Here is a 42,886-nt window from a genome sequence, read left to right on the forward strand (position 1 = left end):
AGGTCCGCGAGACGATCCAGCAGACCCTGCACACGCTGCTGGAGCGACGCCCCGACCCGTTCGGCCCCTGAGCGCGGCCGTCAGTCGGCGCGGCGACGGCGCTGCATCGCCAGCCCGGCCGTGACCGCGCCCGCCACCAGCCCGGCCGCCGCCGTCGACGGTACGGCGATCTTGACCGCTCGGCGGCCGGTGCGGAAGTCCCGTACCTCCCAGCCGTGCTTCCGGGCCTGCCGCAGCAGCGTGCCGTCCGGGTTCACGGCCACCGCCCGGCCCACGGCCGACAGCAGCGGCAGGTCGTTCGCCGAGTCGCTGTAGGCCGCGCAGCGGGTCAGGTCCAGCCCCTCCACGGCGGCGAGCTGGGTGACCGCCTCGGCCTTCGCCGGCCCGTGCATCAGGTCACCCACCAACCGTCCGGTGTACGCCCCGTCGACCACCTCGGCCACCGTGCCGATCGCACCGGTGAGGCCGAGCCGGGTGGCGATGACCCGGCCGATCTCCACCGGAGCCGCGCTCACCAGCCAGACCCGCTGGCCGGCGTCCAGGTGGCCCTGGGCTAGTCGCCGGGTGCCGGCCCAGATCCGGGGAGCCATCAGCTCGTCGAAGATCTCCTCCGACAGGCGTTCCACGTCGTCCACCCGCCAGCCCTGCACGAAGGCCAACGCGGCCTCCTTGGCCAGCGACATGTCGCCTGCGTGCTCCCGGGCCAGCACCCGGAACCGGAGCTGCTGCCAGGCGAACCGGGCCAGGTCGGCGGTCGTGAAGTAGTTGCGGGCGGCCAGCCCCCGGGCGAACCAGTAGATCGAGGCGCCCTGCATCATCGTGTTGTCCACGTCGAAGAAGGCCGCGGCGCTCGGGTCCGGTACGGGTGGCGTCACCGGCGCCAGGTCGGTCTCCGCCCAGCCGGCGGTGTGACCCTGGGCGTCGGTACTGACCGTCACCTTGCGGCTGCGCGCCACGCGACTCCCTTCCTCACCCGGTACGGCAGATGCCTCCAGCGAGGGTAGCCGGCCCACCTGGTTGACCGGCTGGGCACGCGACGAACTGCGGCGGAGCCGGTCTGACCTGCGGTATAGGGGTCAGCGGGTGCCGGGGCAGGCGGTGGGGGCGGGGCCGAGGGCGTCGCTGCCCGCCGGGGCCGGCAGCCCGCAGGCGATCGAGGCGCGCAGGGCGTCCGAGCGCTCCCGGATGCTGTCCAGCAGCGCCAGCGACTGGCGGGTCCGCTCCCGGTCGGCTCGGTTGGCCCCGTCGAGGAGGTTCGACACCGCCCGGCGCTGACCGGTGACGAAGGTGTTGACGGTGTCCAGGCTGCCGGACTCGGCTCGTTGCACGGCCGCCGAGGTCAGCAGACGGACACCCTGCCGGGTGTCGGCGTCCATGTCGTCGAGGACGGTGCTGTAGCCGATCCGGTCGCCGCGGAGCTTGGCGGCCTCACCGAGCCGGGTGCGGGCGAAGTCCAGGAAGAGCTGGCCGCGGCTGATGTCCGAGCTGGCCAGGGCGAGCTGGGCCCGTTCGGTCGAGCGCTTCATCCCGTACAGGGCGTCGCCGGGGACCGCGTCCTCGCTGGCGGCGGAGATGCCGGAGACGGCGATGGCCCCGGCGGCGACGCCGACCAGGATCGCGGCGCGGGCCCGGGCCCGTCGCGCGGTGGCCGCCGGGAGCAGCGGCCCACGGGCGGTGCTGGTAGGACGCGCGGTCGCTGTCTCGCCGGCCGTCGGGGCGTTGCCCAGCCCGTCCCGCTCGGCCGTGGCGAGCAGCATCGCTCGCAGGCTGGTGCGGAACTCGGGGTCCACCTCGACCGCCGGGGGGTCGACGCTGAGCCGTTGGCCCACCGCGACGAGCGGCGCGAGCTGACCGTCCACCCGGGACCGGACGTGGTGCCGCCGGGCGCCGTTGGCCTCGTCGAGAAGCTGCGCGAAGCGCTCGGCGCGCCGGCGGGAGAAGAGGGTGTTGTCCACCGCAGGCACCTCCTCTCGCTGGTCACGGCCGGTCGGCCGCCGTCGTTGCCAGCGACCGGGCGGCAATGTGACACCACGGAGGTGAGGTGCCGCCGGCGTGCCGGTCGGACCTCGGAGACCCGGGCCTGCCGGGCAACCACCGGTCGCACCCGGAGAAACGCGGCGGACCGGGCACGGGTTACGGGCCTGGCGGAGCGAAAATCACAGAAAGTGATTGTCATCACCCGGCGGGACCGACCCTCAGCTGCGCGGATGTCGATCGACATCCATCGGTCCCGCCGACGCGGACTACGGCTGGAAGCCGTCGGGGAGAAGTCGGGCGAGCGCCCGGACGGCCCGGTACTGGAGAGCCTTGATGGCGCCCTCGTTCTTGCCCATGGCACGGGCCGTCTCGGCCACCGAGAACCCCTGGAGGAACCGGAGCACGATGCACTCCTGCTGCTCCGGATTCAACTGCTTCACGGCGGTCAGCAACGCGACGTTCGTGATGTGCTCGACAACCGCCGCCTCCGGGCTGCCCTCCGGGCCCCGGTCCTCCCGGTCGGCGTCGAGAACGTCGCCTGTGGTGACCTCCAGCCGGTACCTGCCGGACTTGAAGTGGTCCGCCACCAGGTTGCGGGCGATGGTCACCAGCCAGGCGCCCAGGTCGCGGCCCTGCCAGGTGAAGCTGCCGATCCGCTTGAGCGCGCGCAGGAACGTGTCCGAGGTGAGGTCCTCGGCGAGCTGCCGGTTGCCGACCCGGAAGTAGACGAACCGGAACACGGTGTCCACGTACCTGTCGTAGATCAGACCGAATGCCTCGGACTCGCCGGCCTGGGCCCGCTCGATGAGCGTCCAGACCTCGGTGGCCGGGTCGGACGGGTCCGGCCGGCTCGGGAAGCCGGTCGGAGTGGTGGCGGTGCTGGCCGGCACCGCCGGAATCACCGCCGTCTCACCGGCCGCCGGATCGGTGGTCGCCGTCGGCGTGTCGCCCATCCGACGACCCTGCGTCGGCATGGTCGGCCGGGCGGGTACGACGACCCGCCCGCCGGCCGGCTTCGTGTTGCCGCCCGGCACCGCCGGCCGAGGCGGTGGCTCGTTGTGGTGGGGCCGGCTGCGGGTCCGTTGCGCCGCGCCGTCGCCGCGCGCGGCGTTGCCGTGCGAGTCGTCCACGGGAGCGCGGGCCGCCGGCCGCTCGTTGACCGGGGAGCGGGTCGGCTGACCGGTCACGCCGACCGGGCGTTCCGCGTAACCGAAGGTGGTCACCGTGTCGCCCCCGTCCCGGTGGTCGCCGGACGGGCCGGTCTGCGGGTCGTCGGGGTCGACCGACCGGGCTTGCGGTCGGGCAGGACGGTTCCGGGGTGTGCCGACGGGCGGCAGTACCCCTTGAGGTGCTGGTCCAATGCGCTCACAGGCACGGGGGCCTCCTCGGGCTGAGGGGTGTCGACTCACGGCAAATGGGGTGAGCCGACCCGAGTGATGATAGGGCCAACGTCACCCGCGCGTGGCAAGTCCGTTACACAGGGCGGAAGTATTTCCCGCTCCGTCGCACCGGTGCCGGACCGGTTGTCCGTCGTGTGCGATTGACTTTCCTCCGGCGCGGTGATCCAGGATGGATCCCCTGGTCGGGGGTCCATTGTCCGTTCGGTCGCCCCGCCGCGTCCGATGGCCGTCGTACGCCGGCCGAGCCGCCGTACGACGGCGTCACCCGTCCCATCGGCAGGACCCGGCCGGTCCGCCGGTGGCACAGTGGCCAGTCCCCCCGACGGGACTTGCGGGGCGTGCCGGCCCCGTCCGTCGGGCGTGGCCTGTCGCCGTCCGCTGTGCCAGACTCGACCACCGTGCAGGACGCAGCGGAGAACCTTGCGCCGAACCTCGCCGACCGGGTCCACCGGGCGGCAGTCGACCACGGTGACCGGCCCGCGCTGCACTGGCGCGAGCAGAGCATCACCTGGTCCGACCTGGACGCCGCGGTCGACGCCGCCGCGCGTGGCCTGACCGCCGTCGCGCCGCACACCGCCCCCGGCGACACGCCGCCCCGCGTCGCGATCGCGCTGCCCAACACCCCCGACTTCGTGATCGGCCTGCTCGGCGCCCTGCGCGCCGGCCTGGTCGCCGTGCCGGTCAACCCCGGCCTCACCGCCCCGGAACTGCGGCACGTGCTTGCCGACTCCGCCACGTCGGTGCTGATCGGCACCGACCGTGTACGGGCCCAGGTCGCCGAGGTGTCCGCCGAACTGCCCGCGCTCACCGCCGTGCACGGCGCACCGCCGCGACCGGCCGCCGACGGGCCCGCTCCGCACCCGCGCCGGGGCGGCGACGACCTGGCCGTCCTTCTCTACACCTCGGGCACCGAGGGGCACCCCAAGGGAGCGATGCTCCCGCACCGGGCGCTACTGGCCAACCACGAGCAGGTCGACCGGATCGACCCGCCGGTCGTCGGTCCGACGGACACCGTTCTGCTGGCGCTGCCGCTGTTCCACGCGTACGGACTCAACTCGGGGCTCGGCGCGGTCGTCCACCATGGCGCGACAGGTGTGCTGCTCGACGAACCGGGGCCGACCGCCGGGCTCGACGAGATCGCCCGGCACCGGGTCAGCGTGCTGGTCGGCGTACCGTCGATGTTCCTGACCTGGGCCGACACCGCCACCGCCCGCGCGGCCACCGCCTCCGTGCGGGTCGCGGTCTGCGGCGCGGCGCCCCTGGATCCCGCCGTCGCGGCGCGCTTCACCGAGACCACCGGCCATGTCGTGCACATCGGGTACGGGCTCACCGAGACCGCGCCGGTGCTCACCTCCACCCTGGTCGGCGGGGTCGCCAAGGCCGGCTCGATCGGCCGGCCGCTGCCCGGCGTACGGCTGCGCCTCGTCGACCCGGACGGCGCCGACCTGTGGCGCGACGGCGTGGCCGTCCCCGACGACGACCCGGACGAGCTGGACATCTCCGACGTGACGCCGGGCACCGACCCGGGTCAGATCGTGGTGGCCGGCCCCAACCTGTTCACCGGCTACTGGCCGGACGGACGGGACGGCCCGGACGCCGACGGCTGGTGGGGCACCGGCGACGTCGCGTACGCCGACGAGGACGGCGACCTGTTCCTCGTCGACCGGCTCGGCGAACTGATCCTGGTCAACGGGTTCAACGTCTATCCGCACGAGGTCGAGCTGGTGCTCGCCGGGCACCCCGGGGTGGCCGAGTCGGCGGTACTGGGTGTGCCGCACCCACGGACCGGCGAGACTGTTCGGGCGTACGTGGTGCCGGCGCAGGGACGGCCGGTGACAGGCGAGGAGCTGCTCGCCCACTGCGCGCGCAACCTGGCCCGGTTCAAGTGCCCGACCGCCGTCGAGTTCGTCGACGCCCTGCCCCACTCGGCGATCGGCAAGGTACGCAAGATCCAGCTCCGGTCGGCGATGCCGGCCGGCCCGCCCGCATCCGCCGACACCCGCACGGAGGTAACCGATGGCCACTGACGCCCGGCTCGCCCTGATCACCCGGCCCGGTTGCCACCTGTGCGACGACGCCAAGGCGGCCCTCGACCGCGTGGTGGCGGTGACCGGCGACAAGTGGGTCGAGTGGGACGTGTCCGACGACGTGGAGCTGGAGCGCGAGTACGGCGACCGGCTGCCCGTGGTGATGCTCGACGGCAAGGAGCACGGCTACTGGCGGGTCGAGGAGGAACGGTTGCTGCGGGACCTGACCACGCCGCAACTCTGAGCGCTGCCTAAGGTGCTCTGATGACCCCCGCGCGCCCCCACCTGGTGTGGGACTGGAACGGCACACTGCTCAACGACCTCAGCCTGGTGGTCGCCTGCACGAACGTCGCGTTCGCCAGTGTCGGTGGCCCGGCGGTCACCCTCGACGAGCACCGGGTGCGGTTCCGTCGGCCGATCGCCGACTACTACGCCGAGGTGCTCGGCCAGGCCGTGGACGACGAGTCGTTCGCCCGGCTGGACCGGATCTTCCACGACGCGTACCGCAACGGTTTGACCACCTGCGAGCTGGCCGCCGACGCGCGGACCGCGATGGCGGCGTGGCCCGGCAGCCAGAGCCTGCTCTCCATGTGGTTCCACGAGGAGCTGGTGCCAACCGTGCACACCTTCGGGTTGACCAGCCACTTCACCCGGGTCGACGGGCTGCGGGCCGCGGTCGGCGGGGACCGCAAGGCCGAGTCGCTCCAGGCGCACCTGGCCGAGCTGGGCGTGGACGGCGGTGACGTGGTGGTGATCGGCGACTCCGTCGACGACGCCGACGCGGCGCTCGCGGTCGGCGGTCGGGCGGTGCTCTACACCGGCGGGTTCACCGATCCGGCCCGGCTGCGCGCCTCCGGCCACCCGGTGGCCGACACCCTCACCGACGCGGTGGCCCTGGCCGGGCGGGAGATCAGCTCCGCAGGTAGGTGAGGACGGCGAGCACCCGGCGGTGCTGTTCGGTGTCCGGTGGGAGCGTGAGCTTGGTGAAGATGTTGCGGACGTGCTTCTCCACCGCGCCGTCGCTGACCACCAGGGCGCGGGCGATGGCCGTGTTCGAACGCCCCTCGGCCATCAGGGCCAGCACCTCCCGCTCGCGCGGGGTCAACTCGCGCAACGGCTCGTCGCGGCGGCGTCGCGCGAAGAGCTGACCGACCACCTCCGGGTCGAGCACGGTGCCGCCCGCCGCCACCCGCCGCAGCGCGTCGAGGAACTCGTCGATCGCGGCCACCCGGTCCTTCAGCAGGTAGCCGATGCCGCCACCGGCGCCGCCGGTGGTGGCGAGCAGATCATCGGCGTACGACACCTCGACGTACTGGGAGAGCACCAGGATCGGCGTACGCGGCACCAGCCGCCGCGCCTCGACCGCGGCCCGCAGACCCTCGTCGGTGTGTGTCGGCGGCATCCGCACGTCGACTATCGACACGTCCGGCTGGTGCTCCACCACCGCCTCGACGAGGGCCTCGCCGTCCCCGACGGCGGCCACCACCTGGTGTCCACTCTCGGTCAGCAGCCGCACCAGCCCCTCCCGGAGCAGGACGGCGTCGTCGGCGATCACGATGCGCATGGCTGTGTTGTCTACCACGTCGGGTGCGGTCCTCGTCGGTTCACAGGGGCAGTTCGGTGCGGATCTCGGTCGGGCCGCCGGTGGGGCTGACCACTGCCAGTTCGCCGCCGGCCGCCCGGACCCGGTCGGCGATGCCGGCCAGCCCGTGCCCCTTGGCCAGGTGCGCGCCGCCCTGCCCGTCGTCGCCCACCCGTACCTGGAGGTGGGTGCCCTGCCGGGCCACCGCGACCAGGGCCTCGGTGGCCCTGCTGTGCTTGGCGATGTTGGTGAGCGCCTCGGCCACCACGAAGTACGCGGTGTTCTCCACAGCCGGGTCGAGCCGGCCGCCGGGCGTGCCCAGCTGCGGATCCACCTGGAGTTCGATGGGGATCAGCCCTCGGCCGGCGAGGGCGGCCAGGGCGCTGGGCAGGCCCCTGTCGACCAGGATGGGCGGGGCGATCCCCCGGGACAGGGCCCGCAGCTCGGCAAGCGTGTCCCTGGTCTGGGTGACCGCCTCGTCGATGGTCCGGCCGGCCGCCTCCGGGTCGGTGGCGAGCTGCATCCGGGCCCGGCTCAGGTCCATCGCCAGGCGGACCAGACGCTGCTGGGGGCCGTCGTGGATGTCGCGTTCCAGCCGGCGCAGCGCGGACGCCTCGGCCGAGACGGCGGCGCGCTTCTGCTCCTCCAGCACGGTGATCCGGTCCCGCATCTCGGCCACCCCGGTCAGCATGGCCTTGGCGAAGCTGGCCTGGAGCAGCGCGCAGCCCCGGATCACGATCGGCAGCGTGATCAGGAAGAACACACCGATAGCGGTGTTCAGCCCGATCCGGGCGGTGGTCGAGTCACCAAGGCCGAGCAGTTGCGCCAGATCCTGGTCGCCCTCACCGTCGGCCCGGGGCAGCGCCCAGTCGTACGCCCAGTACAACGAGCCGGTGACTGCCGCGGCCCACCAGGACAGGGTCACCACGAACGTGATCGCCGCCACGATCAGCCGCAGCACGCCGTGTGCCAGGTCGAGCCAGGACTGGGCGTCGCGCATCGGCACGAAGATCCGCCGCCAGGCGTTCGCCCCCGCCTCGGCCAGCCGGTAGTGCGGTCGGATCCGCGGCTGCCGCAGCACCGCGGGCAGCCGCAGACGCTCGATGTCGGCCAGTCCACGGGCGGCGTACAGGGTGCCGCTGAGGATCGGCAGGCCGATCACCGTGACCACCAGTCCCACGCCTATCACGAGCCCCACGACGAGGACGACGAAGCTGGTCACCGCCAGGGGCAGGCCGATCAGCACGTACCCGGAGTCGACGAAGAGCTGGCGGGGGATGCTCGGTGCCAGTGTCTGTTGGTCACTGGCGGCAACGGCGGTCATGCCCAAAGGCTAGGCATCCGGGCTGCCTGTCCCCATCCCGAAGTCCCGCCTCTCTCCCGTAGGGCTGTCCCTACCCCGTGGGCGACACTGCCGGGCGCAACGCGGGATTGGTCAGAGAAGTCGGGATTGAGCAATAATCGCCCGGGCGACGCGGGGTCGCGGAGCGCTGAATCGATCTTGTGGAATGGAGGTGCTGGTGGAGTCGCGGCGCGCAGCGGCAAGATCGCGATTTGTGCACGTCTTCACAAGCGCCTACGCTGTGATTCCGACGCGCCCTGCTAGCACAGCCGGCAATCTCGGTCGCCAGCGGGAGTCCATAGGCGGCCGACCAGCGGAGTTGGCCGAGGATCGCACCGCACGGAGTCTCATGAGTCAGCACCGTCACCCAGGCGCGCCCGGCCGTGCCGGTGCCGTACCCGCGCTCCCGGACCTTCCCGAGGCGACCGTCGCGCGGCTCCCCGAATACCTGCGTGCCCTGCACAACCTCGCCGACGGCGGGCACGAGACCGTCTCCAGCGAGGGCCTCTCCGCCGCCGCCGGAGTCAACTCCGCCAAGCTCCGCAAGGACCTCTCCCACCTCGGCTCGTACGGCACCCGGGGCGTCGGCTACGACGTCGCCCTGCTGATCGAACAGATCGAGTACGTGCTCGGGCTCACCCAGCGCAGGGCTGTCGCCCTGGTCGGTGTGGGTAACCTCGGTCACGCTCTGGCCGGCTACGACGGCTTCGCCAGCCGGGGCTTCCGGATCGCCGCACTGCTCGACGCCGACCCCTCCCGGGTCGGTGAGGAGATCAACGGCCTGGTCGTACGGCATGTCGACGAACTGCCGGAGATCGCCGTGCAGGAGTCCATCGCGATAGGCGTGATCGCCACCCCCGCCGCCGCCGCCCAGCGCGTCGCCGACCAACTGGTCGCCGTCGGCGTGACGAGCATCCTCAACTTCGCGCCGTGCGTACTCTCGGTGCCGGAGGGGGTCGACGTGCGCAAGGTCGATCTCGCCATCGAGCTGCAGATCCTGTCTTTCCACGAGCACCGCAAGGCCTCGCTCACCGCCCTTCCCGGCGGGCTCGCGGCCACCGAAACCCAGGAGGCGATCGGCACGTGAAACTGCTCGTCGTCGGCGCGTCCTACCGGACCGCCCCGGTCGCCACGCTGGAGCAGCTGGCCGTGCCCCCCGCCGACCTCACCCGCACACTCGACCGCCTGGTCGCTCAGCCGTACGTGAGCGAGGCGGTGCTCGTCTCCACCTGCAACCGGGTGGAGGTCTACGCCGCCGTGTCCGGTTTCCACGGCGGGCTCGGTGACATCTGCGCCGTCCTGGCCGAGCAGGCCGGCTGCCCGCCGGCGGCGCTCGCCAGTCACCTGTACGTGCACTACGACACCGCCGCCGTGGACCACGTCTTCCGGGTCGCCACCGGCCTGGACTCGATGGTCGTGGGCGAGGCGCAGATCCTCGGCCAGTTGCGTGACGCGTACCACTGGGCCACCGGCGCCGACTCGGCCGGCCGCCTGCTGCACGAGCTGATGCAGCAGTCGCTGCGGGTGGGCAAGCGCGCCCACGCCGAGACCGGCATCGACCGGGCCGGCCAGAGCGTCGTCACCGCCGCGCTGGAGCTGGCCGCCGGGTATCTCGACGGCGACCTCGAGGGCCGGCCGGCCCTGGTGGTGGGTGCCGGCGCGATGGGCTCGCTCGGGGTGGCCACCCTGTCCCGCCTGGGCGCGGGGCCGCTCACCGTCACCAATCGTGGCGCCGACCGGGCCCTGCGGCTCGCCGAGTCGTACGGGGCGGGCGCCGCGCCGATGACCGAGCTGGCCGACACCCTCTCCACAGTGGACATCGTAGTGGCCGCCACCGCCTCCACCGAACCGGTCCTCACCCGGGCGGTGGTCGGCGCGGCGCTCGCCGAGCGGGACCGGGCCCGGGGCCCGCTGGTCCTACTCGACCTGGCCGTCCCGCGCGACGTCGAGGAGGGCGTCGCCGACCTGCCCGGTGTCGAGGTGATCGACATCGATCGCATGGCGGCGCTGCTCGCCGACGGTCCCGCCGCCGCGGACGCCGCAGCCGTCGAGCGGATCGTCCTCGGCGAGGTGGAGAGTTTCCTCACCTGGCTGCGCGGCGCCGACGTGGCGCCCACCGTGGCCGCGCTGCGCGGCCGGGCCGACGACGTGGTCACCGCCGAGCTGCGCCGGCTCGCCCAGCGCCGCCCCGACCTCGACGACGACCTGCGCGCCGAGGTCGCCCGTACGGTGCACCGGGTCGTGCAGCGGCTCCTGCACCAGCCCACAGTGAAGGTCCGCCAGTTGGCCGCGGAGCCCGGCGGCGACCAGTACGCGGCCCTGCTGCGCGAGCTGTTCGACCTCCAGGTGCCGCAGACCTCACCCGTGGACACCGTGCCCGAGGTGCTGTCCCCCGACCTGGGCGCCGTGTTCGCCAGCACCGACCCGGTGCTCGGTACGGACTCGGCCGACCAGATCCCGCCCACCGGAGGTGCACGTTGACCGCCCCCCTGCGCCTCGGCACCCGGGGCAGCGCCCTGGCGATGGCCCAGTCCGGCCACGTCGCCGAGGCGTTGACCGCCGCCACCGGCCGACCGGTCGAGCTGGTCGAGGTGGTCACCGCCGGTGACCGCTCCAACGCGCCGGTGCACCGGCTCGGCGTCGGGGTGTTCGTCTCCGCGCTGCGTGACGCGTTGACCGCGCGGACTATCGACTTCGCGGTGCACTCCTACAAGGATCTGCCCACGGCCGGTGCCGCCGGGCTGCACATCGCGGCAGTGCCGGCCCGACAGGACCCGCGCGACGCGCTGATCGCCAAGGGCGGGCGGACGCTCGCCGAGCTGCCGCCCGGGGCCACCGTGGGCACCGGCGCGCTGCGCCGCATCGCCCAGCTGCACGCCCTCGGGCTGCAACTGGAGGTCACCCCGATCCGCGGCAACATCGACACCCGCCTGGCGCGGGTGCTCGGCCCCGAGGCCGACCTCGACGCGGTGGTGCTGGCCCGGGCCGGTCTGGCCCGGATCGGTCGGACCGACGCGATCACCGAGACGCTCGACCCGATGCTCATGCTGCCCGCGCCCGCTCAGGGCGCGCTGGCCGTGGAGTGCCGGGTCGACGATCAGGACCTGGTCGAGCTGCTCGGTGCGCTCGACCACGCACCGTCGCGCGCCGCGGTCACCGCGGAGCGCGCGTTGCTGGCAACCCTGGAGGCCGGGTGCAGCGCACCCGTCGCCGCCTATGCGGAACTCGCCGAAGGTGACGCCGGCGATGAGATCTACCTGCGCGGGGCGGTGATCAGTCCGGACGGCACTCGTGACCTTCGGCTGTCCCGCACCGGAACGCCCGCCGACGCGGCGGAGATCGGTAAGGCACTCGCCGCCGAACTCCTCGACCTCGGCGCCGACTCGATCCTCGGCCACGAAGGACACACCGGCCCGGGGACCCAGCAATTTGGGAGCACAGAATGACCCGCACCCGTAAGCCCGTCGGCCGTATCGCGTTCGTCGGGGCTGGCCCCGGCGACCCGGGCCTGCTGACCCGTCGGGCGCACGACGCCCTGGTCGACGCCGACCAAGTGATCTACGACCGGGGAGTCCCCGAGTCGCTGCTCGCCGTCGTCCGCGCCGAGGCCAGAGACGACGCCGAGTTCACCCCTGCCGAAGGCGCGCCGGGGGACGTGGCGAAGGTGCTGATCTCCGCGGCCCGCTCCGGGTTGAACGCGGTGCACCTGGTCGCCGGTGACCCGTTCGGCCACGACTCGGTGGTCAAGGAGGTGCAGGCGGTGGCCCGGACCGCCGCCCACTTCGAGGTGGTGCCGGGCGTCGGCCAGGCCGAGGGCGTGGCCACCTACGCGGGTGTTCCCCTGCCGGGTGTTCGTACCGCCGCCGACGTCGAGGACGTCAGCGCACTGGACTTCGAGGCGCTCGCCGCTGCCGTCGGCCGGGGCTCGCTCGCGCTTGCCGTGGACGCCGGTGATCTCGCCGCCGTCCGGGACGGGCTGCTGGCCGCCGGGGTCGACGGCACGACCGGGGTCGGCGTGACAGGCGACGGCACCGGTGAGACCCAGTACACGACCACGTCGACGGTGGACAGCTTCGTGGCCGCCGCGCTCGGCTTCACCGGCCGGGTGGTGCTCACCGTCGGCGCGGGCGTGGGCCAGCGCGACAAGCTGAGCTGGTGGGAGAACCGCCCGCTGTACGGCTGGAAGGTGCTCGTACCGCGTACCAAGGAGCAGGCTGGCGCGATGAGCGCCCGGCTGCGGGCGTACGGGGCGATCCCGTGCGAGGTGCCGACCATCGCGGTCGAACCGCCGCGCACCCCGGCGCAGATGGAGCGGGCGGTCAAGGGCCTGGTCGACGGCCGGTACGCCTGGGTGATCTTCACGTCGGTGAACGCGGTCCGCGCGGTCTGGGAGAAGTTCGCCGAGCACGGCCTGGACGCCCGGCACTTCGGCGGCGTCAAGATCGCCTGCATCGGTGAGGCGACGGCGGACGCGGTGCGCGCGTTCGGCATCCAGCCGGAGCTGATCCCCGCCGGGGAGCAGTCCTCCGAGGGGCTGTTGGCCGAGTTCTCGCCGCACGACGAGATCCTCGACCCGGTGGGCCGGGTGCTGCTGCCCCGCGCCGACATCGCCACCGAGACGCTGGCCGCCGGGCTGACCGAGCGCGGCTGGGAGGTCGATGACGTGACCGCGTACCGGACGGTGCGGGCCGCTCCGCCGCCCGCCGAGATCCGCGACGCGATCAAGTCGGGCGGGTTCGACGCGGTGCTCTTCACGTCCAGCTCGACGGTGCGCAATCTGGTCGGTATCGCGGGGAAGCCGCACGCCCGTACCGTTGTTGCCGTGATCGGGCCCAAGACGGCGGAGACCGCGACGGAGTTCGGCCTGCGGGTCGACGTCCAGCCGCCGCACGCCTCGGTGCCCGACCTGGTGGAGGCGCTCGCCGCCTACGCCGTCGAGCTGCGCGAGAAGCTGGCCGCAATGCCGGCGAAGCAGCGCCGCGGCTCGAAGGTGCAGGGCCCGACCGCCCTGCGCTTCCGGTAGTCGTTCGAGGAGGCTCTGGCATGTCGTTCCCCGAGATCCGGCCCCGCCGGCTGCGCCGCAACGCGGCGATCCGCCGGCTGGTGTCCGAGACCCGGGTCGACCCGGCCGAACTGGTCGTGCCGATGTTCGTCAAGGAGGGGCTGACCGAGCCCCGCGCCATCAGCTCGCTCCCGGGGGTGCTCCAGCACTCCCGGGAGTCGCTGCGCAAGGCGGCTGCCGAGGCGGTCCAGGCCGGTGTCGGCGGGATCATGCTGTTCGGCGTGCCCGAGCAGCGGGACCCGACCGGCTCCGGCGGCATCGACCCGAACGGCATCCTGAACGTCGCCATCCGCGACGTGGTGGCCGAGGTGGGCGACGCCACGGTGGTGATGAGCGACCTGTGCCTGGACGAGTTCACCTCACACGGGCACTGCGGGCTGCTCACCCCCGACGGCGAGGTGGACAACGACGCGACCCTCGCCGCGTACGCCGAGATGGCGGTGGCCCAGGCCGCCGCCGGGGCCGGCATGGTCGGGCCGTCGGGGATGATGGACGGCCAGGTCGGCGTGGTGCGCCGGGCCCTCGACGCCGCCGGGTACCAGGACGTTTCCGTGCTCGCGTACGCCGTGAAGTACGCCTCCGCCTTCTACGGCCCGTTCCGGGAGGCGGTGGAGTCGGCGCTGGAGGGCGATCGGCGCACCTACCAGCAGGACCCGGCCAACCTCCGCGAGTCGCTGCGCGAGGTGGCGCTCGACGTCGCCGAGGGCGCCGACCTGGTGATGGTGAAGCCGGCGCTGCCGTACCTCGACGTGGTGTCGGCGGTGCGGGCCGCGGTGGACGTTCCGGTCGCTGCCTACCAGGTCTCCGGCGAGTACGCGATGGTCGAGGCGGCCGCCGCTAACGGCTGGATCGACCGCGAGCGGGTGATGCTGGAGACGCTCACCTCGATCAAGCGGGCCGGTGCGCAGATCATCCTCACCTACTGGGCCGTCGAGGCCGCTGGCCTGCTGCGCCAGCGCAACTGATCGGCCCGCGAAGGACTTCTGGCCTCTGGCCTCTGGCCTCTGGCTCTCGATCGTCACCGACGCGGCTGCGCTCTCGGGCGGGTCGCTCCGACGGACCGCACTACCTCTGCCCCCCTTTGCTCTGCTTCAACCGGCGCAACATTTCCGGTCCTGACCGTTGCGTCGATTGAAGCAGAGCAAAGGGGGCGGACCAGGCTGCTGGCCTGCTGCCCCGATGACGGTTGTCCACAGGTTTATCCACAGCGGTTGAGCTTGGCCGGCGTCGCGGGGATGGTGGGCGGATGGCGTCGGCGCTCATCCCTCCACAACCTCCCGGCCCTACCGTCGGACGATTTCCCATCGCCGGTCTGGTTCGCCGGGCACGTCGCATCGTCCGACTGAGCCAGCACCAGATGGCCCGCTTCGCCAAGGTGGCGCCCCTCGACGATAGGTCGGGTCGAGGCGGGCAGCCTGACGCCGAGCCTGCCCGTGCTGGAGCGCCTACTCGGCGCGGCGGGGCTCTTCCTCGTTGTGGTGGACCAGGAGGGCCGGGTCGTGCTGCCGATGGCCGACCGGGAAGACGTTCACGACGGGGCCGGCCGCCGTTATCCCTCACACCTCGACACGATCGTCGACCCGGAGCCCGGGGAGTGGTGGGGGGACATCTACGGACTCACGTCGCCTCCGGAGACCTATCACCGCAGTTCGGCGGATCGCGAGGCGCGACGTCGGCGCAGCCAGTGGGAGGTGCGGGTGGCGCAGCATCGCGGCGTGCCACCCCCGCCACCGGTCGACGTGTACTACTGAGCTGTGGACGCCGCCGGGGTACGCGCCGGCGTGCAGGTCGTCCTCACCTGCCGGGCCGTCGAGGCCGCTGACCTGCTGCGCCAGCGCTACCGACCGGCTTCGCGGGTCCCGGGCCGGCCGTCTCGTCCCCCTCCGGCGCGGCGCCCGGAAGTCGCCGGCTGGTCAGCCAGGCGAGCGCCAGCAGCACGGCCGACACCGCGAGCGCGAGCCGGGTGGCCTGCGCCAGTTCCGGTGCGAGGCCGAGCCGGCTGGCCGGGTCGAGTCGGTTGGCCGCCGTTATACCCCCGCCGCCCAGGCTGGGGGCCAGCCGATCCGCCAGCCAGGACAGGACGGCGGCGATGAGCGCCGTGCCGGCCGCGACCGAGGTGTGCGACACAGTGGTGAGCAGCGTGGAGCCGGACGGCAGGTCGTTGGGCGGGAGCGACCGGCTGGCCGCGGTCATCGTCGGCATGAGGGTCGCGCCCATGCCGAGGCCGATCACCGCGCCCAGCGTGGCCAGCAGCGGGTACGACGTGTCCGCGTCGAGCACCAGCACCCGGGCCACAGTGCCAGCCACCGCCGTGGCGATGCCGAGCCCGACGACGCGCCGCGCCGAGACGCGATCGACGAGCCGGGTCGCGACCTGGAGCATCAGCCCGGTGGTCAGCGCCTGCGGGATGCCGATCACCCCGGCCAGGGTGGCCGAGTCGCCGCGTACCACCTGCACGTAGGCCGGGATGATCAGGAACGAGCCGAAGTATCCGGCGGCGAAGAGCGCCACAGTCGCGGCGCCTCCGACCATCCCCGGGGCGCGCAGCACGGCCACATGCAGCAGTGGCTGCCGTATCCGGCCGGCCCGCCAGACGAAGGTCGCCACCAGCATGGCACCGAGCGCGAGCGGCAGCAGCACTGATGCGGTGACGATCCCGCCCCGCTCGCCGGTGACGCTGAGTCCGTACACCGCCAGCGCCAGACCGGGGCAGAGCAGCAGCAGCCCGACGACGTCCAGCCGGACCGACGGACGTCGCGGGTCGGCGGCCGGCAGCACCGACCGGCCGAGCAACACCGCCAGCAGCCCCACCGGCAGGTTGATCCAGAAGATCCACCGCCACGACGCGTGATCGAGCAACAGCCCACCCAACACCGGCCCGATCAGTGGCCCGACCAGGACCGGCAGGCCGAGAAGGCTCATCATCCGTCCTCGCCGCCCCGCCGGCACCGCGGCGAGCGCGACGGCCATCCCAACCGGGTTGAGCAGCCCACCACCCAGCCCTTGGAGCACCCGGAACGCGATCAGCGACTCGACGTTCCAGGCAGCGCCGGCCAGCACGGACCCGGCGGTGAACAGCACCAGCGCGGACAGGTAGGTGCGGCGGGCACCGAAGTGGCCGATTGCCCAGGCGGCGGTGGGCATCACCGCGACCAGGGCGAGCGCGTAGCCGCTGGTGACCCAGCCGATCGTGGCGAGGTTGGTGTTCAGGTCGTCGACAAGCCTCGGCAGGGCCACCACGGTGACCGTGGTGTCGATCACCGCTAGCAGACCACCGAGGGTCAGGTACCAGCCGAGTCGTCGCGCGGACGCGTCCATGTCGCCGGCTCAGGACCGGACCCGGCGGGCGGTGCGCAGCGCCTCGGCCCACCAGGCCAGCTCGCTCAGCGTGGCGTCGGCGGCCCGCCGCAGCGGCTCGTCGTCGACCAGTCGACCGCTGTCGTCGAGCCGCTCCCACGGTGCCCGGAGCACCACCCCGGAGCGGGTCGTGGCGGCCTGCACCTCGGCGAAGACCAGTCGGAGTTGCTCGACCGCCCGGATGCCGCCGGAACCGGCCCCGTACGACACGAAGGCCACCGGCTTGCGGGCCCACTCCCGGTAGTGCCAGTCGATGGCGTTCTTGAGGGCGGCCGGGAAGCTGTGGTTGTACTCGGGTGTCACCACCACGAACGCGTCGGCGGCGGCCAACCGGGCGCTGATCGGGCTCGCCGAGTTGCCCCCGGGAGGGGTGTCGGCGAACGGTAGCGCCACCTCGGCGAGGTCGACGAGGTCCAGGTCGAGGTCCGCGCGGCGGCCCGCGTGGGAGACGAACCAGTCGGCGATCGAGCGGCCCACCCGAGGTTGCCGGACGCTTCCGACGAGCACGGCGACGGTCGGCGGAGCGGTGTCCTCTTGCGTTGTCATGCCTCGGACGCTAGGACTTGAAGTAATGGTGAAGTCAAGGACGACGGGGGATTGGCGATGGGCACGTTGACGGTCGGCGAGGTGGCCCGGGAGAGCGGGGTCAGTGGCTCCGCCGTGCGGTTCTACGAGCGGCAGGGCCTGATAGCGGCTGCCCGCACCAGCGGCAACCAGCGGCGCTTCGACCCCGACGCGGCCTGCCGGATCAGGGTGGCGCGGGTTGCCCAGCGCGTCGGCCTGACCGTCAACGACATCCGTGACCTGCTCGCCGCCCTGCCACCCAACCCCGGGCCGGCCGATTGGCAGGATCTGCACGATCGGCTGACCGCCGAGGCCGAGCGGCGCATCCGCGAGCTGCACGCGGCACTGGACGACATCGGCTCCGGCCGCCGCCTCTGCGAACTCTGATCACGCCCTCGGTGTACGCGCCGGACATCGGCAGCTCCCGGTGGCTGACCCATCGATGTCGTCAGCGAGATCGTGCCCCAACATGGATGTAGTGGCCTCCCGACCGGCGGAGGCCACTACATCCTGGATCGCGCGCGATCATTCGCTCACGAGCGCGGATCTCAGTCGTCGTTGGTGATGGTGCCCGCGGCCAGCGGATCGGCCAGCCGCAGGCCGGGCACGCCGGCCACCAGCAGCGTCAGCTTCTCGTTCGGCTCCCGCTTGCGGTCACCCCGCACCGTCACCGGGAAGGCGACCGACGTCTGCCCGGCGGCCAGCACCTTGCAGCCGACGTACGCGTCGAAGTCCGAACCCGCCTGCGCCGTACCACCGACGGTGGTGGCGCAGAGCAGCACCGGCTGGGACAGCGGCCGGGACACGGTCGCGGTGAAGGTGAGCTGCCGCGTGCCCTGGTCGCCCTCGACCACCGTCGCGTCGGCCACGGTCAACGACGACCGGGACCGGAACCTCGCCACCTGCGGGTCGTGGTCACTGGACCCGCGCGACCCGTCGCCGGTGAACTCCGCCGGCCAGTCCGCGTTGATGTGCGCCGCCCGCACCTGCACCAGGTCGCCGTAGAGCGCGTCATTGACGAACAGGTGGTCGAGCGTCTGCGCCTGCCCCTCGAAGCTGTACGAGTACGCGGAAGCCGGCACCTCCGCCACCAGGTTGTCCCACAGGTTGTGCAGGCCCGCCTCGTACAGCGGCGCGAGCTGGTCCGACACGGCGGGCTGGCTGCCCGTCGCGATCGGGTCGTCGGGCCGGGGGAACACGTTCAGGTCCCCGCCGTAGACCACCCGGGCGTTCCGGTCGGCCGCCTCGATCGCGGTCACGATCGCCGCCCCGTAACGGGCCTGCTCCCGACGCTGCCCGATCCGGCCGTCCGGGCCGGACGAGTAGTGGTTGCTGAGCGCGTACAGGGTGAACCGCTCGGACGAGCCCGGCGCGGCGGCCACGCTGAACCTGCCCAACTGGGGAGCCCTGGTGAACACATTCGTGCCGTCCCGGCCGGTCGACGTGTCCACGTCGGACGGGAGCACCGCGTTGAGCGCCTTGGGGTTCTGCACGTCGGCGTTCGCCGGCAGCCCCGGGGCGCGGTACTGGACGGTCGGGGCCGAACCCAGCAGCGGGTCGTCCGCCGTCGCGGCCGGCAACGACAGCCGGTCCGTGCGGTACAGGAACGCGGCGGTGATTCCGCGGGCGTCCGCGCCGGTCCGGTCATAGGTCGCGGCGTACGCCGGCCCGCCCGCCTGCGCCACCGCGAGCGCCAACTCCTGGACGCTGTCCGGAGCGCCATCGGCGTTGTCGGTGTCGCCGCAGGCCAGCGCCGCCCCGGAGACAGTGCAGATGTCCTGGTCCTCGGCCTCCTGCACCAGGATCAGATCCGGTGCGTGCAGATCGGTGACGATCTGGTCGGCGAGCGCCGTCAGGTGCTCGCGGTAGTCCGCCTCGCTGCTCGGCACGTAGTCGAACGGCGGGCTGACCCCTGTGCAGCCGGCGTTGCCGGCGAAGTCGCAGCCGTCGAACGGGTCGTCGCGGTAGTCGTACAGGTTCTCCACGTTGTACGTGGCGACCGCCACCTCCTGGGACCGGTCCGCAGCCTTCGGCGGGTTGTTCCTCGACGGGTCCGCCCCGGCGTCGAACTCCGCCCGCTCGACCTGGACGCCGTACTTCTCGAACGAGTAGTAGACGCCGCCCACCGCGTCCGCGCGCAGCGTGTCGAAGGTGTGTGCAGGCGGGAGCAGCGCCGTGCTGTCCCCGGCGGTGGCCTTCACGCCCATGCTGCCGAGCAGCACCCGCTGGCCATTGCCGTCGTCGAAGCGGCGGGTCGGGTCGTTGTCCAGCGGGTGCGAATCCCGGAAGACCCGCCGGGAGTACGGGTCGGCGCGGTCCAGCAGCGGGTCGTCCCGGTCGATCACCCACAGCTCCGCGTCCGCGGTGGAGGAGAAGACGTCCCGGCCGCTCACCGCGCCGCTGCCGGCACGTACCCGCAGACGGGCGCCCTCGTGCCGCTCCCACCAGCGCTGCGCCTCGGTCAGTTCGACAGGAGGCACCGCGTCGGTCACCGCGACAGCCGTGTCCACGTCCAGGCCGGTGGCGATCCGGCGGACCAGCGAGGCCCCGGAGAGCTGGGTGAAGTTGTAGTACTCCGACACCCGGGCCCGGAGCACCACCTCGTCACCGACGGTCGGCACGTACCCGCCGATCAGCGACGTGAACGCGCCCATGAACACGAAGACGCCGTCGGAACTGGTCGGGTCGCCGTCGGTGTCGTCGGTGCGGCTCTGCAGGAAGAACCCGTGCTGCTCCGCCCCGGCCGATGTGCGGGCAAGCGTCAACTGGGTGATCACGCCGCGTACGTCGTACATCGTGCTGCTGGTGCCGTTGCCGCTCGCCGGTGCGAGCGGCGAGCGGTCCGACGGGCCGGACTCGGCGTCCGTGGTCGGGCCCTGCACCTCCCCGACGGTCAGCTCCCGGGTCACCTGCACGGCCAGCGCGCAGCTGGCGGTGCCGCCGCCCGCGTCGGTCGCGGTCACCGTCACTGTGTACGCGCTGGCGGCCAGATCGGCGCTCGCGCCGACCGTGGCGCGGGCGGTGCCGCCGACCCCGTCGGCCGGGGTGAACGCGGTACGGGAGATCGAGCCGGCGGCCGGGGTCGGGCTGACCGACGTCACCGCCAGGTCGACGATCGTGTCGTCGGAATCGGTGGCGGTGACATCGCGGCTCGCGGCCGTGCCTGCCGCCGTGACCAGTGGCCCGCCGCAGGTCAGCGTGGCCGGTACGTCGACCGGGCCGCCGCCGTCCACGGTGTGCGCGCCGAGCCCGTCGAACGTGTCGACCGGGAGGCCGGCCCACTGGGCGGCGGGGTCGAACGCGTCCGACGGGTCGGTGTCTCCGGCTGTCACGCTCGCCAGCCGGCGCAGCGTGTTGTCCGCGGTGCTTGTCGCACCGGCACCCCACTCGGTGCCCGGGTCGACACCCACCTGGCCGATCGAGTCGAGCACCGTGGTGCCCCGGCGCAGCACTATCGCGTCGTCGCCGTTGAACAGGCTCGCCCCGGTGGTCTGGTCGGCCTGGGCGAGGACGGCGGCCGAAGCCGACGCGCTGGCGAAGACGAACGCGTCGCCGGCGGCCACGCTCCCGGTCAACGCGATGGTGGTGGCCGTGGTGGAGCCGTTGAAGTAGAGCTGCAACTGGTAGCCGCCGGCGGTCAGGTCGACAGCGGCGCCGGTGCCGTTGAACAGCTCGATCGCCTTGTTGTTCGACGATCCCTCGACGTACTCCGAGATGAACAGGTCGGTGGGCGCGGCGCTGGCCGCGGTGGGTGCGACGCCGAGCGCCGTGACTGTCACGGCGGCGGTGGCGGTCGCGAGCGCGGCTATTGAGCGGCGCGGGCGCATGGGGCCTCCACGATGGGTGGACGGGGGTCAACGCACGTTAAGGTGCCCGACTGTCCATCGTCCATCCCCCATCGGACAGTTTCGTGAATTCCTCAGCGCGGCGGGTCGAGGCGGTGCACCAGCTCAGCGACGTCGACGCTGTATTCGCACCAGTCCCGGTCGGGCCGGTAACCCAGCTCCGCGTTGACCTTGAGCATGGCCTCGTTGGCCTGCGCGTTCCAGGTCTGCACCTCGACCAGCTTCGGCTCGGCCGACCGCAGCTCCAGCAGCATCCTGGCCTTGATCGCCCGGTCGATGCCGTAACCCCTGTGGTCCTGCGCGACGATCGTGTCGTACTGGTCGGCGCGGGTCGGGTGCTGCGCCGGCACCACCACCTCGGTCAGGCCGGCCACCTCACCGCTCTGCTCGTGCCGGGCCAGCACGATGTACGGCTTCATGCCCCGCCGGTGCAGGGTGTCCAGGCTGTCCCGCAGCCGCTGCGGGTCGTACGAGCTGGGCCGCAGCTCGCCGTCGTCGACGTCGCGCACCTCGGCCTTGGCCCGCGCGTACGCCTCGATCAGATCATCCGGTGGCCCGCCGGGGAAGAACTCCAGGTGGTAACCCGCCGCGACGCCGGTGGCCATCTCGGCCAACTCGGGCCAGTCGACAGCCGACAGGTCGAGGACGCTTCGCGTCTCCACGTACTCCCGGGTGAAGCCGAGCGACTCGTAGAAGCCCACCGCCGGCGTGTCGCCGACGACCTCCACCCCGATCGACTGGAAGCCCTCCTGGTAGACCCGGCGCGCGGCGCGCAGCACCAGGTCACGGCCGAGCCCGGAGCGTCGGACCGACGGGTGCACCAGCACCTCGAGCACGCCGATGTCGCCGAGGAGCAGCACGTGCACCTGGCCGAGAATCGCGCCCGGGTCGGCGGCGTCGGTCGGGTCGGCCTGGGCGATCCAGGAGATCCGCCGTTCGCCGGGCATCACCTCGGCGAGGTATTCCCGCAGGGAGGTCTCCCGCCAGGGCGGGTCCTGCGGCAGATCGGCCGCCAGAACCGCGTTCAGCGTGTCCAGCAGCGACGCGATCTCGGCGGACGACGCGGTCCTGGGGTCCCACTCGCGCACCATCACCCGTCTAGCTTGCCGCTAACAGCAGCCCGGGGGAAGTGTCCAGTTCTCCAATGTATGTGAACGATCACTTCACGTGCGGCTGGCCCGTCCGTACCGGTTTGCGGCGTCGTAGACGTCCTGGGCGTACCGGCGCACGTCGTTGTACGACAGGATCGCGTTCCACCAGTCGCCCGGGATGCTCAGGTTGCGCCCGCCCTTGCAGAGGTAGTTCGCGGCTGCCAGGGCGGCGTCGTCGATGTCGTGCGGGTCCTTACGCCCGTCGTTGTCCGCGTCCGCGCCGATCTCCTGCCAGGTGGTCGGGATGAACTGCATAGGCCCGATCGCGTGGTCGAAGGTGGTGTCCTTGTCGAGGGCGCCGCGGTCGGTGTCGATGATCCGCATCCGGCCGCCGTTGCCGTCCAGCGGCTCACCGATGATCTCCGGCAGTGCCCTGCCGTCCTGTCCCAGCCGGGCGCCGTTGTGCGAGCCGTGCCCCGACTCGATCAGACCGATCGCGGCAAGCGTGGTCCAGCTCAACGCGCAACTGCGGTTGGTCTGGGCGAGCACCAGCTCGGCGTAGCCGTACGCCTGCATGGCGGCCGGCGGGACACCGACCTTGGCGCCGACCTGCTGGGCCCAGCCGGCGAGCGCGTCCGAGGGTCGTCCGCCGACCACCGGCGGAACGGCCGGGCCGGTCGGGAATCCGCCGGTGGGGAACCCGCCGGTCGGCCCGCCGGTGGGTACGCCGCCGCTGGGCAGGGCGGTGGGCAGCCCGCCGGAGGGCAGGCCGACCGGTGGAGCGGCGGCGGTCGGTGTCTCGGACGAGTCGGCGGCGACCGGTCGGGGGGCGCGGATGGTGGCGGGCACGAGCAGCGCGCCCGCCGCGGCGGTCGCGGCCACCAGGGCCAGCAGGAACACGCCGGGCAGGGTGAGCCGGCCACTGGGCCGGCGGGCCCAGGCCCGGGTCGCCCGGGCGGCGCTCGTCGCGGCCTGGCGTGGCGGTGGCAGCCGTACGGCGTGCGCGAACGGCACCCGGCGACGTCGCCCGGGATCGGCGACCGCCGGAACCGGAGTGGCGTCCACAGTGGTCACGGCCTGGTCTGTGAGCGGGGCACCGGCCGCACCCTCGGCCGTGCCGGTCGCGGCCTTCCCGGTGTCGGCCTTGCTGGTGTCGACCTTGTCGGTGTCGGCCTTCGCGGTCTCGGCCTTCGCGGGCTCCGCCTTCGGGGTCGTGGCCTTCGGTTCGGTCGCCGCGCTCGCGGCAGCCGGTTTGCCGGTCGGCTCGGAGGCGTCCGATCCGGTGGCCGCCTTCGCCGGGTCCGCGGTCGGCTCGGCGGCCTTCGGCTCACCGCTCGGCGTGTCGGCCGTCGGGGAGGTGGGGGACGTGGTGGTGGAACTTCCGCTCAGCCAGGGGCGGCGGGGGCGGGGCACCACCCTGGGCGCCGGATCCGGCGCGGCTCCCGAACCGTCCAACGGGCCGTCCAGCGGCGCGGACGGCCGTAGCGGTCGTACACGCGTTTCGTCCTCGCCGTCCACCACCCGTCGAGTATTACCCATGCCCCGCCGGGCGTCAGGTCCACGTACCCTGATGCCATGCCCCGGTACGAGTTCCGATGCCGCGCCTGCGGCGACACCTTCGAGGTCAACCGTCCCATGGCGGCAGCCGGCGAGCCGGCGACCTGTCCGCGGGGACACGGCGACACGGTCAAGCTTCTGTCCGCGATCGCGGTCACCGGCCGGGGCGTGGGTGGTCCGTCCGGTGGTGCCGCGGCCCCGGGTGGGGGCGGTTGCTGCGGCGGCGCCTGCGGTTGCTGAACGGGCCGGTTCGCCGCCGACTGGTGGGCTGCCCTTGCCGGGAACGGGTTCGAGTGGCACTTTGAGGCGGCACCGGGCCGGCCGTTCTCACGATGCGTGACCGCTCGGACTCAGGCAGCATGAACCCGACGTCACGGGCGGAGGTTCCACGCATGTCGCCACGGATCCAGCTCCCGAGCGGTTGGGTGACCTTCGTGTTCACCGATATCGAGGGCTCGACCCGGCTGGCCCAGCTGCTCGGCCCGGACTACCGCCCGGTGCTCGCCGAACACCGCCGGCTGCTGCGCCGGACGCTCGCCTGCACCGGCGGCTCGGAGCTGCTGACCGAGGGCGACTCGTTCTTCCTGGCCTTCGACGACGCGACGGCGGCCCTGACCGCCTGCCTGACCGCGCAGCGCGCGTTGGCGAACCACGAATGGCCCACGCCTGACGCCGCGCCCCGGGTGCGGATGGGCCTGCACACCGGCTACGCGGAGCCGCGCGACGGGGAGTACGCAAGCCCCGAGGTGCACCGGGCGGCCCGGGTGGCCGCGGCGGCGCACGGCGGGCAGGTGCTCTGCTCCGCGTCGACCGCCCGCCGGGCCGACCCGCTGCCCGCCGGTGCCACCCTGCTCGACCTGGGCCTGCACCGGCTGCGCGGGTTCGACGACCGGGAGCGGCTGTTCCAGCTCGTCGCACCGGGCCTGGAGCGGCAGTTCCCCCGTCCCCGCACCGCCGACGCGGTGGCGCACAACCTGCCCACGCAGGTGACCTCCTTCGTCGGCCGGCAGGCCGAACGCGTCGAGCTGGGCCTGCTGGTGGAACGGCACCGCCTGGTCACCGTGCTGGGTGCCGGTGGGGCGGGTAAGACCCGGCTCGCGGTCGAGCTGGCCAGCGGGATGGTCGAGGCGTACCCGGACGGGGTGTGGTTCGTCGACATCGCCTCGGTGACCGACCCGGGGTTGGTGGCGTTCGCCATCGCCGCCGTGCTCGGGCTGCGACCGGAGCCGGGCCGCCCGATGCTGGACACCCTCGTCGAGTACGCGGCCGGTCGTCGGATGCTTGTCGTGCTGGACACCTGCGACACGCAGCCGGCCGCGTGCGCGGAGGTCATCGCGCGGCTGCTCTCCGGTGGGGAAGGCGTACGGGTGCTGGCGACCAGCCGCGAGTCGTTCAGCCTGCCCGGCGAGGTGGTGTGGCGGATCCCGCCGCTCTCGGTCGATCCGCGGGCAGACGGCGCGGAGAGCGACGCGGTCGCGCTGTTGCTGGACCGTACGGCGGCGGCGCGGGGCGGCCGGCAGCCGGAACCGTCCGAGTCGGCCGACCTGCGCCGGGTGGTGCAGCGGCTCGACGGGCTGCCCCTGGCCATCGAGTTGGCGGCGGCCCGGCTGCGGGTGCTCTCCGTCGGTCAGCTCGCCGAACGGCTCGACGACGTGCTCAGCACGTTGGACGCGGGCCGGGAGGATCCGGAGCCGCCGCCTGTGGAGCGGGGCTGGTCCGGCAACCAGCAGGACACTGTGGACCTGGTGGCGGCCGCGGCCGGGGCGTCGCCGCCGACTCCGGCGAGCAGGGCGGTGCAGCGCTCGGCCACCGAACGGCACCTGACCATGCAGGCGACAGTCACCTGGTCGTACCGGACGTTGGGCCCCCGGGCCGCCCGTCTGCTGCGGTGGCTGGCGGTCTTCGCCGGCCCGGTGGACCTGGCGACTGTGGAGTGGCTGCTGGGCGACGATCCGCTGGATCCGCTGTCGGTGCTCGTGGACAAGTCGATGGTGCTGGCCGAGCCACGTGCGGCCGGCAGCACGTACCGGATGCTCGACCCGATCCGGGCGTACGCGGCGCGCAGGCTCGCCGAGGCGGGTGAGGAGCAGGCTGCCCGAGATCGGCACGTGGCCTGGTCGGCGCACGCGTTGGAGCGGGCGCATCTGGGGCCGGACGGGCGGCCGGTGACGCTGTCGCTCTACACCCTGGACCCTCTCGCAGGGGAGTTGCGGGCGGCGCTGCGGTGGTGTGCCACAGGTGGCAGCGCCCGCGCCGGCCTCGGCCTGGCCGGTGGGCTGGACCAGTGGTGGCGGGAGCGTGGCCTGGCCCGGGAGGGGCGGCTGTGGCTGTTCCGGCTGTACGGGCGGATCGCCGAGACCGGTGAGCGGATCCCGGAGGCGGAGCTGGCGGCGGCGTACCACATGCACTCCCTGCACGCCGGTGCGGACGGCGAGTTCGCCGAGGAGTTGCGCTTCTCCCAGCGGGCGGAGGCGGCGGCCCGGCAGGCCGGCGACGCCGGGTTGTTGGCGCGGGTGCTCGCCGGTCGTGCCGCGCCGCTCGTCGACATGGGGCAGTTCGCCGAGGCCGAGCGGGTGTGCCGGGAGGTCATCGACTGGGCGCACGGGCAGGACGTGGTGGGCGAGGCGTTGTTCGCGGTGTTCAGCCTGGCCGAGCTGCTGTGGCGAAGGGGCGCGCTGGAGGAGGCCGCGGACCTGCTGGGGGCGGTCCGCCCGGTGGAGGCGGCCCGGCCCGTGGAGCGGGGCCGACGGTCGGTGGACATGCTGCTCGGGATGGTCGCGCTGGCCCGGGGTGATGTGATCGCCGCGCACGAGCATCTGCTTGTGGCGTTGCGGTCGCGGATGGGTCACGGCTATCACGGCGGTGCGTGCGACACGTTGAACGCGATCGCGGTGCGCTGCGCGGCGGGCGGGAACCGGCTGACCGCGGCTCGGCTGTTCGGGGCGGCGCAGGCCACCCGGGCGAGCATGCGGGCGATGCCGGGGATCTACGGCGGCTACTGGGCCGAGCAGCAGGCGGAGCTGCGGGCCGCGTTGGGTGACGCGGCCTTCGACGACGCGTACGGCGAGGGCGCCGAGTTGGGGTTGGACGAGGCCGCCGTGCTGGCGCTCGACGTGGAACATCCGGATCTGGCGGCGGATTCGACCCGCTTCAGCACCGGGCTGTCCCAACCGACCCCCCGCAGCCCCGCCGACCCCGACCGCCACCCCGCAACCCGAACCGAACACGCCTAACCCCGCTGCCCCGCCCTGCCGGCCCCACACCCCACCCTCGCCCCTGTTGATCAAGAGATTTGCGTCAGGAGACGGGCTTCCGATGACGCAAACCTCTTGATCAACGGCGGGGAGGGGAGGGGGTGGGTGGGGTCAGGTGCGGGCGGCTGCGGCTTCGGCTTCGGCCTTCATTCGGGCGGCGCGGTCGATGTCGGCCTGCTGGACGGCGGCGACGGAGCCGAAGATGCTTACCGCCTGGTAGTAGGTCCAGGCCAGGCTGTAACAGGCCGGGCGGACGACCGAGTTGTAGGTGGTGCAGACCCGCTTCAGGTCGGCGTAGAAGGCGCTGTCGAGGCGGGACTTGTTGGCGGAGAACTGGCCGGCCGCCTTGTAGTTGCGGTAGCCGAAGTCGTGCCGGTAGCAGCCCAGGTTGAAGGTGAACCCGAGCGGGTTGTCCGGGCTGGACGAGCAGTAGTCGGTGGACCAGTCGAAGTTGTACTCGGCCCAGGGGGCCCGGTTGACCCGGGCGCTGTTCCAGGAGTTGTAGCTGGACGCGCTTGTCTGGGTCCAGCTGGACAGCACGGAGAGCTTCTCCGCGGCGGTGACGGCGGCGGCGGGGGAGGCGATGGCGAGGGTGGCGAGCAGCGCGAGCGCGCCCGAGGCGAGCAGGGTGGCGAGACGTCGGGGCACTTGTTACCTCCGCGGGGGTGAGCGGCTGGGACGGAAGTTACCGGCGGGTCACCGGGATTCGACAAGTGTCGATCAATTGATCAACCGGGTGGTATGTGCCGTGCCAACTATTGGTGACATGGGTTCAAACAGACGAAATGCCCCGGGCGCGCGGGCGCCCGGGGCATTCGAGAGAGCGGTCAGCGCCTGCTGAACGCCGGCGGGCTGGGGAGACTCTCGTTCGCCGAGCGGTCCAGCGCGGTCAGCTGGTAGGTGTAGCGACGGCCAGGCTCGGCCGTGGTGTCCACCCACGACTGCGCCGCGCCCGGCACGGCCCGGACGGTGTCGACCAGGTGCGCGGCGTCGGCCGTGGCGCACCGACCGGGCAGCGTGGTGCCGTCGAACCGGTAGATGGCGTACGAGGTGGCGGTGCCCAGCGGGCCGAGGCCGTCGGCGGGCTGACCCCAGGTGAGGCGCACCCCGTCGGCCTGCCGGGTGATCTTGGTGACCACCGGGAAGAGCAGGGGCTTGGCCGGCAGGTGCGGCATGGCCGGCACCAGCGCGGGGCGCGAGTAGTGCTCGGCGGCGTAGATGTCGGTGGCACCCAGCCGGTTGGCCCGCACCTGTACGGCGGAGAAGTGCACGTTGCCCTGCACCTCCGGGTACGACCGGTTGAGCGTCAGGTGGTCGGACAGCTCACGCGGGTTCTGCCAGAACGGCCCGTACGCCGGGTCGCCGCTCTTGTAGTCGGCCTGGCCGATGTAGAGCTGCACGCGGGTGCCGCGTACCGTCTCGGCCCACCACGGCACCAGGCGCGCGTAGTCGGCGGCCGGGTACTGGCCGATGTACCAGTAGAGCTGCGGCACCACGTAGTCGATCCACTCCTGCTTGACCCAGTTGCGGGTGTCGGCGGAGATGATGTCGTACGACTGGCTGCCCGTGGTGTCCGAGCCGAGCGGGTCGGCGGTCTTGTTGCGCCAGATGCCGAACGGGCTGACGCCGAACTTCACCCACGGCTTCGCCGCCTTGATCTTGCCGTTCATCTCCTGGATCAGCAGGTTGATGTTGTCCCGCCGCCAGTCCGCCCGGTCGGTGAAGCCCCTGTTGTACGCGGCGAAGGTGGCGTCGTCGGGCACCTGGTAGGTGCCGCTGGGGTAGGGGTAGAAGTAGTCGTCGAAGTGCACGCCGTCGATGTCGTACCGCTTGACGGCGTCCATCATCGCGGTCTGCACGAACTCGCGTACCTCGGGGATGCCTGGGTTGTAGTAGAGCCGGCTGCCGGCGACACCGGCCGGCGGGTAGGCGAAGGTCCAGTCCGGGTGCTGCCGGGCCGGGTGGTCGGGGGCGAGCAGGCTGAGGTCCGCGCCGGCGCCGCCGGGGGCCGGCATGGAGACGCGGTACGGGTTGAACCAGGCGTGGAACTCCAGGTTGCGCTTGTGCGACTCGGCGACCAGGAAGGCCAGCGGATCCCAGCCGGGGTCCTGACCCCGTACGCCGGTCAGGTATTCGGACCACGGCTCGTACGGTGACGGCCAGAGCGCGTCGGCGGTCGGCCGGACCTGGACCACCACCGCGTTGTGGTTCAGCCGCTCGGCGAGGTCGAGCAGTTCGCGGTACTCGGTCTGCTGGGCGGCGATCCGGTCCGGGCTGGTCTGGGACGCCTTGCTGGGCCAGTCGATGTTGACCACCGACGATATCCACATCGCCCGGAACTGCCGTTTCGGCGTGGCGGGGTCGGTGACGCAGGTGGTGGTGGAGGCGGAGGTGGAAGGTGCGGCGCTCGCGGGGGTGGCGGCCGCCGCGAGCGTGGCGAGCAGGGCTGTGGCCAGCCCGGCGGCCGCGAGGCGAGTTGCCTTCATGCGGTGTGTCCCTTCGTTGGGGCTCCCGTGTGATCAACGCGGCATGTCGGCAAGATTCGCCGACGGCTATCTGCCGCTGGTAGGAAATTTTCACACTCGGCCCCTAACCGCAAGGGTTCGTGGTTGACCATTCCCGCCGCTGGGTAGCAACGCCGGTCACCGGCCGCCACCGTGGTGGTCGCACGGTGGGAGGGGTGAGCGCATGTCCGTGCTGCGCACAAAACCGATCAAGGACGTGATAGCTCAGGGCGAAGCGGACGGCACCGACGGCCAGCTGGGGCTGAAGAGGCGGCTCGGTGCGATTGACCTCACCGGCTTCGGCATCGGCATCGTGATCGGCACCGGCATCTTCACTCTCACCGGGATCGAGGCCCGCGACAGCGCCGGCCCGGGTGTCGTGATCTCCTTCGCCATCGCCGGCGTCGTCGCCCTGCTCGCCGCCCTCTGCTACGCCGAGCTGGCGTCAAGCGTGCCGACCGCCGGCAGCGCCTACACCTACGCGTACGCGACGATGGGCGAGATCGTCGCCTGGATCATCGGCTGGGACCTCCTGCTGGAGTTCGCGCTCGGCGCCGCAGTGGTCGCCCGGGGCTGGTCCGGTTACCTTGCCGAACTGCTCGACCTGCCGACCCGCTGGTTCGGCGAGGAGGGCAGCACCGTCAACATCGGCGCCATCGCCATCGTGCTGATCCTCGGCATCGTCGCGATCGTCGGCATCCGCGAGTCCTCCCGGATCACCAACCTGCTGGTGCTGGTCAAGGTGGCCATCTGCGTGTTCGTGGTGGTCGCCGGGCTGTTCTTCGTCAAGGCCGCCAACCTCACCCCGTTCATCCCGCCGGCCGAGCCCGCCGGCAGCGGCGACGACGGCATCAAGCAGCCGGTCACCCAGGCGCTGTTCGGGCTGGAGCCGTCGGTCTTCGGTTTCGTCGGGGTGCTCAGCGCCGCCGCCGTGGTCTTCTTCGCGTACACCGGCTTCGAGGCAGTGGCCAACCTGGGCGAGGAGACGCGCAAGCCCAAACGGGACCTCACCCTGGGTCTGCTCGGCACGTTGCTGATCTCCACAGTGCTATACATCGGCGTCTCGCTCGTGGTCGTCGGCATGGTGCCGTACACCGAGATCGACAGGGGTGCCCCGATCGCGTCGGCCTTCGAGTCGGTGGGCGCCGGGTGGGCGGCCGTGCTGGTCTCCATCGCCGCGGTCGCCGGCCTGACCAGCGTCATCCTGGTCGACCTGGTGGCCATGGGCCGGATCGGCTTCGCCATCGCCCGGGACGGGCTGATCCCACCGTCGATCGCGAAGGTGCACCCGAGCTGGGGTACGCCGTACCGGATCTCGGCGATCATGACGGTGGCTGTCGCCCTGCTCGCCGGCTTCCTGCCGCTCTCCGCCCTGGCCGACCTGGTGAGCATCGGCGCGCTCTGCGCGTTCGTGCTGGTGTCGATCGCGGTGCCGATCCTGCGTCGCAAGCGCCCCGACCTGGAGCGGCCGTTCCGGGTGCCGTTCTCCCCGGTGCTGCCGGTCGTCTCCGCGCTTGCCTGCTTCTACCTGATGCTGAACCTGTCGGTGGAGACCTGGCTGCGGTTCCTGGCCTGGATGCTGCTCGGCGCGATCATCTACTTCGGCTACGGCTACCGCCGCAACCGGCTGGCCCGGCACGAACCGGCAGTCGCCCCGGCGCCGCGCGAACCGACCGCCTGACCGGGTGTGCGGAGGGGCCGAAACGCCCCTCCGCACGATCAGGTCAGGGGCGGGACTGCGCGGTACCGGTCGGGCCCTTGACGACCGGTTTGCCGTCGACCCAGGTCACCTCGTCCAGCCACACCTGGCGGCCCGGGTCCGTGCTGCCCTCCTGGCCGGGCGGCCAGGCGTGGTAGAGCAGCCAGGTACGGCCGTCCTTGACCACCATCGAGGCGTGCCCCGGACCCGACGCGACCTCGTTGCTCGTCAGGATCGGGTTCTCGGTGGCCTTCACGCACGGGCCGGTCGGGCTGTCGCAGACCGCGTAGCCCTCGGCGTACTCCGCCCTGTCGTAGGCGTTTGCGGCGAAGAAGAGCAACAGCCGGCCGTCCTGACGGTGGAAGAACGGCCCCTCGATCAGGGTGCCCTCCCACGGCTCGGTCTGCTTGAGCAGCTTCGTCGGCTCGCCCACAAGGGTCAGGCCGTCGTCGGCGAGACGCTGCGACCAGAGCCAGGTGTCCACCCCGATGGCGTTGCCGTCGTTCTTCCACAGCAGCCACAGACTGCCGTCGGTGTCCCGGAACGGACTGGCGTCGATCGCCCCGCCCAGCTCGGCCTGGCAGATCAGCGGGCCGTCCGCGTCGTCGGAGTACGGCCCCTGCGGCGCGCTGGCCACCGCCCGCCCGACACACTGCCGCCCGGACTCCCGGCCGGCGACCGTGTAGTAGAGGACGAACCGGTCCGGCGCCAACTCGATGACCTCGGGCGCCCACGTCTTTCCGGCGTCCGCCCACGCCGGCAGCGTCGGCAGGGCGTCCCCGGCCCCGGTCCAGTCGACCAGGTCGGTGGACGTGAGCACCGGGACGTTGCGGCCCTGCGAGTTGGTGTGGAACAGGTACCAGGTGTCGCCCACCCGGATCGCCTGCGGATCCGGGGCGTCGGTGCGGACGACCGGGTTGGTGAACATGCTGGAGTCGCTCCCGCTGCTCGTGGTGGCTGTGGGTCGGGCGTCGTCGGCGCAGCCCGATGCGAGCAGCGCGGCGGCGATGATGATCGCCGCCGCGCCGCCACGCCAGGTCCTCGTGGGGGTCACCCCTTCAGACCGCTGCGGGAGACGCCCTGGATGATGTGCCGCTGCGCCAGGACGAAGAGGATCAGCACCGGCACGCTGGCCAGCACCGCACCCGCCATGATCACCGGGTAGTCGGTCACGTACGAGCCCTGGAGCAGGCCCAGGCCCGGCGGCAGCGTCAACTTCTCCGGGCTGAACAGCACGAAGATCGGCCAGAGGAAGTCGTTCCAGTTGGTGAGGAACGACAGCACGGCCAGGGTGGCCAGCGCCGGCTTGGACAGCGGCAGCACCACCCTGTAGAAGATCTGCCACTGGTTGGCGCCGTCGAGAACTGCGGCCTCCTCCAGTTCGTTCGGCAGGGAGAGGAAGAACTGCCGCAGGAAGAACACCCCGAACGCGCTGGCCGCGCCGGGCACCACCACCACGGCGAGGGTGTCGATCCAGTTGAGCTGGTCGACGATAAGGAAGTTCGGGATGATCAGTGAGGTCGGCGGGATGAACAGCGTCCCGACGATCAACGCGAAGCTCACCCCGCGCCCGCGGAACCGCAGCCGGGCCAACGCGTACGCGGCCATCGAGGCGGTCACCAGCACCAGCAGCGAGTGCAGCGTGGCGGCCAGCATGCTGTTGAGGAACCAGCGCAGCACCGGGTTGGCCGAGTTGTTCAGGATCTGCTCGTAGCCGTACCCGGCGATCGGGTTCGGCAGCCAGCTCGGCGGGATCTCCTGGGCGGCCGTGTAGGTCTTCAGCGAGGTGATGACCATCCACACAAGCGGGGTCAGGAAGACCAGGGTCAGCGCGACCAGGATGGCGTAGAACACGACCCGGCGCGGCCCCGATGCGGAGCCGTTCGTGGTCGGCGTGGGCGTCGTCATGGCGGTCCCCTCAGTCTTCCCTGTAGCGGAAGAGGCGGAAGTTGGCGACGCTCACGACGGCCAGCATCAGGGCGAACATGATGCTCATCGCGGCGGCCTTACCGGCGTTGTTGTTCCGCAGTCCCGTCTCGACGATGAACCACACCACCGTGCGGGTCTCCGTGCCGGGCGCACCCTGGGTGATCAGGAACGACTGGCCGAACATGTTCGCCGAGGCGAGCACTGTCGTGGTGATCACGAAGAGCAGCACCGGACGCAGACCTGGCAGTGTGACGTTGCGGAACCGCTGCCACGCGTTGGCGCCGTCCATCCGGGCCGCCTCGTACAGCTCCGGCGAGATGTCCTGGAGACCGGCCAGGTAGATCACCGCGTTGAACCCGGAGGTCCACCAGACGGTCACCCCGACCAGGGAGATCCACGCCCACGGCATGTTCGTCACCCACGGGGTGTCCGCCGGCAGCCCGACCACCCCGAGGAGCCTGTTGACCAGACCCAGGTTGGCGTCGAGCAGGAACCGCCAGAGCAGGCCGATAACCGCCACACCCAGCACGTACGGCGCGAAGTAGATCGCCCGGAAGAACGTCCGGCCCGGGAACGAGCGGTTCAGCAGCAGCGCCAGCCCGAGCGGTACGACCACAAGCAGCGGCACCGACAGCACCGTGAAGATCGCGGTGGCCCGTACGCTCTGCCACCAGTCGCCGAAGATGGCGGAGTCGCTGGAGAACAGCTCCTTGTAGTTGTCCAACCCGACGAACGGCCGGTTGGGTAGCTGGAAGTCCCACTGGTGCACGCTCAGCCAGAGGCCGAGGACGATCGGCAGCAGGCCGAAGACCCCGAACAGGACCAGGTACGGGGCGAGGAACAGGTATGGCGTCGCCCGTCCGGTCCGGCCCGCCGAGGCCCGGCGGGCTGCGTTGGCCGCCGGGGGCGGCGCGTCACCGCGCGCCGCCCCGACCTCGATCACGTCCGCCACGGGTTATCAGCTCCCGTACTTCTTGCGGTTGTCCTCGAGCTGCTTGTTGGCCTTGGCCACGCCCTCGTCCAGCGCCTGCTTCGGCGACTTCTTGCCCAGCGCCGCCACGTTGAACGTGTCGTAGAACGTCGTCATGACCTCGCCGAGGCCCGGGGTCGCCGGCGGGAAGGCCGCGTACTCCAGTTCGGGGGCGAGCGCCGAGATCTCCGGCAGCGCCTTGAACTCGGCGCTCTCACGGACGTCCTTACGGGCCGGGATCTGGCCGCCCTTGGCCCAGTCCAGCGAGTGCTGGCTCAGCCAGTTGATGAAGACCTTCGCGCCGGAGATCTTGTTGGCGTTGTTGGCCCGCTGCTTCACGATCGTGAAGTTGTGCGAGTTGGCCCAGGCCGCCGGCTTGCTGCCGATCTGGGGGAGCGGCGCGACGCCCCACTGCACCTCGGGGCTCTTCTTCAGGTCGTTGATCTGCCAGATGCCGTTGAAGGTGAAGGCGTTCTTGCCGCTCTTGAACGCCAGGTACTCGGCGTCCTGGCCGACGTTGGCCGGCGAATGGCCCTGCTTGATCATGTCGACCAGCCAGGTGCACGCCTCGACCGCCGGGTCCGAGTTGAACGTCGCCTTGGTCACCTCGGCGTCGAACAGGGTGCCGCCCCACTGGTTGAGCAGGGAGTAGAAGGTCATGCCGCCGGTGAACTGGAACGGGCTGATCCAGAAGCCCTGCACACCGGCCTTCTTGAACTCGCCCAGGGCCGCCGTGAAGTCGTCCCTGGTGGTCGGCGGCTTGTTCGGGTCGAGGCCGGCCTTCTGCATGACGGCCTTGTTGTAGTAGAAGCCCAGCGGGTGCATGTCCAGCGGAATGCCGTACCGCTTGTTGTTGTAGAGCCCGCCCTTCCACACCGTGGGGGCGAAGTCCGCCTCGGACAGCTCCAGGTTCTTGGCCACGTCGTCCAGCTCGGTGATCACGCCACGCGCGGCGAAGGTGGCGAGCTGGTCCATGTGCATGACCGCGATGTCCGGGCCGTTGCCGCTGGAGGCCGCGCCGGGGAGCTTGTTGTAGTAGTCCTCCCACTGGTACGTGGCCACCGACACGGCGATGTTCTGGTGTTCGGTGTTGAACTGGTTCACCAGCGCCTTGAAGATGTCGCCGTCGCCGCCGGTGAAGCCGTTCCACAGCTTCAGGTCGACCTTGGGACCGGTGTACTCCTTGCCGCCGTTGCCGGCGGCCGGCCCGGAGGCGTTGTCGTCGCCTCCGCCGCAGCCGGCGAGGGTCAGGGTGGCCGCGGCACCGAGTCCGAGACCGAGGCCGAGCAGGCGCCGCCGGCTCATGTCGTTCTGGATCATGCTGGTATCTCTCCTTGCAGGGGGACGGGATGAATTGTGCCTGCTCAAGCCCGGTACGACCTCAGGCGCTGGTCGGGCCGAACCGCAGCACGCTCCAGGACACGGCGGGCAGGCGCACGGTGCACCTGCCGCCGTCGGGGGTGGGGGTGGGCAGGTCCCGGGGCGTCACCCGGTCGGGCTCGGCCTCGGTGTTTGTCGCCGACGGGTCGGACCCGGCGGCGATGCTCTGGAAGGACAGGCCAGCCATGCCCGGCAGCCCGCGCAGGTCGATCTCCAGCGGAAGGTCCGTCTGGTCCCGGTTGACCGCGAAGACGGTCAGCTCGCCGGTCTCCTCGTCGTGCACGGCGACGGTGTCGAGCACCGGCACGTCCCCGTACTTCTTCGTCTCGTAGCGCGGCGACACCGGCTCGGTACGCAGCACGGTGCCCCGGGCGTACCGGGCGGTCAGCGCGAACGGGTGGAAGATGCTCTGCCGCCAGGCCGGGCCGCCGTTGCGGGTGCGGATGGGCGCGATCACGTTGGCCAGCTGGGCCTGGGCGGCTACCCCGACCCGGTCGGCGTGCCGGAGCAGGGTGATCAGCAGGTCACCGACCACCACGGCGTCGACAGCTGTGAAGTCGTCCTCGATGAGGGCCGGCGCCTCGACCCAGCCGCGCCGGTCCAGGTCGGCCTGGAGGCGGGACTCGTACCAGACGTTCCACTCGTCGAAGGAGATCTTCAGCTTGCGCCTGTGCCGCTGCCGGGCGGCCACGTGGTCGGCTGTGGCGACGACCTCGTTGATGAAGTTGTCCATGTCGACGGCCGAGGCCAGGATGCTCGCCTGGTCACCGTCGGACGGGTCGTAGTAGGTGTGTGCCGAGATGTAGTCGACGTGCTCGTAGGTGTGCTCCAGCACGGTCGCCTCCCACGCGGCGAACGTGGGCATCCGCCGGTTGGAGCTGCCGCAGGCGACCAGGCTGATCGACGGGTCGATCATCTTCATCGCTCGGGCGGTCTCGGCGGCGAGCCTGCCGTACTCGTCGGCGGTCTTGTGGCCGACCTGCCACGGGCCGTCCATCTCGTTGCCCAGGCACCAGAGCCGCACCCCGTAGGGCTCTTCCGCGCCGTGCTTGCGCCGCCTGTCGGACAGCTCGGTGCCACCGGGGTGGTTGGCGTACTCCAGCAGGTCCAGGGCCTCCTGCACGCCGCGGGTGCCGAGGTTGACAGCCATCATCGGCTCGACGCCGGCCTCGGCCGCCCAGGTCATGAACTCGTCCAGCCCGAACGCGTTGGTCTCGATCGTCTTCCAGGCCAGGTCGAGCCGGCGCGGCCGGTCGCCGGCCGGACCCACCCCGTCCTCCCAGCGGTAGCCGGAGACGAAGTTGCCGCCCGGGTAGCGGACCACTGAGACGCCCAGCTCGCGGGTCAGCTCCAGCACGTCGCGACGCAGGCCGCGGGAGTCGGCGTCAGGGTGGCCGGGCTCGTAGATGCCGCCGTAGACGCACCGACCCATGTGCTCGACGAAGGAGCCGAAGAGACGTCGGTCGGCCGGCCCGATCGAGAAGGCCGGGTCGATCGTCAGTTGCGCGGTCCGCAAGGGATGCCACCTTTCGTCAGTGCCGGTGCCGGGTGACCGCAGTCACCGCTCACCCGGTGTCCACCGTTTGTACAACGTTGTAGGCAACGTTGTAAAGGGCTGCTGAAGAGGTATGGTGCGCTGGGTTACATCGGGGAGGGTGCGAAGTGCGGCACAGGCTCAAGGACGTGGCCGAGCGGGCCGGCGTGTCGGTGAAGACCGTGTCGAACGTGGTGAACGGCTATGTCCACGTCCGGCCGGACACCCGCGCCCGGGTCGAGGAGGCCATCGCCGAACTCAACTACCGGCCCAACCTCTCCGCCCGGCACCTGCGCAAGGGCCGCACCGGCGTGATCGCCCTCGCCGTACCGGAACTGGACATCCCGTACTTCGCCGAGCTGGCCCGTCACGTCGTCACCGCCGCCGCCGACTTCGGCTGGACCGTGCTGATCGACCAGACCGGCGGCGGGCGGGAGCAGGAACGGGTGGTCGCGTCCGGCATCACCGACCACCTGATCGACGGTCTGATCTTCAGCCCGCTGGCCCTCACCGCGGAGGACCTGGCCAGCCTCGACGGCACGCCCATGGTGCTGCTCGGCGAGCGGATCGACCACGGCCCGGCCGACCGTGTCGTGATCGACAACGTGGGCGCGGCCCGGGAGATCACCAGCCATCTCATCGGCCTCGGCCGGCGCCGGATCGCGGCAGTCGGCTCGCAGCGCACCGACGAGGGCGCCAGCGCCCGACTGCGGCTGGCCGGCTACGCCGACGCGCTGCGCGCCGCCGGACTTGACTACGACGAAACCCTCGTGGCGCCAGCGCCGGCCTGGCACCGCGCCGACGGCGCGGCCGCGATGCGCGGCCTGCTCACCTCCGGCGTACGCCCCGACGCGGTCTTCTGCTTCAACGACACGCTCGCACTCGGTGCCCTGCGCGCGCTGCACGAGGCAGGTCTGCGGGTGCCCGAGGACGTGGCGGTGGTCGGCTTCGACGACATCGAGGACGGCCGCTTCTCGATCCCCACCCTGAGCACCGTCGCGCCGGACAAGGCGCAGATCGCCCGGCTGGCCGTCGAGTTGCTTGCCGACCGCCTGGACGGCGACCGCGCCGCCCCGGCGAGAGAGCTCTCCGCCAGCTACCGCCTGGAGTTCCGCGAATCCACCCAGACCCCCTAGTCGAAGAAGCGGGCCAGGTGCGAGTTCGGTGCCGGGTCGGCGTCGGCGGGCAGCGGGGTCAGGTCGGCGAAGATCGAGGCACCGTCGCAGCCCGCGTGCAGCGGATACCAGCGCGGGGTGCCGGGCGGCCGGAGCTGACAGATCCCCTTGAACGTCTGCACGTCCATCAGCCGGACGTGGGTCGGGTCCGCTACCGCGTTCACGTGCCCCCACCAGGGGCTCATCACGTGCAGCACGCCGCCCGGGCGGAGCACCCGGTGGCACTCGTCGACAAGCGGCAGAAAGTCGATCAGGTGCTCCAGGATGTGCACAGCGAACAGGACGTCCACCGAGTTGTCGGCCAGCGGCAGCGAGCCGGACAGGTCCGCCACGGCATCCACCCCGGGCGCCGGGTAGATGTCCAGCCCCAGGTTGCTCGACCACTGCTTGGTCGGGCCGCAGCCGAGGTCCACCACCACCGGCTCCCGGCCACCGACGCCGACCCGGCACCAGACGCCGTACACCCCGGCCAGCCGCCCCACCAGGTCGCGGACCAGCCGCAGGTCGCCCTGCTCGGCCACCTCGCCGCTCAGATGGGCGACACCCCTGTCGAACCGGACGTCCACGGCCAGACCGCGCAGCCGGTCGTCGTGCCGGACCTGGTCCGCCCACGCCTGCGCGAGGAACTCGTCGATCGCCCGCAGCCGGTCGGCCGAGGGCGGAGTCTGTGCCAAAGCGACCATTCGGGCCACCTCCCGCCGCGCGTTACCCGCATTCGCGCCCGGTATGCCCAGCTCGTCCACCCGCCGGGGATCGGCGCGTCGCTGGTGGGCGCACCCGAACCCCGCGAGGGGCGGTTCCCTCGACGAGCCGTATACCTCTGCGTCATAGATATGACTCCCAGGTATACGCACCTACGGCACCGCAGGCCCCGCGCACGGCCCGGTCGGCCCCGCGCCGGCTCAGCCCGTGACGGTGCGACGGCTGCCGCGCATCCGCTGGCGCGGTTGCGGGGCTGCGGGCTTCGGCCGCTTCAGGTGGTAGCGGTGCAACTCGTTGTTGCCGGGCAGGGACGGGTCCTCGCTCATCGCGACCAACTCCCAGCCCTGGTCACCGGCCCGGTTGAGGTGGGCCAGTGAGGTGTCGCCGTACGGCGTCACGTCGACCATCGAGCCGTCCGGGCCGTACCAGACGAAGACGACCTCCCAGCCCAGGTCGTTTGTCGCGGCCTGGCGGCGGCGGACCAGCAGGGCGTACTCCCACTTGAGCATGGCGTCATTCTCACCCCGCGACGGCCCGCCGGCACGGATCAATCCTCGGCGATCCGCCCGCCGTCGACACGCAGCCGCCGGTTCGTCTCGATCGCCGCGAGCATCCGCCGGTCGTGGGTGACCAGCAGCAGCGTGCCCGGGTAGCTGGCCAACGCCGACTCGAGCTGTTCGATGGCCGGCAGGTCCAGGTGGTTGGTGGGCTCGTCGAGCACCAGCAGGTTGACGCCGCGACCCTGGAGCAGCGCAAGCGCCGCCCGGGTCCGCTCACCTGGGGAGAGGGTCGCCGCCGGCCGCGGCACGTGCGCCGCACGCAGCCCGAACTTGGCCAGCAGGGTCCGCGCGTCCGCCGGCGACAGGTGGGGTACGGCAGCCTGGAACGCGTCGATCAACGGCGCGTCGCCGAGGAACAACCCGCGCGCCTGGTCCACCTCGCCCACCACCACGCCCGGCCCGAGTACGGCGCTGCCCTCGTCCAGCGGCAGCCGCCCCAGCAGCGCCGCCAACAGGGTGGACTTGCCCGAGCCGTTCGCCCCGGTCACCGCCACCCGGTCCGCCCAGTCGATCTGGAGGTCGACCGGGCCGAGGGTGAACCCACCTCGGCGTACCACCGCGCCGCGAAGCGTGGCCACGACGGCACCGGCGCGGGGCGCGGCGGCGATCTCCATTCGCAGCTCCCACTCCTTGCGGGGCTCCTCCACCACGTCCAGCCGTTCGATCAGCCGGTCGGTCTGCTTGGCCTTGGCGGCCTGCTTCTCGCTCGCCTCGGCGCGGAACTTGCGGCCGATCTTGTCGTTGTCGGTGGCCTTGCGGCGGGCGTTCTTGACGCCCTTCTCCATCCAGCCCCGCTGGGTGCGCGCCCGCGCCTCCAGGCCGGCCTTCGTGTCCGCGTACTCCTCGAAGTCCGCGCGGGCGTGCCGCCGCGCGACCTCGCGCTCCTCCAGGTAGGCCGCGTAGCCGCCGCCGTAGTGGTTGATCTGCTGCTGCGGCAGGTCCAGCTCCAGCACCCGGGTCACCGTGCGGGTCAGGAACTCCCGGTCGTGACTCACAAGCACCGTGCCGGCCCGGAGCCCGGTCACGAACTCCTCCAGCCGCTCCAACCCGGCCAGGTCCAGGTCGTTCGTCGGCTCGTCGAGCAGGAACACGTCGTACCGGCTGAGCAGCAACGACGCCAACCCCGCCCGGGCGGCCTGACCGCCTGACAAGCCGGTCGTCGGGTGGTCCAGGTCGACCGCGAGCCCGAGGTCGGCGCTCACCTGCTCGGCGCGTTCGTCCAGGTCCGCGCCGCCGAGGGCGAGCCAGCGCTCCAGCGCGTCGGCGTACGCGTCGTCCGCTCCGGCCGCCCCGGCGGTCAGCGCCTCGGTCGCCGCGTCCAGGGCCGCCTGCGCGGCGGTCACGCCGGTCCGGCGGGCCAGGAAGTCGCGTACCGTCTCGCCCGGCCGCCGCTCCGGCTCCTGCGGCAGGTGCCCGACGGTCGCGGTGGGCGGGCTGAGCCGGACGCTGCCGGCCTCGACCGGCAGCAACCCGGCGAGGGTACGCAGCAGCGTCGACTTGCCGGCCCCGTTCGGCCCGACCAGGCCGATCACGTCGCCGGGGGCGACCACCAGGTCCAGCCCGGCGAAGAGTGAGCGGTCGCCGTGCCCGGCGGCCAGGTCCTTGACGATCATCGTGGCGCTCATCAGGACGGCAGCCTATCCGGCTGCCCGCATACGAACCGACGGCAGCGGGCAGACTCAACGGCGTGGTGACCACACTGGCGATCGACTGTGGCGGCGGGGGCATCAAGGCGTCCGTGCTCGACGAGGCGGGCACGATGCGCGCCCGGCCGCTGCGGGTGCCGACCCCGTACCCGCTGCCGCCCGCCCTGTTCGTCCGGACCCTGCTGGATCTGGGCGCCCGGCTGCCGACCGCGGACCGGCTGACGGTCGGCGTACCCGGGATGATCAGGCACGGCGTGGTGGTCGCCACGCCGCACTACGTGACACGCAGCGGCCCCCGCAGCCGGGTCGACCCGGACCTGCTGGCCGAATGGTCCGGCTGGGACGCGCGGGGCGCGCTCGCCGACGCGTTCGGGGTGCCGGCGCTGGTGCTCAACGACGCCGAGGTGCACGGGGCCGGTGTGGTCGCCGGGACGGGCTGCGAGCTGGTGCTGACCCTGGGCACCGGGCTGGGCAGCGCCCTCTACGACGGCGGGATCCTCGCGCCGCACCTGGAGCTGTCGCACGCGCCGGTGCGCTGGGGCACCACCTACGACACGTACGTCGGGGAGCCCGAGCGCCGCCGGCTCGGCGACGCCTTCTGGTCGCGCCGCATCCGGCAGGTGGTGGACGGGCTGCGCCCGGTGTTCCGCTGGGACCGGCTCTACCTGGGCGGGGGCAACTCGCGGCTGATCCGGCCCGAGCAGCTCACCCGGATGGGCGACGACGTGGTGGTGGTGCCCAACACGGCGGGGATCGTCGGCGGCGTGCGCGCCTGGGAGTTGGCCGCCGGCCGCCGGGACGCCCGAACCTGACGCGATCTCGACCCCGGGAACAGTCGCCAAACGCCAGGTGTTGTGCCAGCGTCGGAACAGGTGACGGTGCGACCCGAGGAGGTGGGCAGATGGATCTTCTGGCGGACTACCGGCGGGCGACCATGTTCTTCGAGACCGGTGACCCGAGCGGGGCGGCCCGACTGCTGGAGCCGATCGTCGACGCCGAACCCGGCAACGCGGCGGTCCGGCAGCTGCTGGCCCGGGCGTACTTCCAGTCGGCCCAGCTCAACCGGGCCGAGGAGCACCTGCGGGAGCTGGTCGATCGGGACCCGAGCGACCACTACGCGCACCACGTGCTCGGTCGGACGTTGGAACGGCTGAACCGGCCCACCGACGCGCTGCGGCACCTGCGGATCGCCGCCGCCATGTACGCGGCGAACGACGACTACCGGGTGGCGCTGGAGCGGGTCGAAGCCCGCGTGGGCGGCACCCGCTGAACGCGAAACCGGTGACGGACAAGGGGCGGCCCTGCGGGGCCGCCCCTCCGTCGTCCGGCGGGCGACCCGACGGGGGTGCCTAGGATGGCGGACATGGGACCTGACCGGCCGGGGGCTGCGGCATGAAGCTCAAGCTGGACCTGCACGAGATCTTCAACAAGGGGCAGGACATCGACCGCGCGCTGCGCGGGATCATGGACGAGGCGGTGGCGAAGAAGGCCACCCTCGTGGAGATCATCCCCGGCAAGGGGTCGGGCCAGCTCAAGAAGCGGGTGCTGCGGTTCCTCGACCAGAAGGACGTCAAACAGCTCTACCACCGGGTGGAGAAGGACTCGAAGAACTTCGGTCGCCTCTTCGTCCACTTCCGCTGGAAATAGCGACCGCAGGGCCTCTGACCTGCGTCTCAAGGCTCTGCCAAGGCCGTCGAACCATGATCATGCCGTGTCCAGGCCGTCAAGG

At 72.0% G+C, this 42,886-nt stretch carries 38 protein-coding genes (1 of these 38 running past the window's edge); 18 read left to right on the forward strand and 20 right to left on the reverse strand.

Annotated elements, in window-relative coordinates; genetic code table 11:
- On the forward strand, nucleotides 1-71 hold the 3' portion of the coding sequence (locus ACZ6N8_RS16845; RefSeq protein WP_244296021.1) for a lysophospholipid acyltransferase family protein. Its footprint begins 739 nt before the window's first position; only the last 71 of its 810 coding nucleotides appear in the window; its start codon lies off the left edge, out of view; it ends in the stop codon at nucleotides 69-71.
- A 9-nt stretch (nucleotides 72-80) separates the two neighbouring features.
- On the opposite strand, the gene ACZ6N8_RS16850 is transcribed toward ACZ6N8_RS16845, so the two are convergent.
- The 3 genes from ACZ6N8_RS16850 to ACZ6N8_RS16860 all read right to left on the reverse strand — a co-directional run bounded on the left by ACZ6N8_RS16850 (nucleotide 81) and on the right by ACZ6N8_RS16860 (nucleotide 3,200).
- The gene (locus ACZ6N8_RS16850) at nucleotides 81-956 is read right to left on the reverse strand and encodes an HAD family hydrolase (protein ID WP_466010833.1); all 876 of its coding nucleotides are present in this window, start codon (nucleotides 954-956) and stop codon (nucleotides 81-83) included.
- Nucleotides 957-1,076: 120 nt separating this feature from the next.
- Nucleotides 1,077-1,964: a DUF5667 domain-containing protein gene (locus ACZ6N8_RS16855; protein ID WP_466010835.1), complete on the reverse strand. Its 888-nt coding sequence runs from the start codon at nucleotides 1,962-1,964 to the stop codon at nucleotides 1,077-1,079.
- Nucleotides 1,965-2,243: 279 nt separating this feature from the next.
- A complete protein-coding gene (locus ACZ6N8_RS16860) occupies nucleotides 2,244-3,200 on the reverse strand; it encodes an ECF subfamily RNA polymerase sigma factor, BldN family (protein WP_466010837.1) in 957 nt (318 codons plus the stop codon).
- 575 nt (nucleotides 3,201-3,775) lie between these two features.
- Between ACZ6N8_RS16860 and ACZ6N8_RS16865 the strand changes: the two genes are divergently transcribed.
- The 3 genes from ACZ6N8_RS16865 to ACZ6N8_RS16875 are packed head-to-tail and all read left to right on the forward strand — an operon-like array spanning nucleotide 3,776 to nucleotide 6,334.
- A complete protein-coding gene (locus ACZ6N8_RS16865; RefSeq protein ID WP_466010839.1) occupies nucleotides 3,776-5,404 on the forward strand; it encodes an AMP-binding protein in 1,629 nt (542 codons plus the stop codon).
- Nucleotides 5,394-5,648 (forward strand): glutaredoxin family protein, encoded by a 255-nt coding sequence (locus ACZ6N8_RS16870; RefSeq protein ID WP_364373086.1) that lies wholly within the window; start codon nucleotides 5,394-5,396, stop codon nucleotides 5,646-5,648. Before ACZ6N8_RS16865 ends, ACZ6N8_RS16870 begins: the two co-directional genes overlap by 11 nt.
- Nucleotides 5,649-5,668: 20 nt before the next feature.
- Nucleotides 5,669-6,334 (forward strand): HAD family hydrolase, encoded by a 666-nt coding sequence (locus tag ACZ6N8_RS16875; protein WP_466010840.1) that lies wholly within the window; start codon nucleotides 5,669-5,671, stop codon nucleotides 6,332-6,334.
- On the opposite strand, the gene ACZ6N8_RS16880 is transcribed toward ACZ6N8_RS16875, so the two are convergent.
- The gene (locus tag ACZ6N8_RS16880) at nucleotides 6,315-6,968 is read right to left on the reverse strand and encodes a response regulator transcription factor (protein ID WP_364373092.1); all 654 of its coding nucleotides are present in this window, start codon (nucleotides 6,966-6,968) and stop codon (nucleotides 6,315-6,317) included. The two genes, ACZ6N8_RS16875 and ACZ6N8_RS16880, sit on opposite strands and share 20 nt — an antisense overlap.
- 40 nt (nucleotides 6,969-7,008) lie before the next feature.
- Nucleotides 7,009-8,310 (reverse strand): sensor histidine kinase, encoded by a 1,302-nt coding sequence (locus ACZ6N8_RS16885; RefSeq protein ID WP_466010843.1) that lies wholly within the window; start codon nucleotides 8,308-8,310, stop codon nucleotides 7,009-7,011.
- Between the two features lie 367 nt (nucleotides 8,311-8,677).
- Here ACZ6N8_RS16885 and ACZ6N8_RS16890 point away from each other — a divergent pair, with 367 nt between their 5' ends.
- From ACZ6N8_RS16890 to ACZ6N8_RS16915, 6 genes are all read left to right on the forward strand, one after another.
- On the forward strand, nucleotides 8,678-9,415 hold the full coding sequence (locus ACZ6N8_RS16890; RefSeq protein WP_364373098.1) for a redox-sensing transcriptional repressor Rex: 738 nt from the start codon (nucleotides 8,678-8,680) through the stop codon (nucleotides 9,413-9,415).
- Nucleotides 9,412-10,809 carry a glutamyl-tRNA reductase gene (locus tag ACZ6N8_RS16895; protein ID WP_466010845.1) on the forward strand — a complete coding sequence of 466 codons (1,398 nt, stop codon included), beginning with the start codon at nucleotides 9,412-9,414 and terminating at the stop codon, nucleotides 10,807-10,809. The genes ACZ6N8_RS16890 and ACZ6N8_RS16895 overlap by 4 nt, the downstream gene beginning before the upstream one ends.
- The gene (gene hemC / locus ACZ6N8_RS16900) at nucleotides 10,806-11,774 is read left to right on the forward strand and encodes a hydroxymethylbilane synthase (RefSeq protein ID WP_387115227.1); all 969 of its coding nucleotides are present in this window, start codon (nucleotides 10,806-10,808) and stop codon (nucleotides 11,772-11,774) included. The genes ACZ6N8_RS16895 and hemC overlap by 4 nt, the downstream gene beginning before the upstream one ends.
- The gene (locus tag ACZ6N8_RS16905; protein ID WP_139586874.1) at nucleotides 11,771-13,351 is read left to right on the forward strand and encodes a bifunctional uroporphyrinogen-III C-methyltransferase/uroporphyrinogen-III synthase; all 1,581 of its coding nucleotides are present in this window, start codon (nucleotides 11,771-11,773) and stop codon (nucleotides 13,349-13,351) included. The genes hemC and ACZ6N8_RS16905 overlap by 4 nt, the downstream gene beginning before the upstream one ends.
- Before the next feature lie 20 nt (nucleotides 13,352-13,371).
- Nucleotides 13,372-14,355: a porphobilinogen synthase gene (hemB, locus tag ACZ6N8_RS16910; protein WP_466010847.1), complete on the forward strand. Its 984-nt coding sequence runs from the start codon at nucleotides 13,372-13,374 to the stop codon at nucleotides 14,353-14,355.
- 468 nt (nucleotides 14,356-14,823) lie between these two features.
- The gene (locus ACZ6N8_RS16915) at nucleotides 14,824-15,141 is read left to right on the forward strand and encodes a hypothetical protein (RefSeq protein WP_466010849.1); all 318 of its coding nucleotides are present in this window, start codon (nucleotides 14,824-14,826) and stop codon (nucleotides 15,139-15,141) included.
- Between the two features lie 43 nt (nucleotides 15,142-15,184).
- Here the strand turns inward: ACZ6N8_RS16915 and ACZ6N8_RS16920 are convergent, their stop codons facing one another.
- Together ACZ6N8_RS16920 and ACZ6N8_RS16925 are read right to left on the reverse strand one after the other, a co-directional pair.
- The gene (locus ACZ6N8_RS16920; protein WP_466010850.1) at nucleotides 15,185-16,708 is read right to left on the reverse strand and encodes a DHA2 family efflux MFS transporter permease subunit; all 1,524 of its coding nucleotides are present in this window, start codon (nucleotides 16,706-16,708) and stop codon (nucleotides 15,185-15,187) included.
- A 9-nt stretch (nucleotides 16,709-16,717) separates the two neighbouring features.
- The gene (locus ACZ6N8_RS16925) at nucleotides 16,718-17,293 is read right to left on the reverse strand and encodes an NADPH-dependent FMN reductase (RefSeq protein WP_466010852.1); all 576 of its coding nucleotides are present in this window, start codon (nucleotides 17,291-17,293) and stop codon (nucleotides 16,718-16,720) included.
- Nucleotides 17,294-17,350: 57 nt separating this feature from the next.
- Here ACZ6N8_RS16925 and ACZ6N8_RS16930 point away from each other — a divergent pair, with 57 nt between their 5' ends.
- Entirely contained in the window at nucleotides 17,351-17,698 is a 348-nt protein-coding gene (locus ACZ6N8_RS16930; protein WP_466010854.1) for a MerR family transcriptional regulator, read from the forward strand.
- Nucleotides 17,699-17,859: 161 nt separating this feature from the next.
- Here the strand turns inward: ACZ6N8_RS16930 and ACZ6N8_RS16935 are convergent, their stop codons facing one another.
- From ACZ6N8_RS16935 to ACZ6N8_RS16945, 3 genes are all read right to left on the reverse strand, one after another.
- Nucleotides 17,860-21,138 carry a lamin tail domain-containing protein gene (locus tag ACZ6N8_RS16935; protein WP_466010856.1) on the reverse strand — a complete coding sequence of 1,093 codons (3,279 nt, stop codon included), beginning with the start codon at nucleotides 21,136-21,138 and terminating at the stop codon, nucleotides 17,860-17,862.
- 92 nt (nucleotides 21,139-21,230) lie between these two features.
- Complete coding sequence (locus ACZ6N8_RS16940; protein ID WP_466010920.1) at nucleotides 21,231-22,247, reverse strand: GNAT family N-acetyltransferase; 1,017 nt, start codon at nucleotides 22,245-22,247, stop codon at nucleotides 21,231-21,233.
- A gap of 72 nt (nucleotides 22,248-22,319) precedes the next feature.
- A complete protein-coding gene (locus tag ACZ6N8_RS16945; protein ID WP_466010858.1) occupies nucleotides 22,320-23,768 on the reverse strand; it encodes a lytic murein transglycosylase in 1,449 nt (482 codons plus the stop codon).
- A gap of 54 nt (nucleotides 23,769-23,822) precedes the next feature.
- Between ACZ6N8_RS16945 and ACZ6N8_RS16950 the strand changes: the two genes are divergently transcribed.
- On the forward strand, nucleotides 23,823-24,044 hold the full coding sequence (locus tag ACZ6N8_RS16950) for an FmdB family zinc ribbon protein (protein ID WP_466010860.1): 222 nt from the start codon (nucleotides 23,823-23,825) through the stop codon (nucleotides 24,042-24,044).
- A 152-nt stretch (nucleotides 24,045-24,196) separates the two neighbouring features.
- Nucleotides 24,197-27,037: an ATP-binding protein gene (locus tag ACZ6N8_RS16955; RefSeq protein WP_466010862.1), complete on the forward strand. Its 2,841-nt coding sequence runs from the start codon at nucleotides 24,197-24,199 to the stop codon at nucleotides 27,035-27,037.
- Nucleotides 27,038-27,169: 132 nt separating this feature from the next.
- On the opposite strand, the gene ACZ6N8_RS16960 is transcribed toward ACZ6N8_RS16955, so the two are convergent.
- Both ACZ6N8_RS16960 and ACZ6N8_RS16965 read right to left on the reverse strand, forming a co-directional pair.
- Nucleotides 27,170-27,706 carry a phospholipase gene (locus ACZ6N8_RS16960; RefSeq protein ID WP_466010864.1) on the reverse strand — a complete coding sequence of 179 codons (537 nt, stop codon included), beginning with the start codon at nucleotides 27,704-27,706 and terminating at the stop codon, nucleotides 27,170-27,172.
- A gap of 179 nt (nucleotides 27,707-27,885) precedes the next feature.
- Nucleotides 27,886-29,544, reverse strand: a complete 1,659-nt coding sequence (locus ACZ6N8_RS16965; RefSeq protein ID WP_466010866.1) for a glycoside hydrolase family 10-like protein — start codon at nucleotides 29,542-29,544, stop codon at nucleotides 27,886-27,888.
- 202 nt (nucleotides 29,545-29,746) lie between these two features.
- Between ACZ6N8_RS16965 and ACZ6N8_RS16970 the strand changes: the two genes are divergently transcribed.
- A complete protein-coding gene (locus tag ACZ6N8_RS16970) occupies nucleotides 29,747-31,243 on the forward strand; it encodes an amino acid permease (RefSeq protein WP_466010868.1) in 1,497 nt (498 codons plus the stop codon).
- A 43-nt stretch (nucleotides 31,244-31,286) separates the two neighbouring features.
- Here ACZ6N8_RS16970 and ACZ6N8_RS16975 read toward each other — a convergent pair whose 3' ends face one another.
- From ACZ6N8_RS16975 to arfA, 5 genes are all read right to left on the reverse strand, one after another.
- Nucleotides 31,287-32,315, reverse strand: a complete 1,029-nt coding sequence (locus ACZ6N8_RS16975) for a glycoside hydrolase family 43 protein (RefSeq protein WP_466010869.1) — start codon at nucleotides 32,313-32,315, stop codon at nucleotides 31,287-31,289.
- Entirely contained in the window at nucleotides 32,312-33,169 is an 858-nt protein-coding gene (locus ACZ6N8_RS16980) for a carbohydrate ABC transporter permease (protein ID WP_466010871.1), read from the reverse strand. The genes ACZ6N8_RS16975 and ACZ6N8_RS16980 overlap by 4 nt, the downstream gene beginning before the upstream one ends.
- 10 nt (nucleotides 33,170-33,179) lie before the next feature.
- A complete protein-coding gene (locus ACZ6N8_RS16985; RefSeq protein ID WP_466010873.1) occupies nucleotides 33,180-34,142 on the reverse strand; it encodes a carbohydrate ABC transporter permease in 963 nt (320 codons plus the stop codon).
- Between the two features lie 6 nt (nucleotides 34,143-34,148).
- Nucleotides 34,149-35,480 carry an ABC transporter substrate-binding protein gene (locus ACZ6N8_RS16990; RefSeq protein ID WP_466010875.1) on the reverse strand — a complete coding sequence of 444 codons (1,332 nt, stop codon included), beginning with the start codon at nucleotides 35,478-35,480 and terminating at the stop codon, nucleotides 34,149-34,151.
- 61 nt (nucleotides 35,481-35,541) lie between these two features.
- Complete coding sequence (arfA, locus tag ACZ6N8_RS16995; RefSeq protein ID WP_466010876.1) at nucleotides 35,542-37,056, reverse strand: arabinosylfuranosidase ArfA; 1,515 nt, start codon at nucleotides 37,054-37,056, stop codon at nucleotides 35,542-35,544.
- 146 nt (nucleotides 37,057-37,202) lie between these two features.
- Between arfA and ACZ6N8_RS17000 the strand changes: the two genes are divergently transcribed.
- Nucleotides 37,203-38,210 carry a LacI family DNA-binding transcriptional regulator gene (locus ACZ6N8_RS17000; protein ID WP_466010878.1) on the forward strand — a complete coding sequence of 336 codons (1,008 nt, stop codon included), beginning with the start codon at nucleotides 37,203-37,205 and terminating at the stop codon, nucleotides 38,208-38,210.
- Here ACZ6N8_RS17000 and ACZ6N8_RS17005 read toward each other — a convergent pair.
- The 3 genes from ACZ6N8_RS17005 to ACZ6N8_RS17015 form a co-directional block, all read right to left on the reverse strand.
- Entirely contained in the window at nucleotides 38,207-38,932 is a 726-nt protein-coding gene (locus ACZ6N8_RS17005; protein ID WP_466010880.1) for a methyltransferase domain-containing protein, read from the reverse strand. The genes ACZ6N8_RS17000 and ACZ6N8_RS17005 overlap by 4 nt on opposite strands.
- A gap of 219 nt (nucleotides 38,933-39,151) precedes the next feature.
- A complete protein-coding gene (locus ACZ6N8_RS17010; protein WP_387115285.1) occupies nucleotides 39,152-39,460 on the reverse strand; it encodes a hypothetical protein in 309 nt (102 codons plus the stop codon).
- Between the two features lie 38 nt (nucleotides 39,461-39,498).
- Nucleotides 39,499-41,136, reverse strand: coding sequence for an ABC-F family ATP-binding cassette domain-containing protein (locus ACZ6N8_RS17015; RefSeq protein ID WP_466010882.1), 1,638 nt, complete (start codon nucleotides 41,134-41,136; stop codon nucleotides 39,499-39,501).
- A 62-nt stretch (nucleotides 41,137-41,198) separates the two neighbouring features.
- On the opposite strand from ACZ6N8_RS17015, the gene ACZ6N8_RS17020 reads away from it, so the two are divergent.
- The 3 genes from ACZ6N8_RS17020 to ACZ6N8_RS17030 all read left to right on the forward strand — a co-directional run bounded on the left by ACZ6N8_RS17020 (nucleotide 41,199) and on the right by ACZ6N8_RS17030 (nucleotide 42,804).
- Nucleotides 41,199-41,969: an ROK family protein gene (locus ACZ6N8_RS17020; RefSeq protein ID WP_466010884.1), complete on the forward strand. Its 771-nt coding sequence runs from the start codon at nucleotides 41,199-41,201 to the stop codon at nucleotides 41,967-41,969.
- Nucleotides 41,970-42,058: 89 nt separating this feature from the next.
- A complete protein-coding gene (locus ACZ6N8_RS17025) occupies nucleotides 42,059-42,427 on the forward strand; it encodes a tetratricopeptide repeat protein (protein WP_139587882.1) in 369 nt (122 codons plus the stop codon).
- Nucleotides 42,428-42,549: 122 nt separating this feature from the next.
- The gene (locus ACZ6N8_RS17030; RefSeq protein ID WP_007465523.1) at nucleotides 42,550-42,804 is read left to right on the forward strand and encodes a Smr/MutS family protein; all 255 of its coding nucleotides are present in this window, start codon (nucleotides 42,550-42,552) and stop codon (nucleotides 42,802-42,804) included.
- Nucleotides 42,805-42,886: the final 82 nt, after the last annotated feature.

Source organism: Micromonospora sp. NPDC047521 (genome assembly GCF_055587305.1).

Bases quoted from the DNA above. Each gene is read 5' to 3' on its own strand.
- ACZ6N8_RS16885 (WP_466010843.1), bottom strand. From the start codon at position 8,310: ATGACCGCCGTTGCCGCCAGTGACCAACAGACACTGGCACCGAGCATC.
- ACZ6N8_RS16880 (WP_364373092.1), bottom strand. From the start codon at position 6,968: ATGCGCATCGTGATCGCCGACGACGCCGTCCTGCTCCGGGAGGGGCTG.
- ACZ6N8_RS16920 (WP_466010850.1), bottom strand. From the start codon at position 16,708: ATGGACGCGTCCGCGCGACGACTCGGCTGGTACCTGACCCTCGGTGGT.
- ACZ6N8_RS17005 (WP_466010880.1), bottom strand. From the start codon at position 38,932: ATGGTCGCTTTGGCACAGACTCCGCCCTCGGCCGACCGGCTGCGGGCG.
- ACZ6N8_RS17015 (WP_466010882.1), bottom strand. From the start codon at position 41,136: ATGAGCGCCACGATGATCGTCAAGGACCTGGCCGCCGGGCACGGCGAC.
- ACZ6N8_RS16925 (WP_466010852.1), bottom strand. From the start codon at position 17,293: ATGACAACGCAAGAGGACACCGCTCCGCCGACCGTCGCCGTGCTCGTC.
- ACZ6N8_RS16955 (WP_466010862.1), top strand. From the start codon at position 24,197: ATGTCGCCACGGATCCAGCTCCCGAGCGGTTGGGTGACCTTCGTGTTC.
- ACZ6N8_RS17025 (WP_139587882.1), top strand. From the start codon at position 42,059: ATGGATCTTCTGGCGGACTACCGGCGGGCGACCATGTTCTTCGAGACC.
- ACZ6N8_RS16930 (WP_466010854.1), top strand. From the start codon at position 17,351: ATGGGCACGTTGACGGTCGGCGAGGTGGCCCGGGAGAGCGGGGTCAGT.
- ACZ6N8_RS16940 (WP_466010920.1), bottom strand. From the start codon at position 22,247: ATGGTGCGCGAGTGGGACCCCAGGACCGCGTCGTCCGCCGAGATCGCG.
- ACZ6N8_RS16990 (WP_466010875.1), bottom strand. From the start codon at position 35,480: ATGATCCAGAACGACATGAGCCGGCGGCGCCTGCTCGGCCTCGGTCTC.
- hemB (WP_466010847.1), top strand. From the start codon at position 13,372: ATGTCGTTCCCCGAGATCCGGCCCCGCCGGCTGCGCCGCAACGCGGCG.
- ACZ6N8_RS17010 (WP_387115285.1), bottom strand. From the start codon at position 39,460: ATGCTCAAGTGGGAGTACGCCCTGCTGGTCCGCCGCCGCCAGGCCGCG.
- ACZ6N8_RS16890 (WP_364373098.1), top strand. From the start codon at position 8,678: ATGAGTCAGCACCGTCACCCAGGCGCGCCCGGCCGTGCCGGTGCCGTA.
- ACZ6N8_RS16870 (WP_364373086.1), top strand. From the start codon at position 5,394: ATGGCCACTGACGCCCGGCTCGCCCTGATCACCCGGCCCGGTTGCCAC.
- ACZ6N8_RS16965 (WP_466010866.1), bottom strand. From the start codon at position 29,544: ATGAAGGCAACTCGCCTCGCGGCCGCCGGGCTGGCCACAGCCCTGCTC.
- ACZ6N8_RS16970 (WP_466010868.1), top strand. From the start codon at position 29,747: ATGTCCGTGCTGCGCACAAAACCGATCAAGGACGTGATAGCTCAGGGC.
- ACZ6N8_RS16905 (WP_139586874.1), top strand. From the start codon at position 11,771: ATGACCCGCACCCGTAAGCCCGTCGGCCGTATCGCGTTCGTCGGGGCT.
- ACZ6N8_RS17030 (WP_007465523.1), top strand. From the start codon at position 42,550: ATGAAGCTCAAGCTGGACCTGCACGAGATCTTCAACAAGGGGCAGGAC.
- ACZ6N8_RS16875 (WP_466010840.1), top strand. From the start codon at position 5,669: ATGACCCCCGCGCGCCCCCACCTGGTGTGGGACTGGAACGGCACACTG.
- ACZ6N8_RS16935 (WP_466010856.1), bottom strand. From the start codon at position 21,138: ATGCGCCCGCGCCGCTCAATAGCCGCGCTCGCGACCGCCACCGCCGCC.
- ACZ6N8_RS16950 (WP_466010860.1), top strand. From the start codon at position 23,823: ATGCCCCGGTACGAGTTCCGATGCCGCGCCTGCGGCGACACCTTCGAG.
- ACZ6N8_RS16980 (WP_466010871.1), bottom strand. From the start codon at position 33,169: ATGACGACGCCCACGCCGACCACGAACGGCTCCGCATCGGGGCCGCGC.